Source organism: Flavobacterium sp. N1736, assembly GCF_025947065.1.
Classification (GTDB): domain Bacteria; phylum Bacteroidota; class Bacteroidia; order Flavobacteriales; family Flavobacteriaceae; genus Flavobacterium.
On record NZ_CP109994.1, the window covers coordinates 4,844,404 to 4,902,074 of the forward strand.

General features: G+C 33.6%; 36 protein-coding genes, 1 tRNA gene and 1 pseudogene (1 of these 38 running past the window's edge). 18 read left to right on the forward strand and 20 right to left on the reverse strand.

Translation table 11 applies throughout. The annotated features are described in order from the left end of the window. Nucleotides 1-607: 607 nt before the first annotated feature. The 3 genes from OLM54_RS20560 to miaB form a co-directional block, all read right to left on the reverse strand. Entirely contained in the window at nucleotides 608-1,126 is a 519-nt protein-coding gene (locus tag OLM54_RS20560; RefSeq protein WP_264536399.1) for an LptE family protein, read from the reverse strand. A gap of 103 nt (nucleotides 1,127-1,229) precedes the next feature. After that, nucleotides 1,230-2,486, reverse strand: coding sequence for a sigma-54 interaction domain-containing protein (locus OLM54_RS20565; RefSeq protein ID WP_264536400.1), 1,257 nt, complete (start codon nucleotides 2,484-2,486; stop codon nucleotides 1,230-1,232). Between the two features lie 163 nt (nucleotides 2,487-2,649). After that, nucleotides 2,650-4,095 (reverse strand): tRNA (N6-isopentenyl adenosine(37)-C2)-methylthiotransferase MiaB, encoded by a 1,446-nt coding sequence (gene miaB, locus OLM54_RS20570; RefSeq protein ID WP_264536401.1) that lies wholly within the window; start codon nucleotides 4,093-4,095, stop codon nucleotides 2,650-2,652. 509 nt (nucleotides 4,096-4,604) lie between these two features. On the opposite strand from miaB, the gene topA reads away from it, so the two are divergent. From topA to OLM54_RS20610, 8 genes are all read left to right on the forward strand, one after another. Then, nucleotides 4,605-7,121 (forward strand): type I DNA topoisomerase, encoded by a 2,517-nt coding sequence (topA, locus tag OLM54_RS20575; RefSeq protein ID WP_264536402.1) that lies wholly within the window; start codon nucleotides 4,605-4,607, stop codon nucleotides 7,119-7,121. A 3-nt stretch (nucleotides 7,122-7,124) separates the two neighbouring features. Continuing rightward, nucleotides 7,125-8,276 (forward strand): formimidoylglutamase, encoded by a 1,152-nt coding sequence (locus OLM54_RS20580; protein WP_264536403.1) that lies wholly within the window; start codon nucleotides 7,125-7,127, stop codon nucleotides 8,274-8,276. A 263-nt stretch (nucleotides 8,277-8,539) separates the two neighbouring features. Then, nucleotides 8,540-9,946, forward strand: a complete 1,407-nt coding sequence (gldK, locus tag OLM54_RS20585; RefSeq protein WP_264536404.1) for a gliding motility lipoprotein GldK — start codon at nucleotides 8,540-8,542, stop codon at nucleotides 9,944-9,946. Nucleotides 9,947-10,001: 55 nt separating this feature from the next. After that, nucleotides 10,002-10,649: a gliding motility protein GldL gene (gene gldL, locus OLM54_RS20590; RefSeq protein WP_115843218.1), complete on the forward strand. Its 648-nt coding sequence runs from the start codon at nucleotides 10,002-10,004 to the stop codon at nucleotides 10,647-10,649. A 54-nt stretch (nucleotides 10,650-10,703) separates the two neighbouring features. Beyond that, nucleotides 10,704-12,245, forward strand: a complete 1,542-nt coding sequence (gene gldM / locus OLM54_RS20595) for a gliding motility protein GldM (protein WP_264536405.1) — start codon at nucleotides 10,704-10,706, stop codon at nucleotides 12,243-12,245. 45 nt (nucleotides 12,246-12,290) lie between these two features. After that, nucleotides 12,291-13,280 carry a gliding motility protein GldN gene (gldN, locus tag OLM54_RS20600; protein WP_264536406.1) on the forward strand — a complete coding sequence of 330 codons (990 nt, stop codon included), beginning with the start codon at nucleotides 12,291-12,293 and terminating at the stop codon, nucleotides 13,278-13,280. A gap of 217 nt (nucleotides 13,281-13,497) precedes the next feature. Beyond that, on the forward strand, nucleotides 13,498-14,487 hold the full coding sequence (gene gldN, locus OLM54_RS20605) for a gliding motility protein GldN (RefSeq protein WP_264538590.1): 990 nt from the start codon (nucleotides 13,498-13,500) through the stop codon (nucleotides 14,485-14,487). A gap of 78 nt (nucleotides 14,488-14,565) precedes the next feature. Continuing rightward, nucleotides 14,566-15,639 (forward strand): NAD(P)/FAD-dependent oxidoreductase, encoded by a 1,074-nt coding sequence (locus OLM54_RS20610; protein WP_264536407.1) that lies wholly within the window; start codon nucleotides 14,566-14,568, stop codon nucleotides 15,637-15,639. Here the strand turns inward: OLM54_RS20610 and OLM54_RS20615 are convergent. Continuing rightward, on the reverse strand, nucleotides 15,620-16,003 hold the full coding sequence (locus OLM54_RS20615) for a DUF983 domain-containing protein (protein ID WP_264536408.1): 384 nt from the start codon (nucleotides 16,001-16,003) through the stop codon (nucleotides 15,620-15,622). The two genes, OLM54_RS20610 and OLM54_RS20615, sit on opposite strands and share 20 nt — an antisense overlap. A gap of 74 nt (nucleotides 16,004-16,077) precedes the next feature. Between OLM54_RS20615 and OLM54_RS20620 the strand changes: the two genes are divergently transcribed. Then, complete coding sequence (locus tag OLM54_RS20620) at nucleotides 16,078-17,991, forward strand: ABC-F family ATP-binding cassette domain-containing protein (RefSeq protein WP_264536409.1); 1,914 nt, start codon at nucleotides 16,078-16,080, stop codon at nucleotides 17,989-17,991. Between the two features lie 69 nt (nucleotides 17,992-18,060). On the opposite strand, the gene OLM54_RS20625 is transcribed toward OLM54_RS20620, so the two are convergent. Beyond that, nucleotides 18,061-19,023, reverse strand: coding sequence for an App1 family protein (locus OLM54_RS20625; RefSeq protein ID WP_264536410.1), 963 nt, complete (start codon nucleotides 19,021-19,023; stop codon nucleotides 18,061-18,063). A 62-nt stretch (nucleotides 19,024-19,085) separates the two neighbouring features. On the opposite strand from OLM54_RS20625, the gene OLM54_RS20630 reads away from it, so the two are divergent. Beyond that, nucleotides 19,086-19,955, forward strand: a complete 870-nt coding sequence (locus OLM54_RS20630; protein ID WP_264536411.1) for a diacylglycerol/lipid kinase family protein — start codon at nucleotides 19,086-19,088, stop codon at nucleotides 19,953-19,955. A 3-nt stretch (nucleotides 19,956-19,958) separates the two neighbouring features. Here OLM54_RS20630 and OLM54_RS20635 read toward each other — a convergent pair whose 3' ends face one another. Next, nucleotides 19,959-21,110, reverse strand: a complete 1,152-nt coding sequence (locus tag OLM54_RS20635) for a GNAT family N-acetyltransferase (RefSeq protein ID WP_264536412.1) — start codon at nucleotides 21,108-21,110, stop codon at nucleotides 19,959-19,961. 117 nt (nucleotides 21,111-21,227) lie between these two features. Further along, a complete protein-coding gene (locus OLM54_RS20640; RefSeq protein ID WP_264536413.1) occupies nucleotides 21,228-21,716 on the reverse strand; it encodes a DUF1761 domain-containing protein in 489 nt (162 codons plus the stop codon). A gap of 195 nt (nucleotides 21,717-21,911) precedes the next feature. Between OLM54_RS20640 and OLM54_RS20645 the strand changes: the two genes are divergently transcribed. Together OLM54_RS20645 and OLM54_RS20650 are read left to right on the forward strand one after the other, a co-directional pair. Then, nucleotides 21,912-22,754 carry a Two component regulator three Y domain protein gene (locus OLM54_RS20645; protein WP_264536414.1) on the forward strand — a complete coding sequence of 281 codons (843 nt, stop codon included), beginning with the start codon at nucleotides 21,912-21,914 and terminating at the stop codon, nucleotides 22,752-22,754. Nucleotides 22,755-23,063: 309 nt separating this feature from the next. Next, a complete protein-coding gene (locus tag OLM54_RS20650) occupies nucleotides 23,064-23,369 on the forward strand; it encodes a hypothetical protein (protein ID WP_264536415.1) in 306 nt (101 codons plus the stop codon). Nucleotides 23,370-23,445: 76 nt separating this feature from the next. Here OLM54_RS20650 and OLM54_RS20655 read toward each other — a convergent pair whose 3' ends face one another. The 4 genes from OLM54_RS20655 to OLM54_RS20670 form a co-directional block, all read right to left on the reverse strand. Continuing rightward, entirely contained in the window at nucleotides 23,446-24,519 is a 1,074-nt protein-coding gene (locus OLM54_RS20655) for an acyltransferase family protein (protein ID WP_264536416.1), read from the reverse strand. An 11-nt stretch (nucleotides 24,520-24,530) separates the two neighbouring features. Next, nucleotides 24,531-25,541, reverse strand: a complete 1,011-nt coding sequence (locus tag OLM54_RS20660; protein WP_264536417.1) for a type IX secretion system membrane protein PorP/SprF — start codon at nucleotides 25,539-25,541, stop codon at nucleotides 24,531-24,533. 17 nt (nucleotides 25,542-25,558) lie between these two features. After that, on the reverse strand, nucleotides 25,559-29,923 hold the full coding sequence (locus OLM54_RS20665) for a PKD domain-containing protein (protein WP_264536418.1): 4,365 nt from the start codon (nucleotides 29,921-29,923) through the stop codon (nucleotides 25,559-25,561). 357 nt (nucleotides 29,924-30,280) lie between these two features. Then, a complete protein-coding gene (locus OLM54_RS20670) occupies nucleotides 30,281-30,481 on the reverse strand; it encodes a hypothetical protein (RefSeq protein ID WP_264536419.1) in 201 nt (66 codons plus the stop codon). Between the two features lie 630 nt (nucleotides 30,482-31,111). Between OLM54_RS20670 and OLM54_RS20675 the strand changes: the two genes are divergently transcribed. From OLM54_RS20675 to OLM54_RS20700, 6 genes are all read left to right on the forward strand, one after another. Continuing rightward, on the forward strand, nucleotides 31,112-34,327 hold the full coding sequence (locus OLM54_RS20675; protein ID WP_264536420.1) for an RHS repeat protein: 3,216 nt from the start codon (nucleotides 31,112-31,114) through the stop codon (nucleotides 34,325-34,327). A 213-nt stretch (nucleotides 34,328-34,540) separates the two neighbouring features. Continuing rightward, entirely contained in the window at nucleotides 34,541-37,654 is a 3,114-nt protein-coding gene (locus OLM54_RS20680; protein ID WP_264536421.1) for an RHS repeat domain-containing protein, read from the forward strand. Nucleotides 37,655-37,769: 115 nt separating this feature from the next. Further along, nucleotides 37,770-42,683 carry a DUF6443 domain-containing protein gene (locus OLM54_RS20685; RefSeq protein WP_264536422.1) on the forward strand — a complete coding sequence of 1,638 codons (4,914 nt, stop codon included), beginning with the start codon at nucleotides 37,770-37,772 and terminating at the stop codon, nucleotides 42,681-42,683. 12 nt (nucleotides 42,684-42,695) lie between these two features. Then, the gene (locus OLM54_RS20690) at nucleotides 42,696-43,094 is read left to right on the forward strand and encodes a hypothetical protein (RefSeq protein ID WP_264536423.1); all 399 of its coding nucleotides are present in this window, start codon (nucleotides 42,696-42,698) and stop codon (nucleotides 43,092-43,094) included. A 410-nt stretch (nucleotides 43,095-43,504) separates the two neighbouring features. Next, the gene (locus OLM54_RS20695) at nucleotides 43,505-43,792 is read left to right on the forward strand and encodes a hypothetical protein (protein ID WP_264536424.1); all 288 of its coding nucleotides are present in this window, start codon (nucleotides 43,505-43,507) and stop codon (nucleotides 43,790-43,792) included. A 309-nt stretch (nucleotides 43,793-44,101) separates the two neighbouring features. Then, entirely contained in the window at nucleotides 44,102-44,446 is a 345-nt protein-coding gene (locus tag OLM54_RS20700; RefSeq protein ID WP_264536425.1) for a hypothetical protein, read from the forward strand. 93 nt (nucleotides 44,447-44,539) lie between these two features. On the opposite strand, the gene OLM54_RS20705 is transcribed toward OLM54_RS20700, so the two are convergent. The 9 genes and pseudogenes from OLM54_RS20705 to OLM54_RS20745 all read right to left on the reverse strand — a co-directional run. Beyond that, nucleotides 44,540-44,612 (reverse strand) — tRNA-Met (locus tag OLM54_RS20705). Between the two features lie 126 nt (nucleotides 44,613-44,738). Further along, nucleotides 44,739-44,831 (reverse strand): annotated as a pseudogene (locus OLM54_RS20710) (hypothetical protein); the annotation flags it as partial. Nucleotides 44,832-44,876: 45 nt separating this feature from the next. Further along, the gene (locus tag OLM54_RS20715; RefSeq protein ID WP_264536426.1) at nucleotides 44,877-46,403 is read right to left on the reverse strand and encodes an ArnT family glycosyltransferase; all 1,527 of its coding nucleotides are present in this window, start codon (nucleotides 46,401-46,403) and stop codon (nucleotides 44,877-44,879) included. A 91-nt stretch (nucleotides 46,404-46,494) separates the two neighbouring features. Beyond that, nucleotides 46,495-47,796, reverse strand: a complete 1,302-nt coding sequence (locus tag OLM54_RS20720) for an ATP-binding protein (protein ID WP_264536427.1) — start codon at nucleotides 47,794-47,796, stop codon at nucleotides 46,495-46,497. Further along, nucleotides 47,783-48,487, reverse strand: a complete 705-nt coding sequence (locus tag OLM54_RS20725; protein WP_264536428.1) for a hypothetical protein — start codon at nucleotides 48,485-48,487, stop codon at nucleotides 47,783-47,785. Before OLM54_RS20725 ends, OLM54_RS20720 begins: the two co-directional genes overlap by 14 nt. Then, a complete protein-coding gene (locus OLM54_RS20730; protein WP_264536429.1) occupies nucleotides 48,480-52,601 on the reverse strand; it encodes a DUF4157 domain-containing protein in 4,122 nt (1,373 codons plus the stop codon). The genes OLM54_RS20725 and OLM54_RS20730 overlap by 8 nt, the downstream gene beginning before the upstream one ends. Before the next feature lie 8 nt (nucleotides 52,602-52,609). After that, the gene (locus tag OLM54_RS20735; protein ID WP_264536430.1) at nucleotides 52,610-54,070 is read right to left on the reverse strand and encodes a DUF4157 domain-containing protein; all 1,461 of its coding nucleotides are present in this window, start codon (nucleotides 54,068-54,070) and stop codon (nucleotides 52,610-52,612) included. Nucleotides 54,071-54,082: 12 nt separating this feature from the next. Continuing rightward, nucleotides 54,083-55,858, reverse strand: coding sequence for a contractile injection system tape measure protein (locus OLM54_RS20740; RefSeq protein ID WP_264536431.1), 1,776 nt, complete (start codon nucleotides 55,856-55,858; stop codon nucleotides 54,083-54,085). Nucleotides 55,859-56,056: 198 nt separating this feature from the next. After that, a protein-coding gene (locus OLM54_RS20745) for a hypothetical protein (protein WP_264536432.1) crosses the window boundary here: on the reverse strand, nucleotides 56,057-57,671 show its 3' portion. It continues 1,088 nt past the right edge of the window; the window shows 1,615 of its 2,703 coding nt (coding positions 1,089-2,703); its start codon lies off the right edge, out of view; the stop codon is at nucleotides 56,057-56,059.

Below are 57,671 nucleotides of genomic sequence, written 5' to 3' on the forward strand. Positions count from 1 at the left end.
CTTCAAAAACAATCGATTTGGTTTCTTCAACCGGAATTGAAACTGGTTCTTCAACCGGTTCAATAATTATTTCTTCTGTTTTTACTGGTTCTTCAAAAGAAGTTGAAGTAGCTTGTTTTATAGAAGTTAATATAGATTGCTCAATTGGATCAATTCGAACTTCTATGCTTTTTTTGATTTCTTCGGGCGAAACAACTTCACTGTCAAAAACAGTAATGTTTAAAAGCTCACGAAGTTTTTTATCATAAAACTCATTTTGAATCGGAGTAAAAGTTTCCGAGGTAATAAAATCAAATAAAACAGAACGATCTGCAGTATGAGCAGCTGTAACTTTTAATGCATAATTATACTTAAAACTATTTTGATCGTAAAGTCCTTTTAATCGCAATGCTCTCGCACTTTGAAAATACGGAAATTCAATCAAAACATTGCCTAATGCCTCCGTTTGCTTTTCTGTAATGGCATCGGGTTTGTTTATTAGGTATGTATAATCAGTTACATTCATTATTTTTTGTTTAATCGTTGAAATTATTGTTTAATCGTTTATTTGTTTCATCGTTTGAAAAACCGATTTAACGATTAACCGATTTAACAAATCAACATTTTTTTACCATTTTGCCAATGACTCATTGAAGATATCCTGAGTAATCCTTTCAAAAATCTCTTTGATGGCGGCATTTAAAGAAGATCCTACAAGTTGTGTTGTTCCCGGATAATCTTTATAGAATTCAAATGTTTTTTCAAAATCATCTGTTTCTTTCTTTTTGTTTGTAAATCGGACGTTTACACGAATAGTCAAACGGTTTTGTGCTGCTCCTACATCACCACCAGATGTTACAGCGGTGGCTGTCATTGGTGTTGTTCTGTAATCTATAATTTCTCCTTCATAAACCAGTTCACCGCCAGTACTTACTAAGTTTAAATTGGTTTGATTTTGAATTAAATCCTGCAACGTCAAAGTAAAATCCCTGTCGATTCCAGGTTCTATCAAATCAGCATTATTCTGAAAAAAGTTTACCTGAAAAGTTTTGGCATCGATTGTTCCGGTTCCTGTAAAATTGTAAATTCCACAGCCGCTAAAAGTTGTAGCAACCAATAGAATTAATAGATATTTTAAGTTTTTCATTTTTTATTTTAAGAATTGCTTCGCCGGTTTATTGGCGTTTGGGTCAAAGATATTCATTTTCGTTTAAAACATTTTGTGTCTTCGTGTCTTTTTCTGGCGAGAATTAAAGATCAAATTGTTTAATTTTTCTATATAAGGTTCTTTCCGAAATGCCTAATTCATCAGCAGCAGCTTTGCGTTTTCCTTTATTTTTTTCTAATGATTTTTTAATCATTTCGATCTCTTTCTGTTCTAAACGCAAAATTTCTTCTTCCTCGATTGTTTCGGCAAATAAATAATTATCATCTTGCATTTGATAATTGTCTTCGCGCGCTGCAGGTGTCATAACTGCCGTTCTCGGTTCTTCTTCAAAATCTATTTCGCTGTCATTTTCCTGCGAACCGTATATTTTCTGAATTAAATTCGGATTTATATCCTGCACTTTTGATGTGCCGTTTTTCATTAATTCTAAAGTGAGTTTTTTCAAATCATTCAAATCACTTTTCATATCAAAAAGTACTTTGTACAAAATGTCTCTTTCGGTGCTAAAATCGCTGTCTTTTTTCTTGTCATTTATTACAGAAGGTAAATTGCTTCCTTCGGTTGGCAAATACGATTGTAAAGTAGCCAGTGTAATGTCACGATTTGTTTCCAGAACCGAAATCTGTTCCGCAACATTTCGCAACTGACGAATGTTCCCGTTCCATCTGAATTTTTGCAAAAGCTGTACAGCATCGTCATCTAACTTTAACGGCGGCATTTTGTATTTATGCGCAAAATCGGCAACAAATTTTCTGAATAATAAATGAATGTCTTCGTTTCTTTCGCGTAGTGGTGGTAAAGTAATTTCGACAGTAGTCAGACGATAATATAAATCTTCACGAAATTTTCCTTTTTCAATAGCATTGAATAAGTTTACGTTTGTTGCAGCAACGATTCTCACATTTGTTTTTTGAACCTGAGAAGAACCTACTTTTATAAATTCGCCATTTTCAAGAACACGCAGTAATCTTACTTGGGTTGTTAAAGGTAATTCACCAACTTCATCAAGAAAAATTGTTCCGCCATCAGCAACTTCAAAATAACCTTCACGCGTGCTTGTTGCTCCCGTAAAAGCGCCTTTTTCGTGACCAAAAAGTTCACTGTCAATTGTTCCCTCAGGAATTGCACCACAGTTTACAGCAATATATTTTCCATGCTTTCTGTGTGAAAGCGAATGGATTATTCTTGGAATATTTTCTTTACCAACACCACTTTCTCCAGTTACCATTACCGATATATCAGTAGGAGCAACCTGAATGGCTTTTTCAATGGCGCGATTTAATTTTGGGTCATTTCCAATAATCTCAAATCGTTGTTTTATTGCTTGAACTGTTTCCATGTGTTTTTTTGTTTCAAGTTTTATTTGTTTCAGGTTTCAAGTCTTTCATTGAAAACTGAAATTTAACTTTTAACCTAGTGCTTATATTTTTCGTTTTAGGTTTCAAGTTTCAAGTTACGCAAAGAACCTGAAACAAAAAAAACTTGAAACCTGAAACAAATCTTTAATTCATCTCAGAATGCCCAACGGCTGTTCCTTTTAATGTTCCAGAAGTACAGCTTTCAATTTTTACATTTACAAAATCACCGATTTTATAGTTTTCTTTTGGAAAAACAACTGTAATACTTTGAGAATTTCTTCCTGAGAATTCTTCGGTTGATTTTTTAGAAACTTTTTCTACAAGAACTTCAACTGTTTGACCAATGAATTCTTCGCTTCTAAACCAGGCGTGTTTTTGTTGTAAATCGACAATTTCCTGTAATCTTCTGGCTTTTGTCTCTTCCGGAACATCATCTTCCATTTTTCTTCCTGCCAAAGTTCCCGGACGCTCAGAATAAGAATACATATAACCAAAATTATATTTTACATATTCCATTAAACTCATGGTATCCTGGTGATCTTGTTCGGTTTCTGTTGGGAAACCGGCAATCATATCTTGCGAAATAGAAGCATTTGGAATAATAGTTCTGATTTTATCAATCAAAGTCATGTATTCTTCGCGAGTATGTAAACGGTTCATTTCTTTCAAAATTCTGTTGCTTCCAGACTGAACCGGCAAGTGAATGTGTTTACAGATATTTGGGTGTTTTGCAATAACATGCAATACACTTTCGTGCATATCCTGCGGATTTGAAGTGGAGAAACGAATACGCATTTTAGGGAATCCAACAGCAACCATTTCAAGCAATTGATCAAAATCAACTGCTGTGGCTTTTTGCATTTCAGAAGCATTTTCGAAATCTTTTTTCAAACCGCCTCCGTACCAAAGATAACTGTCGACGTTTTGACCTAAAAGCGTAATTTCCTTAAAGCCTTTATCCCATAAATCCTGAATTTCGCTCATAATACTTTGAGGCTCACGGCTGCGCTCACGTCCGCGTGTAAAAGGCACAACGCAAAACGTACACATATTGTCGCAACCACGTGTGATCGAAACAAGCGCCGTAATTCCATTACTCATTAAACGAACAGGTGAAATATCTCCGTAAGTTTCCTCTTTCGATAAAATTACATTGATAGCGTCGCGGCCTTCTTCAACTTCTGCTAATAAATTAGGCAAATCTTTGTAAGCATCGGGACCAACAACAAGGTCGACTATTTTTTCTTCTTCCAAAAACTGACTTTTCAAACGCTCGGCCATACAACCTAAAACGCCTACTTTCATTTTTGGGTTAATACGTTTTACCGCATTATATTTTTCAAGACGCTTACGAATAGTTTGTTCGGCCTTATCCCGAATCGAGCAGGTATTTACTAAAACTAAATCAGCTTCTTCAAGGGTTTGTGTAGTATTATATCCATTTCCGGATAAAATGGAAGCTACGATTTCACTGTCCGAAAAATTCATCGCACAACCATAACTTTCTATAAAAAGTTTTTTTGTATTCTCAGGCTTATTCTCCAAAACAAGACTTTCCCCCTGTTTGCTTTCTTCAATAATCTTTTCCATTGTATAAATTCAAAGTGCAAAGATAACGCAAAAGGTATAATTATGACAAGATGGCAGAGAAAAGATTTTTAGATTTTAGAGTTAAGATTTTAGATTGATCTGGAGTATCTGCAAAGGGCTTTTTCATTTAATAAATAATCTGAAATAATAAGTTTCGCCACAGATTAAGGATTAAAAAGATTTTTGAAGCTTAGTGAACTTGTCTTCAAATTTTATATTCAGATAAAGCTTCGTGAACTTTGGGGTTCATTTAATGCCTAAAAAACCAGCATATAAAATAATTATAAGCTTGGAAATCTAAATTCTAGAATTTGTTTTAAGAAGTTTAGTGTTAAAAAAAGAACATTTCTGAGTCATATAACTTTAAAAATTATACCTATATATATATTACATTAGTTTACAGATAAATCTGCAATTTTTAGAAACATAATATCAAAATACCTCAAAAATGCATTATCGAGGTTGATATTTAAAAAAAACTTCTACTTTTGTTCCAGAAAAATAGATCAATGGCAAAGAATTTAGTAATAGTGGAATCACCTGCAAAGGCGAAAACGATAGAGAAATTTCTAGGAAGTGATTTTCAGGTCGAGTCAAGTTATGGGCACATAGCCGATTTACCGTCAAAAGAGATTGGAGTAGATGTTGAGAATGGATTTAAACCTAAATACGAAGTTTCTCCTGATAAAAAAGCCTTAGTAAGTAAATTAAAGACACTATCTAAAAATGCCGAAATGGTTTGGCTGGCAAGTGATGAGGACCGCGAGGGAGAGGCTATTTCATGGCACTTGGCGGAAGAATTAAAACTAGATATTAAAAAAACCAAAAGAATTGTTTTTCACGAGATTACCAAAAGTGCGATTCTTAAAGCAATCGAGAATCCAAGAGAAATTGATTATAACTTAGTAAATGCACAACAGGCACGTCGTGTTTTAGATCGTTTAGTAGGTTATGAATTGTCTCCGGTTTTATGGAGAAAAATTAAAGGCGGACTTTCTGCCGGACGTGTGCAATCAGTTTCTGTACGTTTGATTGTAGAAAGAGAGCGTGAAATTCAGAATTTTAATGCAGTTGCCAGTTATTCTGTAGTTGCAGAGTTTGTGAACGAAGCCGGAAAAGCTTTCAAAGCCAAATTGCCAAAAAATTTCAATACTAAAAAAGAAGCCGAAGATTTCTTAAAACAAAACATCGGATCAAAATATAAGGTAGCTGATTTAGAAACTAAACCTACCAAAAAATCTCCAACAGCACCATTTACAACTTCGACGCTTCAACAGGAAGCTGCCAGAAAATTGTATTTGCCGGTAGGAATCACCATGCAGCTTGCACAGCGTTTATACGAAGCGGGACTTATTACGTATATGAGAACCGATAGCGTAAACCTTTCTAAAGATGCAATGGATGCTGCGGAAGCTGAAATCATAAAATCATACGGAAAAGAATTTTCGAAACCGAGAACTTTTGCTAATAAAAGTAAAGGAGCTCAGGAAGCGCACGAAGCAATTCGTCCGACAGATATGTCACGTCATACTGTAAATATTGATCGTGATCAGGCTCGTTTATATGATTTGATCTGGAAAAGAACGTTGGCATCTCAAATGAGTGATGCGCAGTTAGAAAGAACAAACGTAAAAATTGAAGCGAATAATCACGACGAACTTTTTACTGCTTCAGGAGAAGTTTTACTTTTTGAAGGTTTTCTTAAAGTATATCTTGAAGGACATGATGACGACGAGGAAGAACAAGAAGGAATGTTGCCTGCCTTAAAAGTAAACGAGAATTTAGCAAATAACTATATTACAGCTACAGAGAGATACTCAAGACCGCCGGCTCGTTATACAGAGGCTTCGTTGGTGAAAAAATTAGAAGAATTAGGAATTGGACGTCCGTCTACGTATGCGCCAACTATTTCGACTATCATCAACAGAAATTATGTTGAAAAAGGAACTCTTGAAGGTCAGGAACGTAATTATACACAGCTTACTTTGCAAAATAGTAAAGTAGGAGAGAAGTTGCTGAAAGAAAATACAGGTTCTGATAAAGGAAAATTGGTTCCAACAGATATTGGAACAATTGTTACTGATTTCCTTGTTAAAAACTTCGGAAATATTCTGGATTATAATTTCACGGCAAAAGTAGAACAGGATTTTGACGAAATTGCAGAAGGAAATATTGATTGGGCAACCATGATGCAGGAATTCTATAATAAATTCCATCCAAATGTAAAAGAAGTTGAAGCCAATGCTGAACGCGAAAGCGGTGAAAGAATTCTGGGTAAAGATGCAGATGGAAGACAAGTATCTGTTCGTTTAGGAAAATTTGGTCCGATGGCTCAAATTGGAGAAGCGGACGATGAAGATAAAAAGTTTGCCAGCTTGATGTCTGATCAGAATATTGGAAATATTACACTTGAAGATGCTTTAAATTTATTTTTACTGCCTAAAAGTTTAGGAGAATATAAAGGAGAAGAAGTTGAAGTAAGTAATGGTCGTTACGGTCCTTATGTGCGTCACGGAAGTGTTTTTATTTCTTTGCCAAGAGGCGAAGATCCACTTGGGGTTTCTACAGAAAGAGCTCAGGAATTAATTGACGAAAAAGCACTTGCTGATGCGCCAATCGCAGTTTATAAAGGAGAAGCAGTTCAAAAAGGTGTGGGGCGTTTTGGTCCTTTCATTAAATGGAACGGTCTTTTTGTAAACGTAAGTAAAAAATACAATTTTGATAATTTATCGCAACAAGATGTTGAAGAACTGATTGAAGATAAATTACAGAAAAATATAGATAAGGTTCTTCACAATTGGGAAGAAGAAGGGATTTTAGTTGAAAAAGCACGTTGGGGCCGCTCAGTGATTACAAAAGGTAAAATCAAAATTGAATTAAGTAAAGATGTTGATGCAACAAAATTAACATTGGCTCAGGTTCAGGAAATGATCGCAGCTAAAACACCGGCAAAGAAAACACCAGCAAAAAAAGCAACAACCGCTAAGAAAGCTCCAGCTAAGAAAACAGCTGCTAAAAAGAAATAAAAAATGGAATTTGATTTTCTAGAACCAGTTAACGAAGGGATTTTAAAATTCATTAGTTCGTTGTCTTCTCAAGAATTAGGTAGTAAAATTGTTTTGCATACTCAAGATCAATTTCCTGATATTAGCAAAATTAACATCGCTATAGTTGGTGTTTTAGAAGATCGTAGAAATATTGATATTGTAAATGAAGTAAACCTTACGGCTGTTCGTAAAAAGCTTTATAGTATGTTTCCGGGTAACTGGGATGCATCGATTGCTGATCTGGGAGATATTCTTGCAGGAGATTCAGTTGAGGATACTTATTTTGCGGTTAAGAAGGTAACTTCTACGTTAATAAAGAATAAAGTGATTCCGATAGTCCTGGGAGGTTCGCAGGATTTGACCTATGCTTTGTATCGTGCCTATGATGATTTAGAGCAAATGGTTAATATGGTTGCTGTAGATAACAGATTTGATTTTGGTAAAGAAAATGAAACAGTTTCGGCTAATTCGTATCTGACAAAAATCATAATTGATGAGCCAAATAATCTTTTTAATTATTGTAATATCGGTTATCAAACCTATTATAATTCTCAGGAAGAAATCGATTTGATCGAAAAATTGTTCTTTGACGCATATCGTTTGGGTGAAATTTCGAATAATATAGCCTTGGCAGAGCCTGTTTTTAGAGATGCTGATTTGGTTAGTTTTGATTTAAATTCGGTAAAATCTTCTGATTCAGGAAATTACGTTACCTTTGAGCCCAACGGATTTAATGGTAAAGAGATTTGTTCCTTAGCAAGATACGCTGGAATTAGTGATAAAGTTTCCTTATTTGGAATCTTTAATCATAATAGTACAATGCAGGAATCGGCAATGATTTCTCAAATTGTATGGTATTTTATAGAAGGGTATCATTATCGTTCTAAAGAATATCCATTTGGAAGCCGAACAAATTATTTAAAATATATAGTGCCGCTGGAAGATGAAGAATTGATTTTTTATAAAAGTGACAAAACAGATCGTTGGTGGATCGAAATTCCATTCGAATCAAGTGGTCACAATAAATTGAAAAGAAATACGTTATTACCCTGTTCTTACGACGAATATTTGTGTGCTTGTAATCAAGAATTGCCAGAAAGATGGTGGAAAGCACAGAGAAAAAACGCTTTGTAAAGCATAATTTTAACTAAATTCTAAAAATTACAAATTTTATAAAAAATTGTTAAATTAATTTAGTAGGATAAAATTTATAAAATATAAAATTTAACGTTTTACGTCGGTTTTTTGAGTTAGTTTATCGACAAAATATTTTTTTTTTATTTTATTTAACATTATTTTTGAACGGTGAAATAAATTTCGTGAGTAGTGTTGTTTTTTTAATAAATAATAAATACGTTTACGGACTTATAATAATGAATAGATAATCCCAAATTTATATGAAGAAGTTTATTGCATTTGCAGCAATGTTAACACTAGTAATCGGCTGTGGTAAGTCAGGAGACAAAGGTGAGTTAGTTGGTGTTACAGGAGGGAAATGGCATCCCGAAAAACCCTACGGAATGACTTTAGTTCCAGGTGGATCTTTTATCATGGGTAAATCAGATGCTGATTTAGCTAATGTAGAAGATGCTCCAACTAAAACTGTAACAGTTCGTTCATTTTATATGGATGAGACTGAGATAACAAACAGTGAGTATCGTCAATTTGTAGAATGGGTAAAAGATTCTACAATGAGAGTTCGTTTGGCTATTTTAGCTGATGAAACTGGTCAAAAAGCAGCAACAGATGGTAAAGGTAAGAAAGCAGGAAGTATTGCTGATTATGCATTTAATGATTCTGAGCCAGATAAAATGACGGCTTATGATAAGTATATGTATGATAATTACTATAGTGTTGGAACAAAAGACGATCCTTATGCTGGTAGAAAATTAAATAAAAAAGTAAAGTTAATTAAAGATACTAAAGCTTATCCGGATGAATATTATACGGAAGTAATGGATTCTATGTATTTGCCAATTGAAGAATCATACAATGGTTTGAGAACAGTTGACGTAAATAAATTGAAATTCCGTTATTCATGGATGGATATTCAGGCTGCTGCAAAAGCAAAAGTTGGAAAAAGAAAAGACTTCGTTAAAACGGAACAAATCGGAATTTATCCTGATACAACTGTTTGGATTAAAGATTTCGCTTATTCTTATAATGAGCCAATGCACAATGATTATTTCTGGCACAAAGCTTACGGAGATTATCCTGTAGTTGGTGTTACATGGAAACAAGCAAAAGCATTCTGCGCATGGAGAACTTTAAATAAAAACAGCTACATTAAATCTAAGAAAAAAGGACGTGACTTAGTAAACTCTTTCAGATTGCCAACAGAGGCAGAATGGGAGTATGCTGCAAGAGGAGGTCTGGAATCTGCAACTTATCCTTGGGGAGGTCCTTATACTAAAAGTGACAGAGGTTGTTTCTTAGCAAACTTTAAACCAAGCAGAGGAGATTATGCTGCTGATGAGGCTTTGTATACTGTTGAAGCTAAATCATACGAAGTAAATGGTTACGGATTATACAACATGGCAGGAAACGTTTCTGAGTGGACAGATTCAGCATACAATCCAAATGCATACGAGTATGTTTCAACAATGAACCCTAACGTAATTGATGGAAACAACCAAAGAAAAGTGGTTCGTGGAGGATCTTGGAAAGATGTTGCTTACTTCCTACAAGTAAGTACTCGTGATCACGAATATGCAGATTCTGCAAGAAGTTACATCGGTTTCAGAACGGTACAAGATTACATGGGAACTCAGGTAACTGGTGGAAAAAAGAAAAGTAAATTATAATTAAATCAATAACCAAATCGAATCTATTTTAAATTAAAACCTAAAAAAAAGTATTATGGCATTATTAAGTAAAAAAGCAATGAATTTCGCTTATGGTATGGGAGCGGCAGTAGTAATCGTTGGAGCATTATTCAAAATTACTCACTTTGAAATTGGACCATTAACAGGTACAGTTATGCTTTCAGTGGGATTGTTAACTGAAGCGTTAATCTTTGCCCTTTCTGCTTTCGAACCAGTTGAAGATGAATTAGACTGGACTCTTGTTTACCCGGAATTAGCTAACGGACAAGCTAGACAAAAAGCTGACAAAGCAGAAACTCCTTCTGATGCTCAGGGATTATTGTCTCAAAAATTAGACGTAATGTTGAAAGAAGCTAAAATTGACGGTGAATTAATGTCAAGTTTAGGAAACAGTATTAAAAATTTCGAATCAGCTGCTAAAGGAATTGCTCCTACTGTAGATTCAATCGCTTCTACTAAAAAATACAGTGAAGAATTGTCTATGGCTGCTGCTCAAATGGAATCATTAAACAGCTTATACAAAGTTCAGTTAGAAAGCGCTTCAAGAAACGCAGAAGCTAACAAAGAAATTGCTGATAATGCATCTAAATTAAAAGAACAAATGCAATCAATGACTGCAAACATTGCTTCTTTAAACAGTGTTTATGGTGGTATGCTTTCTGCAATGAGTAACAAAGGATAATTAGTTTTTGACTATTATAGTAAATTTATTAATAAGAACTAATTACAAAATAAAATGGCAGGAGGAAAATTAACCCCTAGACAGAAGATGATTAACCTGATGTATCTGGTTTTCATCGCAATGTTAGCAATGAACGTATCAAAAGAAGTTATTTCTGCTTTTGGTTTGATGAACGAAAAATTTGAAAGTGCAAATAAAAGTTCGATTGAAACAAATACTTCATTATTAACATCTTTAGATCAAAAAGCTGCTGAAGCAAAAGGAGAATTCGCTACTGCTGCAGTTACTGCTCACAAAGTAGAAGCTATCTCAAAAGAATTTTATGATTATATTGGAACTTTAAAGGCTCAATCTATCAAAGGTTTTGAAGTAGAAAAAGAAACTGGAAAATTGCCTTATGAGGCGATGGATAGAGGAGATAATATCGACGACTGGTTTACAGGAGACGGTTACACTAAAAAAGGTAACGAAATTATCGCTAAAATTCAAAAATATAAAGCAGATATGAAAGCTGCTTTAGGAACAGATAAAAAATACGCTAATATTATATCTGAAATTGAAAAGAAATTTGATGTTTCTGATGTAAAAAACAAAGAAGGTATAAAAGACAAATACTTAGCTTATCACTTTAAAGGTTTCCCTGCAATTGCTTCGGCTGCAAAACTTTCAACTTGGCAAAATGACGTTAAAAAAGCTGAAACTGATGTTTACAACAGTGCTTTAGGAAAAGCAGCGGTTGCTGCTGCTTCTTATAGTAACTATCAAGCGATCGTTGTTTTAGATAAAAACGCTTATTTCCAAGGAGAGAAAGTAACCGGTAAAGTAGTTTTAGGCCGTTATGACGAAAATACAAAACCAACTTCATTCCAAGGTCCTGGACAAATTGTTAACGGACAAGCTGTTATTTCATTAACTGCCGGAGGTGTTGGAGAGCAAGATATTAATGGACAATTTACTTTCTTAGAAGATGGTAAAAACATTCCACTTAAATTTGCCGGAAAATACGTTGTAGTTCCTAAACCAAACTCAGCTACTATTTCTGCTGATAAAATGAATGTTGTGTATAGAGGTGTTGTTAACCCAATCTCTGTATCTTTTGCTGGTGTTGATGCTAACAAAATTGTTGCAAGCGCTCCAGGATTAGCTTCTGCTGGTAAACCAGGTAAATATAACATGAGCCCGGGTCAAGGTACAGAAGCTACAATTTCTGTAACAGGAACATTACCAAACGGAGATAAAGTTACAGATAAGAAAACATTCAGAATTAAAGGTATTCCTGGACCAACTGGTACAATTAGAGGTGAAATGGGTGTTGTTAAAGGACCTAAATCTAACTTAGAGATTGCTACAATTGGCGCTAAATTACTTGATTTTGATTTCGAAGTTGGTTTAGATGTTGTTGGATTTAACCTAAAAGTTACAGGACAGCCTACAGTTGTTGTTACTGGTAACAGATTAAATGCACAATGTAAACAAATTCTTTCAAGAGCTGGAAAAGGAGATCAGGTTACTATTTCTGAAATTAAAACTAAACTTGTTGGAGCTGGTAGTTATTTATTACCAAGAACTGCTCCGGTAATTTACGAAATACAATAATAAAAGTAGGTAAAACTACGTTCAATATCTTATAATGATACCACGATGAAAGTAAGAAATTTTTTAATAGCTATTGTTTCTATAGCAGGAGGGTTCGCTTCTAATGCGCAATCTAATTTGCTTAATGCAAAAACACCTGCTCAGATAGGACTTAAAACACCTGCACAGCTTATCTCAGATAATGACAAGCCGTTGGCTTATGGTTACGTAGATGATAGAGATGTATTGATGGGAAAAACTACTTGGGAAATCATTGATTTGAATGAGAAAATTAATTTTCCATTATATTTTCCGGTAGATACAGCTAATATTGGCCCTGACAGACGTTCTCTATATGACGCTTTGACTAAAGCTATGAAAAATGGCAAAATAACTGAAGTGTATTCTGATAGTTATTTTAATACTAAAAAATCTATGAAGGACATCCAGGGATCATTGTCTCGTATTGATACAACGGATGCTGGTAGAGAGTTAATCAATCAATATCCTGATGACTACAAAACACATGTTGTGAAGAAAAAAGTAGTTACTGGTACAGGTAAAAAGAAAGTGGTAACTTATGTTGATGAAACAGTTCCGCCTTCAAGAACAGTTCCGGCTGAATATATCCTAAAACAAGACCTTACTGCAGCAGATGTAACGCAGTATAAAATTAAAGGATACTGGTATTTTGACAAACGTCAAAGTGAGTTGAAATATCGTTTACTAGGTATTTGCCCTGTAACACCGGACGTTTATACGATGAACAGTGACGAAAAGGATTATATCGAATTGTTTTGGATTTTCTATCCAAACTCAAGAGAAGCATTGCATGAAGCAAAAGCTTTTAATGACAGCAATTCGGCATTGCCAATTTCTTTCGATCAAATTTTAAATTCAAGACGTTTTAACGCTGTTGTCTACAAAGAAGAAAACTTGTACGGAGATCGTGAGATCAAAGAATACATGAAAGATAACGCACAAAATCAGTTGTTAGAATCTGAGAGAGTGAAAGAGAAGATCCGTAACTTCGAACAAGATATGTGGAACTATTAAGTTCTAAATCACATTATAACGAAAACTCTTACTATATTTGTAGTAAGAGTTTTTTTTTGCCCTTTATTTAAAGGTCAATTAATGGAGAAACTGGTGTAAGGGAATTTCTTCTCAGACTATCTACTAAATCTATATCAGCCTAATTTTTTATTTATTGTAGGAAAAATAACAATAAATTACGTAATTTTGCGTTTAATATGTTTTAACGGATATCATGATGAAAGTAAGAAATTTTTTAATCGCTATTGTTTGTGTCACTGCAAGTTTTGCTTCTACGGCACAATCGAATTTGCTTAATGCAAAAACAGCTGACCAAATTGGACAAAAGAGTCCTGCTCAGCTTATTTCAGACAACGACAAGCCATTGAGTTATGGTTATGTCGATGACAGAGATGTTTTAATGGGAAAGACAGTTTGGGAAATTATTGATTTGAATGAGAAAATCAATTTCCCGTTATATTTTCCTGTAGATAGTGCTAATATTGGTGCTGACAGGCGTTCACTTTATGACGTTTTAACCAAAGCAATGAGAACCGGTAAAATAACCGAAGTGTACTCTGATAGTTATTTTAATACTAAAAAAACTTTAAAAGATATTCAGGGATCGTTGTCTCGTATTGATACAACAGATGCGGGTAGAGAATTAATCAACCAATATCCTGATGACTTTAAGACGCGTGTTGTCAAGAAAAAAGTGGTTACAGGTGCAGGTAAAAAGAAAGTGGTAACTTATGTTGATCAAACAATTGAACCAACGAGAACTGTACCGGCTGAATACATCCTTAAACAAGATTTAACTGCAGCTGATGTTACGGAATATAAGATTAAAGGCTATTGGTATTTTGATAAACGTGAAAGTGATTTAAAATATCGTTTACTGGGCATATGTCCTGTAACTCCCGATGTTTATACTATGAATAGTGACGAGAAGGATTATATTGAACTATTCTGGGTGTTCTTTCCCAATGCGAGAGAGGTATTGCATGAAGCAAAAGCATTTAATGACAACAACTCAGCTCGCCCAATTTCATTTGATCAAATCTTAAATTCAAGACATTTTAACGCTGTTATTTATAAAGAAGAAAACATGTATGGAGATCGTGAGATCAAACAATACGTAAAAGACAATGCCCAAGATCAGTTGTTTGAATCTGAAAGAGTGAAAGAGAAAATTCGTAATTTCGAGGAAAATATGTGGAACTACTAAGTATCTGAATTACATTATAACAAAAACTCTTACTACCTTTGCAGTAATAAGAGTTTTTCTATTTTCACCCATTACATTATGCTTGATTATTTAATTGTAGGATCCGGATTAGCCGGAATTTCATTTGCTGAAATAGCGCTCAAAAACAATAAATCTATTTTAGTAATTGATAATAAATCGCAAGTGTCTTCAAGAGTTGCCGGTGGTTTATACAACCCTGTTATTTTGAAGCGTTTTAGTGAAGTTTGGAATGCCGAAGAACAATTAGTTATAATGGATGAATTTTACAATGAAATAGAAGCTAAATTAAAAACTAAGCTTAATTTTAAACTTCCTATTTTAAGAAAGTTCTTTTCGATTGAAGAGCAAAATAACTGGTTTGCAGCTTCTGATAAAAAAAATCTGGCACCTTTTTTATCTACAAAAATAATTTCAAAAAAATATAACGGTATAGATTCACCATATGATTATGGCGAAGTTTTGCATACAGGCTATGTTGATACGGCTTTATTATTAGATGCTTATAAAGAATATTTGCAAGAGAATAATTTACTGTTAGAAGAGTTTTTTGATTCTCTATATGTTGAATTTTTTGATTTTGGAGTTCAGTATAAAAATATAAAAGCACGTCATATTATTTTTGCAGAAGGTTTTGGTTTGCATAGAAATCCGTTTTTTAATTATTTGCCCTTAGATGGAACAAAAGGGGAATTGCTAATTATAAAAGCACCGGATTTAAATCTGGATGTTATTGTAAATACCAGTGTTTTCATCCTTCCAATGGGAAATGATTTATTTAAAGTAGGCGCTACTTATAATTGGAAAGATAAAACTGCTGACCCTACAGAAGAAGGAAAACAGGAGCTCGTAGAGCGAATTAAAGAAATCCTGACGTGCGATTTTGAAATTGTAGAGCATTTTGGCGGAGTACGCCCAACAGTAAAAGACAGACGTCCTTTAATTGGAACACATCATGAGCGCAAATCAATTCATATTCTTAACGGATTAGGAACTCGTGGCGTGATGTTGGGTCCGTCAATGGCAAAAGCCTTGTATGATCTTATCGAAAATAAAATTTCTTTACATCCTGAAATAGATATTCAGAGATTTCATAAAAAATATTTGAAGTCTTTTATTTCTGACCGGCCGTAGGATCATAAGAAACGAACATATTGATGTATAAGTTTCTCGAAAGTCTTAATACAAAAGGAAACAATACAATTAAAGAGATTACAATTGTTAAAAAAGATTGTTCGATAGTAGTTCCAAAAAATACAAATGAAACAATAAAAGCTGCAATTCCTACAGCAACATTCAATCCATAACTTACATACATTGCACCGTAAAAAAAGGAAGGTTCAATTTGATATTTTAATCCGCAATGTGTACAATGATCGTTCATTTTTAGAACTTTAGTCAAATGAAGCGGATTTTTGTCTGAATACATGCTTTCTTTTTGGCATTTTGGACAACTTCCTGTTAAAATACTATTTAGTTTGGATCCTTTTTTTAACATTTGCAAAAAATTAAATTACCCATTGATTTGGGAGTGTAAATTTACACAATCAATTAGTTATAAAATAACAATACATGCTTAATATACACAATCTTTCGGTTTCTTTTGGAGGAACATATTTATTTGAAGAAGTTACTTTTCGTTTAGGTGCCGGCGACCGCGTAGGTCTTGTTGGTAAAAATGGAGCCGGTAAGTCTACAATGCTTAAAATGTTAGCGGGAGATTTTGCTCCTGACTCTGGAGTTATTTCTCAGGAGAAAGATATCCGAATGGGTTTTTTACGTCAGGATATCGATTTTGAACAAGGAAGAACCGTATTAGAAGAAGCGTACGAGGCTTTTACCGAAATTAAGATTGTTGAAAAAAAACTGGAACAAATCAATCATCAATTGGTTACCAGAACTGATTATGAAAGTGAAGAATACAGCCAAATCATAGAAGATTTATCGGATTATACGCATCGTTTTGACCTTTTAGGAGGTTATAATTATGTAGGAGATACAGAGAAAATTCTTTTAGGATTAGGTTTCAAAAGAGAAGTATTCAATAACCAAACTGAAACATTTTCAGGAGGTTGGAGAATGCGTATTGAATTAGCCAAATTATTATTGCAGTCAAATGACGTTTTGCTTCTGGATGAGCCAACGAATCACCTGGATATCGAAAGTATTATTTGGCTAGAAAGTTTCCTGCGTAATTATCCTGGTGTTGTGGTAATTGTATCGCACGATAAAATGTTTTTGGATAATGTAACAAACCGTACAATCGAAATTTCATTAGGAAAAGCATACGATTTTAATAAGCCATATTCTCAATATTTAGAATTGCGTCATGAAATTCGTGAAAAGCAATTGGCGACTCAAAAGAATCAGGCGAAAAAAATTGAAGAAACAGAAAAGTTAATCGAGAAATTCCGTGCAAAAGCTTCAAAAGCTTCTATGGCGCAATCGTTGATTAAAAAATTAGATAAGGTAGAAAGAATTGAAGTTGATGAAGACGACAATTCTGTAATGAATATATCTTTTCCGGTTTCAAAAGAACCCGGAAGAGTAGTAGTTGAAGCCGAACATGTTACAAAAGCGTACGGTGATAAAGTTATTTTAAAAGATATTGATTTGTTAGTTGAACGTGGAAGCAAAATTGCTTTTGTGGGGCAAAACGGACAAGGAAAATCGACTTTTATTAAAGCGATTGTAAACGAATTCGAATATCAGGGAAACATCAAATTAGGGCATAATGTTCAATTGGGTTATTTTGCACAAAATCAGGCAGAATATCTGGATGGCGAAATCACTTTGCTTCAAACGATGGAAGACGCAGCAATGGACACGAACAGATCTAAGGTTCGTGATATGTTAGGTTCTTTCTTGTTTCGTGGCGATGATGTTGAGAAAAAAGTAAAAGTACTTTCAGGGGGTGAACGTAACCGTTTGGCACTTTGTAAGTTATTGTTACAGCCAATCAACGTTTTACTGATGGATGAGCCAACGAATCACTTGGATATTAAATCTAAAAATGTTCTAAAAGCAGCACTTCAAAAATTTGGAGGTACTTTATTACTGGTTTCGCACGATAGAGATTTCCTGCAGGGAATGTCGAATATTGTTTACGAATTTAAAGATCAAAAGATAAAAGAATATTTGGGCGATATCAACTATTTCTTAGAGCAGCGCAATCTTGAAAACATGCGTGAAGTCGAGAAAAAAGATGTTGCGAAAGCTGCTGCACCAAAAGAAAGCAATAAAACTTCATACGAAGATCAGAAGAAAGGTAAAGCGCTTCAAAACAAATTGAGTAAAGTTGAAAGCCAAATCAAACAATTAGAGAGAGACATTCAGCATGACGACAAATTGCTGGCTTCTAGTTATGATAAACATATTGAAGATGCTTCATTTTTTACAGCATACAAAAAAAAGAAGAAAGATCTGGATCAATTGCTTTTAGATTGGGAAGTTGTTCAGGAGGAGATTGATAATTTTAATGCTTAATTTTTTGTTTCAGGTTTCAGGTTTCAAGTTCTTATTGGAACGTGAAACCTGAAACCTGAAACAAAAAAACTACTTAATAATCCCAATAGATTTTGAGTGCATAATCGCCTCACTGCTATCTTTAAAGTAGCAAACCGAAACTTCTAAGCTTTCTAAATTTTTTAAAATAGTTTGTGTAGATTCTTTTTTGTGTTTGCCGGTTTGCCTGATATAAACGGCTTTTACCGTTACGGGAAATATTTTACAAATACGCTCGTACAAAACTGGATCGTGCTGAGAATCATCCCCCAATAAAACATATTTTAAATTAGGGTAAAACTCCAGAACATGTTTTATTTTATCAAATTTGTGATCGTGATTGCCTCTTCCGCTCATGAAAAAATCAGTTACGCCACGTTTAATATCTTTTAATAAAATAACAGCTCTTGGCAGCTGATGAATTTTAGTGAATTTTACAATAAACCGATATAAATTCCATTCGCTGCTTGAAATGTAAAAAAAGGCATTTTGTTCATCCTTATTGTATCTTCCGGCAGAACTCAAGGCTTGATAATGCGGCACAACATCTTTAAAAACCTTGCGGTCATTTACGTTTTTAAATAAAAGAATGTATATTTTTTTGAAGATATTCTTTGTGTGCGAAATCAGAAAAGTGTCGTCAATATCAGATATAATGCCCAGATTTCCGTCGTGAGGTCTAATAAAACTGTCCTTTGCAGTTATAACTTCAGATTCATATTTTATATTCACTTCATATTCCATCCATCCAAAATTAAATACTTTTTCGAGCGGAATACAAAATTTAAAATAACCATCATCAAGTGTTTTCGAGTGAATTTCCTGATTTCCATATTTAAGATAAACATCATGATTTTTAATGGTTTTTATCCTAAATTGATTGATTACAGAAGTTGCATTTTTGAAGTTTTTTTTCTGAAAATCATAATCATAAGTCCTTTTAAAAACATGTCCCATTACAATTAATTCTTGTTCATTGGCATAACCGCGATATAATTGTAGGATTGGTTTCATTAATTGTGTATTTTTATGTAGACTGTAAATTAATTATTTTAATTGGTTAAAAAAATAAAATTTTGAAAAAGAATATCATTTTTGTTGTAAACCCTATTTCGGGAGATCTGGATAAAACAGATTTAATTGAGGCTGTACAGGAGTTTGCGACCACAAATCATTGTGATCTGGAAGTTTATGAAACTAGCGGAACAAATGACTTAAAACAAATACAAGCGCTTTACGATCAATATAAACCGGAACGAATTATTGTTGCCGGCGGCGACGGAACTATAAAAATGGTTGCGGAAGCAATGGAACACCACGATATTATTATTGGCATTTTGCCAGCAGGTTCTGCAAATGGCTTATCTGTCGATTTAAATTTGCCAACAACCATCGAAGAGAATCTTAAAATTGCCTTTTTGAATCATTATATGGAAATGGATATGATTTGTATTAACGGCAAAAAAAGCATCCATTTAAGCGATATTGGTATTAATGCTGATTTGGTTAAAAATTACGAAAAAAGCAATCTGAGAGGGTTTTGGGGTTATGCGTTACAAGCGTATACAACTTTAGTCGAATCTGATGCGCCTTTTGTAGCGACTATTACCGCAAATAAAAAAACGGTCGAACATATGGCGAGGATTATTGTAATTGCTAATTCTCAAAAATATGGAACAGGCGTTACAATTAATCCAAACGGTGCTATGAACGATGGAAAGTTTGAATTGGTGATTTTAAAAAGTCTGGATATATTATTACTGGGAAAAATTATTACCGGAAATATGCCAATCGATTCGGATGATGTTGTGATTATTTCGACAGATAAAGCAACTATCAAAACAGATTATCCGGTTAATTTTCAAATTGATGGGGAATATTGTGGCGCTGAAACTGATTTAGAAATTCATATTTTGCACAAACAAATGAAAATTGCTGTCCCTTAAAAACTAAATTTCTTTATAAGGATTTCGCTCTTTCCAATCGGTTTTGGGTTCCAGATAATCAAACAATTTGCCAATATTTTTATTGATCAGGGCATTACTGTGCGTAATCAATCCGTACATTTTTAATGGTTTTGCGCCAACAGAACTTTTGATTTCGAGAGCGGTTCTGGCAAAGACTATTTCGGTAAAACCTTGATTTATAGAATAGGCAATCATGTCGTAAAGCATATTAAGATAGAGCATTTTTTCGCGCTGAATACTTTCGTCATAACCTAAGAAATACGTATCCATTATATTTCCGTTTTTTATTAAAGTATTAAAACCAATTAGTTTTCCATCTAAGAAATAACCATAAAAAAGAAAATTCTCTTTCATGATTTCTTTAAAAATACGGAAATGGTTTTGAGCAAGAAAAAAAGTGTTGAAAGGCGCATTTTTAGCAACATGAGAATAAAGTTCGTAGATTATATTTTCATGTTTTATAATATCGGACAAAGTCATTTTTCTTTTTTCGATTCCGTCCATCTTTTTTCGGGCACGTTTGTATTGATCGCGGTATTTTTTAGATAACGCATCAATATAATCTTGTTCTGTCTGCCAGTTTTTATTGATTTCAAAAATCATATTGGGTTGGGTCGAAAACGTAAAATTATTTTTAAACTCTGCTTTTAATGGTTCAATTGCTTTTTCGGTAAAATCTTTAATGCTGGTAATATGAACTTTTTTTCCAATGGACTTAAATTCTTTTTTAAGTTCATTAATGGCTTTATGAAGTGTTTTAATAATTTTTGTCTGATTTACATTTTCGGCAAACGAAAATGCATTTTGACCGGTGAGCATATTGTTGCCAATAAATAAAACATGCGAGGCAAATTTCTTGAAGGCAAAATTACGCACCGATGTTTTTAAACATTGGTCCCGTTCACCAAACGATTCCAGTTTTTCTGTAAATAGAAATTGCGTTAAAGCGATTCCGACTATTTTCTCATTTTTAAAAATCGCAATAAAATGACAAATCATATTTACCGGAGAAGATTTTTCGAGTACTTCGAGATATTCCCGCGTTAAAAAAATATTTTCTGTTGCAAGCGAATTCCATTCTGAAGGTAGTAATGACGCGCTTTTATATATTTGAAAAGAATAAGTTGTAGTCAAGAGTGGTTGCTAATTTTGTCAAAATTAGGTAATATTTATAATAACCCGTTTTGTTTAAGTTATTATTAAGAAAAACCCGTTTGAGATTTCGTTCAAACGGGTTTGTATTTTATGTTTTTATGCAAATGCACAAATGATACCGCCCATTAAAGTTAGCGTAACAAGCCAATATCCGGCGTGAATAAAAATATATTTCCATGATTTTCTCTCGAACAATCCATTAATACCAATTACTGGAAAAGCAAAAAATAAACCGGACATAAAGCCATGAAGCGCTCCGTGTTTAAAAGTACGATACGCAGTTCCGTAATCAGCCATAAAGGCTTGAAATGATGGTTTTGCGCTGTCAATTAAAGGCGGGCCTCCAACCATTCCGATGGCGCCGGATTGATGAATTGTTAATGACATAAGTGTCATCGTAATCATAACAGAAAAAACATAGGTTAACCCAAATATTTTGAGCATGTTTCCTGTTCGAAGTTCTTCTTGTGTAAAATTGTTTTCTTTCATCCAGATCGTTCCAAAAACTTTTGGATTGTACCAAATAAAACCGACTACAAGACTTACAACTGCAGCCACTAATAATGCGATAAAATTAATTTCCATAATATGAGGTTTTTATGATTAGTTGGTCAAATTTAATCAAAAAAATAATAGATTATAAATATTTTAATAAGTAGTAAAATTAGTATTAATTGTTTATTTATTAACAGTTTGTCGACATTGTATGATTTATATCTGTAAAAAGTATAATTTTACTGCGAAAAACAAACCCCAAATCTTGTTATGAAAAGCTTAGTCATGTTTTTTCTAGCTTTTGTTTTTTCAGTGAATAGTAATGCAAATTCTGTTTCAGAAAAGGAAAAAAATGCCTTAGTTAAATTTTACTACGCGACAAATGGATCGCATTGGAAAATAAAGTGGGATTTGTCTGCTTCTGTATCAAATTGGTATGGTGTTCAGGTTGAAAATGGAAAAGTGATCAGACTTAATTTGTCTGATAATAATTTGCAGGGAGAACTGCCTTCGGAATTTTTTACTTTGGAGAATTTAAAAGGCATCGATTTGCATCAAAATAATCTTAAAGGACAGTTGCCAAATGCAATTGGAAACCTGAAAGAACTTGAATTTTTAGATATTTCGGATAATAAATTGTCAGGAACATTGCCAAAATCGATTTGCGAATTAAGGAAGCTTAAAGATTTAGAACTTTTTAGAAATAAAATATCAGGTGAATTGCCATTGGAAATTGGAAAATTGAATCAATTGGAAATTCTTGCGCTGTTTAATAATGAAATTGAAGGTGATTTGCCCGATTCATTATATAAGATTTCGACATTAAAAGTGTTGCTTTTAAACAATAATAAGCTGTCCGGAGTTTTGAGACCTGAAATTATAAATTTTCATGCTTTAGAAAATTTAAGTTTATTTGATAATAATCTGGAAGGAGAAATTCCTACCGGACTTGAAAAATTACATAATTTAGCTGAACTGAATTTATCTTATAATAAATTTAAAGGAACTGTTTCTAAAAATATAGCTTCATTAGATTTACTGAATATGACGATGTTTGATGAAAACGGAAATCCGGTTTTATTAGAAATTAATACTGAAAAAGAAACTACAATTGTTACCCAAAATTAATCGTGCTTATGAATGAATTTTACTCTCGTTAACAAGTTGATTAAATATATTTAGTTAATTGTTGAAAACCGTAATTCGTTACGGTTTTTTTTATGCTTTACAATTTGCTTTTTTTGATATTTAGATGATAATTAGTACTTAAATCTGTTTAACCAAAAATAAAAATTATAGTAACTTTGCCATAAATTGAGATTTAAGGATCAGTTTGTAAAACAACTTATTTTTTTTCATAACTTTAATTTTGAATTCAACCCGAACCGAAGTTGGAGTGAAGAAAAAACTAATTTTAAAACTTTAAATACTAAAATTATGATCATACAGTATCAAGGTGAACAGTACGGAAAATCAACAACTTTTACGATAAGAATAATTGGTAACAATCTTTCTAAAAGCAGTTCTAATTATCAAATTGATTTGTTGGTAGGCGATAAACAATTGCCGACTTTTACAACTTCAATTCACCAAAGTTTATCGAATTGTTTAAAAGAAATTTATTTGTTTAGAAAACATCACGGTATAAAATTCAATGCTTCTTCAGAAAAAATTGCACCAAAGTTAGTGCCTTACGATTTGGTTTTGTTCAACTATAATAAATATGCTTTGTTCATGGCGTAAGCTATCGAATCTTATATAAAATAGAAAAGACTGTTCCAATATCTGAACAGTCTTTTTTTTAATACATATTTTTAATCTAAAGCTGCTCAGTTAATTTTAATCTAAAATTTTTAATTTTGTTTCTGACCGGAACTTCAAGAATGATATAACTAATGGCTGCAATTATTATCAATGCGAATAATCGAATAAAAAAGCCTAGTGTAAAATCTTCGACTTTGTCAATTTGAAAATATTTTTTTAATCTGTAATCTGTCATCCAAACCCAAACGGGGTATTGAAGAATATAAATTCCAAAACTAATTTCGCCTAAAAAAACGCAGATTTTGCTTTTAAAAATAGAAGTAAGTATTCCATTATTAAGAGAAATAAGTATAATAAGAGGGATGAAAAGTAAAGCCAGCATTCCGTTGTGATATATTAAACCGACTGGAAATTTTAATGCCAGAATGATTAGCAAAAGCACCATTAATATGCTCCAGTCAACATTTTTCTGACTTGCAGATAATCTGTTAATGAAATAAATACCTGCAAGATTTCCCGCCAAAAATTCATTTAAATGCATTAATGGGAAATAAAACAAATCTGTTGTGCTTAACGGAAATCCTTTAATTGGATTTGTGGGAATCATTATATGCAAAGCGATTTGACTAATTAGCCAAAATGAAACAATTGCAATTGTAATGGTTTTTATATTGAATTTTTTGTATACTGAATTAAAGAAAAAAGGAAATACTATATAAAAGAAACATTCTACTGATAATGACCATCCCGGAACATTTAGCGTTAATGCTTTTCCGGGTATCCAGGACTGAAGCATGAACAGGTTTAAAAAAAGATCCTGAAAATTAACTGTTTTTGACAAAATTAAAGGAATTAACACAAGAACAATACCTAACAAATAAACGGGATAAATACGTGCAAATCTGTTTTTTAGATATTCGAATGTATTAATCTGAGATTTGTTTTGATAGGCAACGATCATTACAAAGCCTGACAAAATAAAGAAATAGCTCACACAAACATTGGCTTGTTTAAGTAAAAAATCGACATATGAATTATTGAAAACATATGAATTTTTACCGTAGTGAAAAATAACAATCAATATTGCTGCAATAAATCTGGTGAAAGTTAATTGTTCAATCCTCATCATAAAGTAAAATTTTATTTCCCTGAATAATTAGGACAGCCAAAACATTTTTTGTCAAGGTTAAATTGATAGGTTAATAATAGCTCGTAAACACCGCCTGTTTTTCCAATATTTGAGGTGTTTATATCATATGAAAATCCTAGTTTTAAATGTTCATATTGTAATCCTGTAAAAAGGTTTACTGAGGTAAGAAGATTACCGCCAATTCCATTTTTAGCTGGATTTGTAACCGCTGTAGCGCCAAAAAACATTTTATCGAACAGGATAGAAGCTCCAAGATCCAGCCTGTTGTATTGGCCTTGCTGCATGTAATTTGAAGTGACAAACATTTTAGTTTCGTATGGTAAAAACAGCACGTCGATATATTTGGCAACCAAAAATTCATATCCTGCACTTAACGAGAAAAAGGTATTTAAAGGTGTGTTTCCGTTATTGCTCAGGGCGATATTTGGTTTATTTAAATGTTTCATCGAAAGACCAATCCAAAGATCATCGGTATTAAAAACCATTCCGGCAGACATATCAAAAAAAGTGATTTTGTCATTCGCATTTTTTAAAAACGGATCGTTTGTGTTTGGGTTATTCTGTCCTGTATTTATATTAATCTGATCTTCTAACAGCAAATTCTGAAAAGCAAAAGACTTTAGTCCAAAACCTGCTTCAATTGCCGGACGAAAATACCAATCATCATTTATTCGAACTCTATAAGCGTAATTGGCATTGACTTGTGTAAAATTATAATTGGTTAGATTTTCTCTTTGATTTAGTACACTTAATCCAATTCCGCTGTCAATACTTTCGATCCACGTGTTTACAAAAGCATAATCAGTATCTACTTTCAGATCCAGATCCGGCCATTGTTCACGATGTATAATTCCTGTATAGGTTGTTTCCATAAAACCGGAAAAACCTGGATTTAGTGTTTCGGGAATTAAAAAATATTGTGTAAAAATAGGATCTTGTGCTCTTGTTTCAGAATAAAAACAACATGTAATAATTATAATAAATAGTAATTTTAATCTCATTTCTCAGTCTGTTGCTTTTATTTAATTAATGTAAATGCTCCTTTTTCGGTTACGGTATGGTTGTAGAACGTTTTTGCACTAAGCTTAAAATAGTAATTGCCATTTTCTGCATCGAGATCTTTTACTTTTCCATTCCATCCGTGAATATTGGTGCCGGTTTCAGAATATATAACGCTTCCCCAGGTGTCATAAACGTCTAGGGTAATGTTGATTAAACCAAGAAATACGGGCGCAAATGTATCATTGAATCCATCATTATTTGGTGTAAAAGCGTTTGGCATTGCAAGTTTGTATCCCTTTTCAATAATTAATGTACTACTGTAACTGTATTGACAGCCAAAAGGATAACTAACCAATTGTTTAATTGTATAAGTTCCTTCTCGTGTATAAATGTGTTTTGGGTTTTCGTCATCTGAAAAATTACCGTCACCAAAATCCCAGGATACATGAGTGAAATCGCCTGTGGCTAAGTTTGTAAACAAAACAGGGTCATAAATGGCATATAAACCATAAACATCTTTACCATAAGAACTGGTGGAAAAATCAGGTGTGCCTAAAACTGGTTTTGTAACATTATGACCAACATCGGCAGTACAGCCAAAACTATCGGTAACAGTAAAGATGATTAATCCATTATTGTCGGTTTTCATTATCTCACCGTTTGTGCCGGAAACTGTTCCGTCTGACCATTTTAATGTATATGGCGGAATTCCTCCTTTAACATGACCAACAAATGTTTGATCTACAAATTTCGTATCGCAATTAAAATCGGTTAAAACTTCGATTGTTGGGGTAAGCTGTTCAAACCGGATAATTTTAAAAGTGTCTGATTTTTTACAGCCTCTTGAATCTGTTACCGTGACAGTATAGTTGTCGGGCGTTAATTCACTTAAATCTTCTGTTTTGGCACCATTCGACCAAGCATAAGTATAAGGAGCTGTACCACCAGTTACCACTAAATCTATAACGCCGGTATTTGCTTTAACGCAATCAAGAGGGTTCGAAACATCGCCTCTTATTTCTAATTCAAGCGGATCAACTACAATAAATTCTTGTTCTATTACACACGATTTAGCATCGGTAATTTTTACTTTATAGGTTCCTGCCCCCAGATTATTTCGTTCAATTCCGGCGGTAGAACCATCACTCCATTCTAATTTAACGGGTGCCTGACCACCAACAAGATTTAATCGGATGTGCGCATCATTTGCACCGTGACATGAAATATCTTTAAAGTCGGGATTTATCAGAAAAACAGGTGCATCATTAACGGTGATAGGGAATTGTTTTGGACACCCTAATGCGTCTGTTATTGTAATTGTGTACATTCCTGCAGACAAATTAGGCTGTTCCATTCCGGTTCCTAAGTTGCTCCATTTTATAATATACGGATCTCCCGTTGCAAAAGGAACTCCGCCTGTAATACCATTAATTTTTATGGCTCCGTCTTTAACATTATAACAGGTTAAATGGGTTACGCTATAATCTAACTTAATTTCAGGATTTTGAAGTATGGTTACGGATAATGTAGCCGGACAGCCGGAATTATCTGTAACGGTTAAATTATAAGTTCCTGCATAAAGATTTTTTAAATTTTGAAGATTACTTCTAAATCCGTTTGGTCCTGTCCAGCTGTAATTATAAGCAGGTCTTCCTCCCGATGCAAGCACGGTAATTTCGCCGGTATTATATCCATAACAGTCAATAATATTAACCGGAGCAGCCAATTTTACTTCTAATAATGGCGGTTCAATAATTGTAAAACTTGTTCCTGTTAATACATTACAATTGTTAGTTTCGGTTATTGTTACCTGATAAACTCCTTTTTCTAAATTAGATATATTACCTGAGTTCACATTATACGGAGCTCCGTCTTTTGTCCATACAAAATTATAAGGAGGTGTTCCGCCTGTTACATAAGTATTGATTGTTCCATTGTGTAATCCAAAACATGTTATATCATTTTTACCCTGACTCGCGATTCTAAATTCTCCAGGTTCAGAAACATAGTAAGAAGTATTAAAAGGGCATCCTCCATTATCTGTAATTGATAAATAATACTGACCTTGTTTTAAATTAGAAATATCCTGATCTGAACTTGTAAATCCGTTAGAGCTTGTCCATGATATTATATAAGGTTTTCCTGTTGTAAATGGTGTTCCGCCACTAATTATTAAACTGATAGATCCATCATTAGAACCATAACAAGTGCCATTTTTTATAGTTTGAGCTACTTTTATTGTTGGTTCTACGGTTACTGTAATTGTAAAATCCGGTCCCGGACATACATTTGATATTGGAGATACGGTATAGGTCACCGTTGCAGGACTCGCAGTATTGTTTATTAATGTCTGGCTAATGGTTGTTCTTGGACTAGATTGTGCAGTTGCACCACTAATTGCTCCGGGAGGAGAAACTACAGGGGTTGACCATATATAAGTAGTTCCGGCCGGTACATTGTCTGTGCCGTTACTAAATGGTGTAACCTGAAAAGAATTACCGCTACAAATTTTGGCTGTTTTGGCTGTAATAACAGGAGAAAGAACCATATCTACAGAAAAAGGTCTGGATACTTCTGTCGTACCACAACTGTTAGTAACTCTGAAATAAGCGACATAATTACCGGTTGTTGTATAGTTAATTGCTCCCGGATTCAGTGATGTAGAAGTTGCAGGTGTTCCACCGGGGAAACTCCATTCATAAGTAATTTCATTGCTTGGAGAGCATGTTTCTTCTACGGTTCCAACAGGATAAATGGTTGCCGATTTACAAAAATCTGAGATTGGTTTTAAGGAAATAACGGGTTTCTTTTTTACCTGAATTGTCTGTGTTGTATAGTTATAAATTCCGCAAGAATTAATTGTTCTTAGCTGAACGTAGTATGTTCCCGGATTTATAAATATAAAAACAGGATCTTTTGAGTATGCATTTGTTCCATTTGTAAAATACCATTGTGCTGAAGTTGCTTTTCCGCAGAATCCTTCATAATAATTAGTAACGTCCCAATAGTAGCTTGAAGCGCCGCAACTTAAATTTGTATCGGTAGTATTGGTTATTTGAACACCTTCTGAAGCACATGCATTTGCATAGGTGAAACTTGGCTGTAATACAGGTTCAACACAAATAAATTGAGGAGGAGGTGTGATTCCAACTCCACATGGTGTTGTAGCGTTTAGGGTAACTTTATATGTTCCGGGTGCCGAATAGGAGTGATATGGGCTAACTTCTCTGGAGGTTGTTCCGTCTCCAAAATCCCAGGTATAAACATTGAACGTACTACAGTCATTTGTATAACCGGCATAGGTTGAATTACTGAAATATACACTTGAATTGACGCACGCAATAGCTGGTACATAATAACTTATTACCGGTACATCTAATATTTTTATAGGTCCGGCTGTAAGATCAGTCTGACCGCAACTTGTTCTTATCGTTAAGTTTACAGTACTTCCATTTGTATTACAATTGGCTCTTGTGTATTTGTGTGGAATTGGAAAGTTTTGAGAAGCGGGCGGGTTTGCAGCATTATAATAAACAGAACTTTCTAATTGTGCCTGTGTGTAACTTTCAAATGCACCATCACCAAAATTAACCTCATATCTGGTATCAGAAGGATTAAGTGCCCAGGAACCAATAGCAAATTGCATTGGGTCTACAGGAACACATAAATTCGTCGTATTTCCAGGGGCAATCAAGGCTCCGATTGGATTATTAGAATTTTTAACTACATAAGTAATAGCGTTGTTGCAGGTACTGTTTCCAATTCCTGTAATAACCATATTAAAAGAACCCAGTTTTTGGTACTCATGCGCTCTGGGAAAACTCACATTAATTTCTGAAGAACCATCGCCCCAATCTATATTGTAAGAAGTAATACAGGCAACAGAAGCAGAATTATTATCGACATTAATGCTGTATTTAGGATTTGAATTGTTATCGCCACATCTTTCAAAAGGCTTTGCAGCTCCGGGATTATTAGCGTTTATAAATTTTAAATCTGGTTTTTGTTTTACCAAAACTGTTTTTGTTACAGCACTTACATCGCCGTTTGCATCAGTTACGGTAAGTGTTACGGGAAAACTTTGAGTTCCGCATCCCAGTGATGTAAAAGTATGACTTGGATTACTGTTTGTAGATGATGTTCCGTCACCAAAATTCCAGCTATATTTAAAAGGCGCCGTACCTGTTATAACGGGATTAAAGGTAATAGGAGTACCTGAACATGAACCGTCATTGTTAAAATTAAAATCTACTGTAGGCGGTAAACTTACATCTGTTGCGTTTTTAATAATTGGGAAACTTTTCTCAATTCGGTTAAAACTATAAACCGAAGAAGTAATGATTAAAAAAAAATGTAAGTATAAAAAGTAAAGTTTCCCCATATAAAGTTCAATTATTAAAACGGGTAAAAATATGTTTTTTAAACAAGGTAAGATTATAAAAACCTGTTTTTTTTAACCTATTTTTCTGAATAATATCTAGTCCTTACTTATTGTCAGAAACTACTTAGAATGTGTTTTCATGCAAAAATGTTAAAACAATAAAGTTCGTGATTTTTCTTACTATATGTTTGGTTGTTTCCGCATCCATTTTGCTTTTAGTTTAAATTTTTCAAATGCACAATTCTACTAATCAAATCACACTATAGTAATAACCTTACATGAGTTTATAATTATTTTTTAAATTTTTAACTCTTTTAAAGCCAGTCCATGATAAAAAACAAATAATATCATTAAAAATTAAGATGCAAATTTATAAGTATTTATATAAGGAGTTTCTCTGTTAATAACAGCGAAAACTCTGCTAATAAGTTTGCATCTAATATTATTTAAAACCAACATTGGGTTTTTACCTTCCATTTTTTTCTTATTGTAATATTGCTTTAGTTGTGGATCATATTTTAATGTTGTCATAGCACACATTTGCAATAATGACTTCATTTTTTGTCTGCCATAGCATTGATTAAGTTTTGATTTTAATTCTTTAGATAAAATAAATTTTATTTTGAGTAAACATAAAAATAAAATTTTCTGCTTACAAAGCAACTTTATTTTTTTATAGGTATTTAAGTATTAATTTTTTGATTTGATTTAGTTTGAAATTGCTTAAATTAAATTGGATAGTGATTTTATTTACAAGGGTTTTACATGTTAATATTTATATTTGTTAATAAAATGTCAAAAAATATATATTAGTATAAATCTGGTTATTAAAAATAAAATTATATCATTGATTAGAATTATGTGTAAAAAATACATTATTAATAAAATTCGTCTTCAGTTTATTAGTAATACTCCATCACAAAATAAAATAAAATGAATAAAAAACTACTATTAATCTACTTGTCTTTTATTGACATCTTTGCTAGTTATACACAACTCCAACTAGAAAATTTTAATTTTTTACTTCCTAAAGATTACGAATTTAAAATGTATCAAAGTGATATACTACTTACATGAACTCTAAGTGTGCATCATAAATAAATTAATGCTGTCATTTTAAGCAAAAACAGTTCGATAATATCGAGCATGAAATATTCGTGTTTCTTATCAATAAATAAATTCAAATTCATGGCCAAGTACATTTTATTTTTATTTACTCTACTGTTACCCATAACAATCTTTTCACAAACAATAGCAAATCCTTATACTTCAACAGAAGAAAGATTTAAATCTCCACAAATCCATCTTTTAAAAGAATTTGTTGATCATCCTGTAGACCTTTCAAGAGGATTAGTTGATGTTAGTGTCCCAATATACGACATTCAATTTGACGATAAAACTATACCCGTAAGTCTAATGTTTCATGCTTCTGGATTAAAAGCTGATGTTACTGAGAATGGAATGCTTGGTCTAAAATGGGCTCTAAATGCAGGGGGGTTTATTAGCCGAGAGGTAAGAGGTTACCCGGATGAACGAAGACCTCATAAAACCATTCCTGGTTTATGGTATACTCCAGATTGGATGACTTTGTATGGGGGAGCGGGAGATAAAGGTTACTTTAATAACAACCCAATTTTTGAAGGACTTGGTCTGCCGGATTTAGGAAATTATTTAGGATCAGATTATAATGGGAAACGGGGAAAATATGAAGATACTGAATATGATATTTTTACATTTTCTTTACCAAATGGACAAAGTGGCAAATTTATCTTAAAGGACGATAATGGAATAAAGTCAGCCTCATTCATGCCTTATAAGGCTTATAAATTGAACAGTCAACCTGTGGTTGAGTATGGTGTTTATAATAAATTGGCTTATATTAAATTTGAAATCGTTGATGATCAAGGGTATATCTATTGTTTCGGAACCAGTAATTCAGGTAAAGCCTATTATGAGTATACTACAAATTACGATTATATTAATTCCTGGCATTTAACTTCAATAACTTCCCCAAATAAAAAAGATATTATAACTTTTGATTATTTAAAGACAAGTATAATAACAAAGAGTGAACTAGTGCCTGTAGTAATTAATGATAAACTGGATAATTTTGTCAATTATTTCAATATGGAAAATTGCCCAGGGGCAACATATAATTCTTCTCTTTTTAATGCATTAGAGAGCATAATACATAATTCTCGAAGATATTTTGTAGAAAATTACAATGTATATCCCTATATAAGAGATGAAACCTGCTATTTGAGTAAAATTACTTATAATAATCTTAATGTGGATTTTTCTTATAATGAAAACACTGGGGATGTTAATCTTTTGATATTGAGTAATATTAAAGTATTTGCTGATAATAAAATAATACGAAAGGCTGAATTTGATGTACATCTAAGTGAAAATCCAATTGGAGGCTCAAGTCCAAATCCAAGTTACTTAAATGCTGTTAACATCAAAGGATCGACGAATGAAATAATAGAAAAATATAGTTTTGATTATTATTACTTTGACAAAATTCCTTCTGTAGACAAATTATCCAACCGTGCCGATTATTGGGGGTATTACAATTCTCAGGTTGAAAATGTAATACAAAAAGACACGGCAGAGATTTTTTTTACGATTCCAAGTTGTATGGGTAATACGTCTCAAATATTTCAAAGAGAAATTGGCAGTGGTAATAACAGATATAGTAATGGAGAAGACATGAAAATTGGCATGATTAAATCTATTACTTATCCAACTGGCGGAACAACAACTTTTGATTACGAAGCCAATCGATACAAGAATGATGATATAACGAAAGAATGTGGAGGATTAAGAATTAAAAGTGTCATTGATAAAGATAGGAATGGAAAGGAACTTAAAAAAAGAACATTTACATATGGTGAAAATGAAGATGGAATAGGTAAAATTCCACCATATCTTAAGCCTGATAGAATTCTCTTTAATGCTTTTGAAGAAAAACAAACTACTTATTACATTAAGGATAACAGAATATTTTTGGATAGTAGTGGGATGCCATATTGGTTTAATGATTTTGGAGAAGGAAGTTATAGAACAAGGTACATAACAGGTTTTTTTCCCGGTAGCTTCTATACTTTTTTATACAATCTGGTATCTTATGATAAGGTAACTGAATACTATGGAGACAGTAGTAATAATATTGGTAAAATTGAAAATTATTATGAGACTAATAGTCCTGTACGTAATGATTATGAATTTGATACACGCTTTTTTGAATTTCAAAAGGACAAAATTGCTGTTGATCCTTCTAATTTTTGGTACGGTAATAAAATTTATAAAAAAATTGAATATAAAATAGAAAATAGACTTTATTACAGAGTAAAACAGACCGATTATACATATGTGCCAAAAATAGTAGATGAATTTGTTGATCTTTCCATATTTAAGTTCCAGGATTTTATTGGTTATGATTTAAAAGACGGAAAACCATCTATAAGAACAGCCACTGAAGAATTGGAGCGAATTATAAATAATCCAGGATCATTTTTTGGTTATAAAGCTCAGAAATACACGATTGGATCTGAAATCCTGAGTAGTGTTAGAGAAGAGTCATTTTTCAAGAATGGCAAAAGTATCGTTCAGACCATTACTAATACATACGATAACAATAAGGCAACATTTTTAAAAGAAAGTACCACAACGAGTTCTAAAGGAGAGAATTTAACGCAAAAGTTTTTATATCCTTTTAATATTAATACAGGGGTATACAGTCAAATGACACAGGCCAATGTTATTTCACCATTGATTGAAAAGGTTGCATTAAAAGGAGATAAGGTAACGGGCAGTGCTTTACTTACCTATAAAAAGAGTGATGATAATTTTGTGCCGGATCAAAATCTTATGACAGAATTAAGTATTCCTGTTCCTTATTCAGGATTTATGAATTTTAACGGATCAGGCAAAGATTTGCATTACAATGCTAATCCTGAGATTACCTATGATCTTTATGATGATTATGGCAATCCAAAACAAATTACATCAAAAGGAAAAATAACGACTTGTTATGTATGGGGATATGATAAGAAATATCCAATAGCAAAGATAGAAAATGCAGCATATACTGCAGGTTTGCCAAATAGCATTACTCCAACCCAACAAACACTTATAGACAATGCAATATCTGCAACAGTTAGTGAGACTACCTTGCTTACAGAAGCTAATCTTATAACCAAGTTACAGCTATTAAGAGAGGGTTTTCCTATCGCTATGGTAAGTACATATACTTATGACCCTTTAATAGGAATTACAAGTATAACTGATCCTAGAGGCTATACTACATATTATGAATATGATGTGTTTGGTCGCTTGAAACAAGTGAAGGATAAGGAAAGTAAGATTCTTTCTTCAAATAATTATCATTACAGAAACTAGATAAGAAGTCAATTAAAATCATAGAATATGACAACGCAAAATCATTTTTCAAAATGATATTAAAGAATAACAATAAAAAAACAACTACTAATTTAATCTAAACCATAAAATGAAATCAAAACAGAAAAGACTAAAAATGTGCAAACTGGATTAATACAAAACTGACACATTTAATATTTCATTAATTAGAGCATTTATAAATAATTCGAATTCATGGTCAAATACATTTTATTTTTATTTACGATACTATTACCAGTAACTACCTTTTCGCAAACAATTGCAAATCCTTATACGTCAACGGAAGAAAAGTTTAAATCTCCGCAAGTACATCTTTTAAAGCAATTTGTTGATCATCCTGTAGATCTTTCCAGAGGATTGGTTGATATCACCATTCCTATATATGATATAAAATTTGCAAATCAAACAATACCAATAAAACTGATGTTTCATCCGTCAGGGCTTAAAGCCAATGCTGCAGAGAATGGAATACTTGGCTTAAAATGGGCCTTAGATGCAAGTGGTTTTATTAGCCGGGAAGTAAAAGGAATTCCAGACGAACAGAGACCACATAAACAAGGAATTACAACATGGTACACACCTGATTGGATGACCTTATACGGAGGAGGGGCAGATAGAGGTTATACTAATAATAATGTTGTTTTTAGGGATAATTTAGGATACCTGGATGGATATCCGTGGAATAGTCAGGGAAAATATGAAGATACAGAATATGATATTTTCACTTTTTCTTTGCCAAATGGACAAAGCGGAAAATTTATTTTAAAAGATAATAATGGGGAAAAATCAGCATCCTTCATGCCTTATAAACCCTATAAATTAAATAATCCTGAAGTTGGATTTGCATACTCCAACAACCAATTCTATAAGTTTGACATCACTGATGATCAGGGATATGTCTATAGTTTTGGAAAAAGGGATTCGTATACATATTGTGAATTTGATATAGAAAATAAATACACTAATTCATGGATGTTAACTTCTATAACTTCTCCAAATAAAAAAGATGTCATAACGTTTGATTACATTTTGACAACTACCGATGGAAATAGCCCACTTACACCGCTAACAATTAATGATGATCTGGATGATCCTAATGGCAATTATTATTTTGAGGGACAATGTAATGTAAGTGCTGATGGAGCTCTTATGGTGGCATTAAAAGATATATTATGGGAGCGTTCAGGCTATTTAAATAAAAATTATAATCCTGTTCCGTACCATAATAACAGTTTTTATCAATTAACCAAAATTACATACAATAAATTAGTTATAAATTTTATATATCCTGGTAACGGAAAATTAAATAAAATTGAAATATTAAATGATAATAAAATATTACAAAAGGCGGAGTTTAATATAGTGAATAATGAACAATCATATTTAAATTCTGTCATTATCAAGGATCCAACTGATAATATAGTAGAAAAATATAGTTTTGATTATTATCATTTGGATAAATTGCCATCGGTACAAAATTTAGCCAACAAGGCTGATTATTGGGGCTATTATCAATCTGAAGTCGAAAATGTAATATTGAAAGATACTGTAAATATTTTGTTTAACCAACCAGGTTGTGCTGAAAATCAAGTAATATTCCGGGAGGAAATAGGAAGCGGAAACAACAGGTACAGCAATGCGGAAGACATGAAAGTTGGGATGATTAAATCTATTACTTATCCAACAGGAGGAACAACAACTTTTGACTATGAAAGCAATCAATATAAAGATAATTCAAATACAATCAGGCAATGTGGAGGATTAAGAATTAAAAGTATTATAAATGAAGGCAAATATGGCAGCAAAGCCACAAAAAGAGAATTTACCTATGGTGAAAATGAAGATGGTATAGGTAGAATCCCTTCTTATCTTACGCCTGATGTCGCTATCCGTAATTCTTTTGAAGAAACAAGAACAATGTATCTTATTGATGACGATACTGATCCAAATATTGGTTATTCTAAGGGAACTTATAGAAGCCGTTACATGAGCGGTTTTTTCCCAGGCAGTTATTATGCTTTTTTATATAACATTGTAGCTTATGATAAAGTAACAGAATACAGTGGTGAGATCGACAATAATATAGGTAAAATTGAAAATTATTATTCGATTAACATCCCATTAAATTCTGATTATGAATTTGATTATAATAGTTCTAGCCATCAAAGATATATCATTGATCCTTCTTCTTTTTGGAGAGGCAATCACTTATCTAAAAAAATTGAGTATAAAAAGGACAATCAAATTTATTCCAAAGTAAAAGAAACGGAATATTTATATGAAGAAAACACAATAGATGAAATCTATGATCTTTCGATATTAAAGTTTAAAAATGTTGTTGGGTATAAAACTTCCGGAGATACTCCACACTGGTCTGCAATAACTGAATTACAACTCATAAAAGATCATCCTACTGAGTTTTTTGGCTATAAAACCCAAAAATATACTATTGGCGCAGAAAATCTAAGTTCTACAAGAGAAGAAGTGTTTTTTAATAATGGAAAAAGTATCGTTCAGACCACTACAAATAAATACGATAACAATAAACCAACATTTTTAAAAGAAAGCATTACAACAACTTCCAAAGGAGATAATTTGACTCAAAAGTTTTTATATCCTTTTAATATTAATGCAGGAGTATACAGCCAAATGACACAGGCCAATGTTATTTCTCCATTAATTGAAAAAGTCGCATTAAAAGGAGATAAGGTAATAGGCAGTTCTTTGCTTACCTATAAAAAGAGTGATGATAATTTTGTACCGGATCAAAATCATGTGACAGAATTAAGTATTCCCGTTCCTTATTCCGGATTTACGAATTTTAACGGATCAGGCAAAGATTTACATTACAATGCTAATCCTGAGATTACCTATGATCTTTATGATGATTATGGCAATCCAAAACAAATTACATCAAAAGGAAAGATCACTACTTGCTATGTATGGGGATATGATAAGCAATATCCAATAGCAAAGATCGAGAATGCCGCATATACTACAGGTCTGCCCAATAGTATTACTACAGTCCAGCAAACACTTATAGACAATGCAATACTGGCTAGTGTTGGTGAGACTACTTTGCTTACCGAAGCTAATCTTATAACCAAATTACAGCTATTAAGAGAGGGTTTTCCTGATGCTATAGTAACCACTTACACTTATGATCCGTTAATAGGAATTACAAGTATAACAGACCCTCGAGGATATACTACATATTATGAATATGATACGTTTGGTCGTTTGAAACAAGTGAAGGATAAAGACAGCAAAATCCTTTCTTCGAATAATTATCATTACAAAGAACAATAAAAAATGATAACTGTGCTTTCAAATAACACATTAGTTTAAAAAACAAAAACGCAATAATAGTAAAATGCTATGTTTTCGAAATAGTATTTTTTATAAAAATCTTAAGCAAAGAAAGATGAATAGCAAAAACAAATACAGTCACTTCGGTTTTTTAATATTTTTGATTATTATATTATCATTAGCATGTAATATACCAATTTTTGCCCAGAATAGTGGTAATGGACAACTAACTTTATCAGGAGATGTAAACGTTAATTATGGAGATAGAAAAATTTATACTCTTCAGGATCTTTCTAATACAGATGGTAATGTCGGTTCCAATTATAATAATTTTGAATGGATTTCTGACGGTGATGTATTAACTCCGGACAGTTTCAATAAAAAGGAAGTTCAAATAGAATGGTATTCCTGGGGGCAAAAAACAATAAAAGTTTTATACAATCGTTATGGAGAATCTGAACAGTTTTATGCAGAATTTACGGTAAATGTACAAGCTAATCCCGCAACTCCTGAGCCTCCAGTAATATTAAGCAGCAATTGTAGTCAGGTCGTTTTACAGAGAAGTAATCCTAACTTGAGTAACATTACCTGGTATTGGCAGAGTAGCAGTACAGGAACAAGTACCAGTAACTCAAATACAACAATAACATTAACCAGCGGTACAGAATATTTTTTGCGTGCTAATGCAAACGGAAATTGGGGCCAGGCTTCAAGTGTTCAATACAGTCTTACTCCAACTGCTCCGGTTGTGGGAACAATTACTCAGCCAACATCAACTGTAACAACAGGAAGTGTTGAGCTGTCGAACTTACCAAATGACGGTGTATATATTATTAACCCGGGAAATATCATGCTTGCAGGTTCCAGCAGAATAATAACAGGCTTGAATCCTTCAACAACGTATAATTTTACGGTAACAAATGCTTCAGGCTGTACTTCTCCCGCTTCGGCTAATGTGGTAATAAATGGAGCTCCATCAAGCCAGCTTCCTACGCCAACAATTAGTGGGGTTGTACAACCCACATGTGCTAATAATACAGGGCATTTTGTTATTACTAATTATAACCCTGCCTATACTTATACAGCATTCCCTACTTTAGGAGCTACCTTTTCAGGAGCTAATGTAACCATACAAAATGCAAGAGGAAATGATTATTATATCAGTCCGACCAGTTACATGATAAAAGCAAGTTTAGGGTTGAGTGAATCATATCTTTCTGAGAAAGTAGATATTAATACACAAATAGTAACTCCTGCCGCTCCCGTAATTAGTTCTGTTACTCAGCCTAGCGCATCTTCTACAGGAAGTGTTGTCTTATCAGGTTTACCATTTTATGACAGCTGGACAATTAACCCGGGAAATATCTCCGGACATGGAACTACTGCAACAATAAACGGATTAGCAGCTTCTGCAAAGCCATATAAATTCACAATTACGAATTCATCAGGATGTACGTCTGCTCCTTCTGCTGATGTATTAATTAATGGTTTTTGCGGTATCAGTAATGAAAATTATGTTCATACGATTATTCCTAAAATTGGATCGACTAGTGTATCTGGTTTAGCATCTGATCAAAAAAACGAATCTATAACCTATTATGACGGTATCGGAAGACCAATACAAACCATAGATATAAAAGCAGGTTTTAAAAGTGATGGAACAGCATTAGATATCATAAAACATATAGAATATGATGAGTTTGGCAGGCAGATAAAAGAATATTTGCCCTATACTGATACATTTAATTGTGGAGCCTTTAGAGGAAATACTTTAATAAACCTTGCCATAGATGAGGTTTATAATACGGCTAAATATGAAAATACTCTAAATCCATATTCGGAGAAAAAATTTGAAGCTTCACCACTTAACAGAATATTAAAACAAGCTGCTCCGGGTGAAGATTGGAAATTAGGCAATGGTCACGAAATCAAATTAGATTATCAAACCAATGCAGATAATGAAGTGAAAAATTTTGAGGTGAATTTTGTTTTATCAAATGGTATCTACACTCCAGAACTAACAAATGTGGGTTATTATAATAGTAATGAACTATATAAAAATATTGTCTATGATGAGAATACAAGTGCTGATCCTAGTGAAAAAGATGGGTCAACAGTAGAGTTTAAAAACAAACAAGGACAGGTTGTTTTAAAAAGAACTTACGGAACTGTAGAAAAAGGAACAACGAATGAAGAATACAATACGTATTATGTTTATGATGATTTTGGAAACCTTAGTTTTGTCATTCCTCCAAAAGCAGTAGACCTAATTGATGCTAATACCACTACTGATGCAAACCCAATATCGACAGCGGTAATCGAGCCAGGAAATTCATTGCACATAAAAGCGGCTAATTCTATTACATTAGCAGTAGGATTCCATGCAAAAACAGGCAGTACTTTTTCTGCAGTTATCGGTAGCTATAGCGAAACTGTTTTAGATGATTTATGTTATCAGTACAAATACGACCAAAGAAACAGACTTATAGAAAAAAAATTACCGGGTAAAGATTGGGAATATATCATTTATGATAAACTCGACAGACCAATCCTTACTCAGGATGCTAATTTAAGAATCAATAAAAAATGGCTGTTTACTAAATTCGATGTCTTTAGCAGACCTGTTTATACGGGAGAATATACAAATGCAGAAAAAATAACCCGAACTGATATGCAGATTCTGGTAGATGCAGCTGCAGCAGTTTTTGAAACCAGACAAAGCGTAAACACAATAAACGGAACAACGGTATATTACAGTAACAATGCTTTTCCTAACGATGCAAACATCAATTTGTTTACCATCAACTATTATGATGATTATGGTTTTGATACTATTCCGGTTACGCCTCCTGCACCAATTACAAATACAAAGGGTTTGGCAACGGGAAGCAAAATACGTGTTTTAGGAAAACCAGATTGGATCACCAACTGGAACTATTATGACGATAAAGGAAGACCGGTTTATAGCTATAGTAAAAACGATTACCTGAATACAACAAGCAGCGTAAAAACAGAACTTGATTTTGTTGGTAAGGTTTTACAAACAACATCTACACATTCCAGAAATAGCATTACAACCACTATAGTAGATGCTTTTACCTATGATGGCGCAGGAAGACTGACCAAACAAACACAAGCCATTAACGGAACAACTACGCCTGAAATTATAGTTGCCAATACCTATGATGAATTAGGGCAATTGACCAGTAAAAAAGTAGGTGGAAAAACCGCTCAGGGTTTACAGACCGTAGATTTTAAATATAATATTAGAGGATGGCTCAAAAATATTAATGATGTCAGTGCTATTGGAAATGATTTGTTTGCTTTTCAAATTAATTACAATGAGATTGCCGATATCAATAAAAAATTATTTAACGGAAACATCAGCCAAACTTTTTGGAAAACAGCCAATCAAGATACCGGTTTAAAAAATTACACCTATACGTATGATAAACTAAACAGGCTAACTAATGCGGTTGATAATTTAAACAAATTTAATGAGAGTTTGAATTACGATAAAAACGGGAACATTACTAATCTTGTAAGATTAGGAGAAATTGTGGGCGGAGTTCCATTAATTACCAACCCATCTGATTTTGGTACTATGGATAATCTTGTGTATACGTATGATGGAGGAAATAAACTACAGATAGTGTCAGACAGCGCCAATGATACTTACGGATTCAAGGATGATTTTATTGGAACAGGAGCTGATACAACCACAGATTATACCTATGATGGTAACGGGAATATGAAAACCGACACCAATAAAGGAATTACTAATATAACTTATAATTACCTTAATTTACCAACACAGGTAACAATAGCAGGGCAAAATATAAATTATGAATATGATGCCACAGGAGTAAAACAACAAAAAACAGCAAACGGAATTGTTACTGATTACGCAGGAGGATTTATTTATGAAGGCAATCAATTGAAGTTTTTCTCTCAACCCGAAGGTTACGTAGCCTATAATTCTGGAACTTTTGATTATATTTACCAGTACAAAGACCATTTAGGAAACGTTCGTTTGAGTTATGATAAAAATCTGGCGATTCAGGAAGAGAACAACTATTACCCGTTTGGTCTTAAACAGAAAGGATATAATAATGTTAACAGTATAACTACGGGTAATAGTACCGCACAGAGGTATAAGTTCCAAAGTGAGGAACTTCAAGATGAGCTAGGTCTTAATACATACGCATATGGTTGGCGAGATTATGATCCAGCAATTGGAAGGTTTAATAAAATAGATAGGTATACAGAAAATTACGCTGATGTATCTCCTTATAGTTATATTACCAATAATCCTGTTTTTTTTAGAGAAATAAAAGGAGATAGTATTCGGGCAGTATTTTATGATATTGAGGGAAATAGAAATAAGAAAATTCCAAAAGCAGTTCAAAAAATGTTTAACGAAGAGTTTGGCATCCAAATTGGTTATAACGCAGATACTGAGATGTTATATTTTGTAGGATCTGTAGAGTCTGAATTGTCTCAATCTGCGGATGTAACGAATAGTCTTACTGATGCTTTGAAAGATACAAATGGCGGATCGGATAGCGATAAATATGGTAGAATTGAGTTTGGATATAATAGAAGGCGTCGGGATGGTAGTGGTAATGTTAGCTTAGGTGTGTATTCCGCTGGGTGGACACAGATTGATCTCGCTTCATTTGATTCAAATGGTGATGATAAAAATATTAGATATAGTTCTGCATTAGATCATCGCGCATTTAATATGGCACGGGTATTTGAGCATGAATATTTTGGTCATTTTAAAACAAAAACAGGGGCCGGAGCAGATGGAGGTAGATTTAGCATGGGATCTGCTGTAGAAATTTCTAATGTGTTTAGCAGACAAAGAAACTTGCCAGAAAGACTACATTATGGAGATGGTTACGATAATAGAATTTATTTTGGTAAAACACTACAATATAGTAGTCAAGGTGAACAAAGAAAAGCTGTAAAGGAAATGGTAAACAAACCAGGTACAAACAATTTATTTATTGAAATGAAAAAATAAAATAAAATTATAATGAAAAAAATAAAATTCTTTATCGTAATATTTTTTGTATTTTTTTTAAATTTCACTGAGGCTCAGATTACAAAAACAACCTCATATAGATTTGAAGGGCAAACAGAAAGTCCAAAATTTAGTACTTACAATGTTAATATTTTAACTCTAAATGTGGATAATACTTATAAGTTAATCTTTCAAACCTACGGTTCGAAAAAATTGGCGAAAAAAAATATTATTCGTGAAACAGAAATTGAAGAAGGTATGTGGCATGTCAACGATTCGTTACTGACTCTTTTATCAAAAAATAATCAGCAAGAATTAATCTTTTGCATAAAAAATAAAAACAAAATAAGAGTGGTAATTGATGACGGTGAAATGTCAGCTCTAATATGGAAGAAAATTGATAATGATTAAAGAGGTGATGAACATTCTGTTCACGCGTTAGTATGAGCGTCCAGCCCCGCTCCCCGAAGAGTTCTAATAAAAAAATGCGCAAATGTTTCTGACTTTGCGCATTTTTTTGTTTCTTAGAAATTGTAAACCTGATAAAGTCTCCCGACTTTTTACGCTTAGTTCCTATATTGCCTTGATATTTCACATTCAGGAAACAATATTCTAAGAAAATTAGTTTTAAAGTCAGGAGACTTTATGAGGTTTCTGTTTTTCAATTATATTTGTTTGAAATGGCGCAAAGTCAGAGACATTTGCGCAGCGTGAACAGCGTGAACAAGAACACTTCGTAGAGCGGGGGAACACTTCGTAGAGCGAGGGGCAAATGATGCCTACTATACAAAAACTTACTCCAATTTTACAAGTAAAATAAGATGGATAAAAATAAAGACTTATTGTGGTTTAAAACTGCTATAGAATCTACTTTAAAGGATTATGAAATAAATCACCGTTATTATGAAGACGGGGATTTCGGAAGCCTGAACCAAATTGAATTTAACTCTAAGGAAAAAGGAGGAAATATAGATTTTTGGGGATTAGGATGGTTAGGTGTTTTTCTTTGGGACTATAAAAAAGAAAAAGAAATAATAAATGTATTATTAGAACCAAATCAAGTACAAAAGCAAAAAAGATTACTCGAAGAATTAAAATCGAATTTATGATAATAAATCCCCAATATTTGGGGATTTATTTTTTTAATATATTATCATAAATTTTAAAGTTTTCCCCGCTCCCCGAAGAGTTCTAATAAAAAGCTGCGAAAATGTCCTGACTTTGCGCAATTTTTTGTTTCTTAGAAATTGTAAACAATTAATATACTCTATTTGAAGTGCATCGCATACTTTTATAAGTAGAAAATTAAAAGGTATTAATAATTATTTTATTTGGTTATCATATAAGATAACCACTTTTCATAAAAACAGGGCAATCTTTGAATTATCATAAAAAGAAAAATAATTCAAAAAAGTTCAATGGAAACAAAAGAAATTAAAGACTTAGAATATCTTAGAAAATTAATGAGTCTATATCTAAATACATTAAAGCCGCCAAGTGATAAAACAGAATATTATACTGCCGAAATCAAATTATTACATTACGGAGAGCTTGGTTGTGTTATTACCAACATGCTTAAATTATGTATTGTGGCGATGGATTCTGAATCTCAACAAATTTCAAAAACGATCAAAAGTCCAGCTATAAATGTGGCTCTTATTTTAGAAGTTGTACTCCAGCTGTTTCCTGTGGATGAATTTGAATTGCTAAGCGAAATTAATGAGTTGCTTATTGCGGATTCTAGTAATATTGATAATAAATAATCCTGAAATCAATCTGGTTTCTATAATGTTCAAATGAAAAGGAAACTATAAAGAAAACAAAAAAGCTCCAGATTTCTCTGAAGCTTTACTTAGTAGCGGGAACAGGACTCGAACCTGTGACCTTCGGGTTATGAGCCCGACGAGCTGCCTACTGCTCTATCCCGCGATGTTTCGAGTGCAAAGATAAGCAGTTAATACGGTTATCCAAAGAAATTCAGGAAATATTTTTTTGACGAATCTAAAATTTAATAACTTATTAACATACAGTTTGTTGTGAGTGAAAAAAAGAAATTTAAGATATAGAATCAGCTTTATAATTTAGTAATTCACGGTATGGATTATCTTTTAAACCTAATAAAAAGCCAAAAGCAGGTTCGGTTTTATAGCCTTTTTGTTTTTAAATATTCGATATTGATAAAGTCAATCATTATTATTTATTATAATTTTTCTCTTCTATAATTTCGTCTTCTAATTTTTTGTTGATACTGACTTTAGCATTGGTAAAAACAAAAATCGTGGTTTTGTATTCGCGGGCATTTTTATTCGTTATTTCTCCTGTAATTTTAGAGCTTTCAAAATAGGGACTTGTTTCTTTAATTTCATCACTTATTTCTTCAAAATCCTTAATTCTGATGAGGTTTTTGTATTGTATATCAAGATTAAACCAGTTTACATAATCGGCATTAAAAGAAACTGCTTTGATTCCTTTTTTTGTATAATAATTTATGGCGCCGGCTTGTCCGTAATTGTCGCAAAGCACCAATGTTTTTTCAGGATTGGGCAGAAGTGAATAAACAGAATCTGTTTTACGCGCCAATTCTTTCCATCCCAGCATATCAGCAAAATCCTGAGGTAAATTGTGGTCTTTTCCGTCTTCCCAGCGAAGCATGCCTAGTTTTTTATATTTTTCCGGATGTTTTACTATAGATTCCGGGCTTTTATTTGGAAAAGCCAAATTGTACATCGGAACAAAAAATAATAAAGGTATTGCTATAAATACGGGCTGCAAATAACGTTTCCAACCCGATTTTAAAATTTCGGCAACAAAAACAGATCCAAAAGCAATATAAATTGGATATAAACCAATGGCATAATAGGCTTTTGCCTTAAAGTATAAAAAGACTGCAAGCGTAAAAACGATAGTAGCAAAAAAGAATCTGTATTTTGAAAAAGGCTTGTAAAATACTAAAGCATACAAGGCTGAAATAATAACCAAAAATGAACCAATAAAAAACAATAATTGTTCTTTAAGAAAACCCAATCGATCGACATTTACCAATTGCGTTTTTGCCAATTCTTTCATGTGGTGTACAATTGGAAATTGATTGTTGTATTGCCATAATAGATTTGGCAGAATCAATAATAATCCTAGAACCAAGGCAAAGTAAAGTTTTTTTTCGGCAAATATTTTCCTTTGGTCAGAAAGCAAAAGAGCAGGGAAGAGGCCGATAAGCAGAAATAGAATATTGTATTTGTTTAAAAAACCAAAGGCAAAAACGATAGCGCCAATATAAAACCATTTCTTTTCTTGCGTTATTACATATTGAATAACAATATAATAAAAAGCCGTCCAACATAAAACATCTAATGAGTTGGGCTGATAAAGCATATTAATTCGCAATAATGACGAAAATACAATACAAACCGCACCAAGAATTAAAGCATATAAATTTCCTTTAAGAATTTCAATCGTTTTCCAGACAATTAGCAGCGTTAAAACGCCAAAAAGAGCAGGAAAGAATTTGACCCAGAAAACAGAATTCCCCAGTAAATATATTAAATAAGAAAACCACGAAGTAACCGGCGGAACTGATAAATATCCCCATGCCAAATGATGCGCCTGATCGAGATGTAAATATTCGTCACGCTGTAAATCATATTCAGGACTTAGTAAAACATACTGTAAAACAAATTTTAAAAGAATAAACCCAATTAAGATTATGGTTTTTTTGGTCATCGATATTTTGGTTTTTTTGGCTAAGCTTTTCGATTTTAATTCTTTAGCTAATATAGAATTTTAAGTTAAACATATTGGAGCAAATTCTCAATCACATCATTTTTCCTTCTTTTGCATATTCTTTTTTAATTCCCTGAAGCAGATGATTGAGGTTGATGCTTGTTTTTTCGTCTTCTAATGTACGCAGGCAGGCATATTGAATGATGTTTACAATATTGGCTCCGGTAATGTCGTATTTTTTTGAAAGTTCATTCAGGTTTACATCCTCGGCAATTTTAATTCCTTTAGGCAGATTATTTTTCCAAAGCTGTAAACGCTCGTGATGCGAAGGAACTTCAAACTCAATTATAGACTGAAATCTTCGGGTGAAAGCGGTATCGATATTCGTTTTAAAATTAGAAGCCAGAATAACCAATCCGGGATGATTTTCGATACGCTGCAGTAAATACGAAACTTCCTGATTGGCATATTTATCATGCGCATCCCTAACATTGGTTCTTTTTCCGAAAACGGCATCGGCTTCATCAAAAAAGAGAATCCAGTCTTTATCAGCGGCTTTGTCAAAAAGAGAAGAAAGATTTTTTTCGGTTTCACCAATATATTTCGAAATCACCATAGACAAATCAATTCGGTAGACGTCTCTTTTTGTATATTTTCCTAAAAGTGACGCCGTAAGCGTTTTTCCGGTTCCCGGCGCGCCATAAAACATCACTCGGAAACCGGGTTTTATTTTGGCTTTCATATCCCATTCGTGCAATAAAATCTCATTGAATTTAAGCCAGGTTTCAATTTCTTTAATCTGATTTAAAGTATTCGAATTAAGTACCAAATCATCCCAATCTAATTGTGTTTCGATTAATTGCGCGGGGAAAATACTGCTAAGCTGCGGTTTAAGAATTTTTCCTGTAATGAATTTTTCAACATATTCATCGTCTAAAATAAGTAAACCGCTCAATTTAGGTTCACCATTTGGTACAGATTCTATTTTGATGATTCCCTTTTGATAAAGAAAAGACTGATTATGCAGATAGTTGTAAAATGAAATTCGGTTTTCAAGATCGTTTCCCGCAATCAAAAACTGAGCAGTTTCGCCCGTTGGTAAAATTCCGCGGTGATTCTTTGATTTTATACCGCCAAATTCAGGTAATTCGCCTCCATTTGGCAAATAATCTGAAACCATAGAAGACAGAAATTCCGGGTGAAGATGCGGGATAAAAGCCAATCCCAATAATAAAATCTCAACCTGAGGCAGTTTATTTTCAATAATAAAATTCTCGACAAACGAATTTTTGTCAGCTGCATAAACAGGTTCAATTCTTGTGGTTTCCGAGCCAAAAATTTTATCCATCTGAATTTCAAATTGATATTTGAGTAATGCTTTAAGATTTTTCATCTGTGTCGATATTAAATGAAGATAAATCTGTTTTAATGTGTTTGAAAATGAAAGGAATAAATCGTTTCATAAGTTCATATTCTGAAGCTTTTTTTCCAAAAAGGTAAACTAATTGCCAATTTTTAAAGCATTTTGCCTGATACGCTAAATTTAAATATTCTTCGAGTTTGATTTTCATATCATAGACTTTCTCGGCATCAGTATGTATTAGCCAAATTTCATCAGAAACATGATCGCCGGTTTTCTTAAAGCAGGCAGTAACCGAACTCTGAATATCAAAAGCAAAAAAATCATCCGTTATGTTGAGTTTATCAAGGGTATATTTAAATGCCTGTTGGTCGTTATATTCCTTGTTAAAAACAGAATCTGATGCCGTTATATTGATATAACCGCTAAGCAATTCTTTCATAAAAGACCATGAATAATCTTTCGTGAGATAGTTTTCAATTATAAATTCATTTTTCTGAAAAGGTTCAGTATTTTCAGGAGTATCTGTTAATTCCCAAGCCAATTCCAGTCGGGAAGTTTGGCTGTAGAATTCCATAATTGAGTCATCAACATTTAGTGTTGTATCTAATTTCTTAGGTGGTAAAGCCACCGTCACGGGTGTTTTTATGAGAATTCCATGCGTGTAGGCATTGCCAATTTCCTCAATTAAAGTCCATAAAAACAAGTCTTTATAATTAGTCATATTGTAAAGTATTAGAACTTACCAGATTATTAAATTTTGTAAATGCGCTCATAAAGGCTCTTTGATCTACATATGCTGCCGATACCGCATTTCTGATTTGAATGATGTTTTGATAACCGCCGGATGGTCGGGCCCGTACCAGCCTTTCAAGAAATCCTGACAGACCCTCTCCGTCCGTTCCTCCATCTCTGATTGCTTTGTCATTTAACGCACTCCAAGAGGAGCCGTTTATTGTTATTTGCACAACCGATGAAGGAGGTAATTGTGTAAATCGTTTTGATTTTGTGGCAGGGCCTTTTTCTCTCGTTGTAGGATTATAAGGGCCATAACTCATCGCCACAACATCCGGAATATCCTCAAAAGCGCCCGTATTTCCGTAAGAAACATCCACATTGTAATATAGTATTTCGTTGTGATCCCATACAGCTTCTTTTGCAAAATGTTCAATTTGTCTTTCCATATCTCTTGTATTCATATCGGTTGTACCTGGGAATAAATTTTGGGCTGTTCCGGGTCCGTGTAATCTGTGATTTAAAAGATGTGCTCTTACCCATTGTGTATTACTTCTTAGCGAAACCGGAATGTTTGACCATCCTCTCGGATCATCGGTAGGAGTAGATCCTCTTGTGTTGCCCGGAATTTTTGTTAAAGGTGCCGCTCTCAATATATAGGCTCTGCCTTTGCTGTCTGTTTCAAATTCTACATTTGACACCGGTAATTCAACTCTCACATCCAATACTCCAATTATTACCAAATCAGCAGCGATATTAGCCAAATTAGTTCGTATGCTTTCATAAGCAATCCTAATAGGTGGGTTGCCGTGACCAGTCTCATAAGCATTATCTACAGCCCGTCTGTAACTGCCAATATTCGTTCCCATCACATTTTTTTCACGGAATAGATTTTCAATTGCTCTCCATTTAACTGCATATTGCGAATCTGAATCTCTTTCGTCATGAATTTTTTGACGTTTGTTGTTTAAAAGTTGATTTAAGGTTTGCACATCACTGTACACATTAACTTCAACACGTTCAACTGTACCTTCAATTTTAAGATTATGACCGCCATCGACATTTACAGCATGTTCTAATCCGATAATGGTAGGGATTTCTGCATTTGGATCAGTTCCTGCGGTTTCTGTTACAGGCGCAGCTTTGACGGTTATTGGGGTACTGTGATTATTAATGTTTGGCATTTCAGCATTAATATTCCAGTTTTGCCCACTTCGCGCTGCAGTAAGTCGGGTAAAGTGATTGTGTCTTTTTATAATATCCAGCTGTGCATGAATTTGTTCTTCGTTTAATGGTGTATGTTCAGATTCTGTTGCTAAAGCACGTAAAGCTTCCAGACCAGTTCCCCATTGATGTAAAACCTCAGGAGTAGGAGGATGCGGCGGAACATCAGCACCGGGAGGTGTTCCTGTTTCTCCGGCATTTGGATTTCCGGTAGAATCTGTAACCTGTGGAGTTTCACTGCCTTCTCCGCCCGTTGCACCTTCCTGAAATTCGGCAGGATGTTCCGCATCTGTTGACTGAGGAGGCGGTACGTGGTCATTCATCAAATCGGTCATGAACTTATCTGAATTGAAATCAACAGGAGCAAATTCAATTTCAGGCAATTGGTCTGAACCTAAAACATAATCTACATCTGCGCCAATACCAAATTCACCCGGCAAAGGATATTCTAATTCGCCCAAAGGCCATGTCCATTTATCATCTGGCGCAGGCGACCACCACGGGCTGTCTAATTCAACAAACAAATCACCGCCCAGTGCTAAAAAGGGCTGTGCCGCCATTTCGGCGTGACCGTGAATGTAAAATTCTCCCTGTCTTCCCGCTTCCGGCGAAGCAGTTTCTCTGTAACCTATCGTTGGCGTGGCATCAACATAACCCCTAATTCCGGCAAGAGCATTAACGCCAACACCCACTTTTATGTCGTGACCTAATACCTCGACGCCTAAACCGCCTTCTGCACGCAATCGCAATCCTGCAAACATCGACATATTAAAAGAGGCCGAAAGACTAAAATCATTAAATACTGCCGGATCAGTAGAGTAAGTTCCGACAGCCCTGATATTATAAATTTTTGCAGGACCAATTTTAGCCAAAGCTTCTAATCCAATATTGGCAAATAAGAAAACATTTCCAACCAAAGGAACGCCATACATCGTGCGAACTTCGACCGTAAAAATCTCTCTAATATAATCGCGCTGAGCAAATAATTCGACTTCTGCCGGCGGCGTTATTTCTCCATGAATCGTAACATGACCTTCATTATCGATAATAACCATGGCTCTGCCCGTCATCCATTCGGTAAAACTAAAATCGACTTCACCCCAGCCCGCCATAGCTCTTGGTCCGGGCGTTGGAGAGCTGTTTGCCTCAGGAATTCCATTCGTTTCTCTGGCACTCTCGTCAATTTGAGAAGGATCGAGCTGACTTAAAGCGGCATTTCTGGCTGTTGCTGCATCGGTAACCAATAATGTTACCTGACCGCTTATTTTATCCGTTTGATAACCAACAGTTCCTCTAATGTCGAAAGTTCCGTTTAAAAAAGCAGCATGAATAGCACCGTTAAAATTGGCGATATTTACAGCCAGATCAATTTCTCCGGTGATGTTTCCTTCGGTATTGCGTTCAATTGTAATTTGGGTTGGATTTAAGTTAGGAACCTCAATAGTTCCATTCGCTCTAAATGTGACAGCATCGCCCTGAATACCAAAATCAAGAGAGGCGTTTACAAAACCACCTAATCTAACAGGAATTCCGTTTGCTGTTAAGGTTAGATTTCCACCTTCGATACTATTCTGAACATTCGGAACACTTGTAACATCAATTCCAACCCAGCCAAAAGCTTCACTATTGTCCCTGATAGCATTGATTAATCCGGCAGGATTTCCAACAAGTCTGTCTCCTGTTTTTACCGTAACATATCCGGATATAGCATCATTTTGAATTTGAATCGCCAAAGCCGGAGTAATATTTAGACTTGAAAGCGAACTTAAATAACTAATATTGAGATTAATACTTTGTCTGTTATCTTTTGTGTTGTACGTACCATCTGTATTTTTTTTCATTTTGATAGTACCAGATGCCCATTGCCCAAACGTTACATTTACATCTGTCCCTCGACTTCCGGCTGCTTCAATTTGAGATGCAATGGCTTCCGGCGGCGTAAATGTTGCCGTTTGTAACGAAATACTTTCGCCACTGCTTGCTGTAGACGAAGCAGAAGCTGGTGCAGAAGTTGGAGGCGAAGCCGGAGCAGTTACCGTTTTCTGAATCATTTTTGGCTGAATCGTACTGGCTCCCTGTTGAACCGTATGCGTCAATTCATGTGCTAAAAGATGTTTTCCTGCAGTTGAATTTGGGTTGTATTTGCCTTCATTAAAATAAATATCATTTCCCGTAGCAAATGCCTGCGAACCCAATTCTTTGTTCATTTGAACGGCATTCGAATCATTATGGATTTTTACATTGCTAAAATCAGCTCCAAAACCAGATTCCATTTCGTTTTTTACAGATCCTGACAAAGCAGAACCACCGCCTTTACTATTGTTTAAATTGCTTTCAAGATTAGAATTTTCGTTAGGATTTCCATCGGCACTGGCACTCATTTGGAGTTCTTTTTCGTCTTCTTTGCTCTGGATTTCGTCTTCCTCTTTGGACTGAATTTCTTCATCGGCTTTTTTTGGCTGAATTTGCGATTTCGGACTTGTCACTTTTTCGACTGCCTTTGGAGATTCAGGAACAGCAGTTTCAGTTTTATTTTGAACGGTTTCTTCTTTCTCTGTTTTTAACTGAACAACAGGCGTAACAGATTCTGCTATTGATTTTTCCTGCACCGTATTTTCAGTTTCTTTTTGCTTTTGTTGTGGTTCATTTGATTTTTTTTGAACAACAGGCGACGGATTAAAGAAAGATTCTGAAGACGTATTTTTTTGTTTTTGTGATATGATTTGATCTGCAGCTTTATCAGCTTCAACTTCATATTTATCATTCGATTTACCAATGTTTAGCTTTGCCTGAACGCCAAAAAAATCCTCACCCCGTCTTGCACTAAAAGCAGATGGAGTAGCAGGATTTGATTTTGATTTTTGACTGAATGCTGACATTTAATGAATTAATTGGTTACACTGAATTTGCCTTTTAATGTTGGACTATTCCCCGGATTAATTACCTTAATTTCGACTTTAAAAAAGATACAATCTTTTGATGTTACGGCAAATGACTGCGTTTCTGACCTGCCAACATCAAATCGTCTGTCAGGTACATTTACAGTTCCACCTTGTATTGCTGTAATTGAAAGAAGATAATGCGGTTCTTTATTAGGTTTAAGCCACTTTGCAGTTGAGGTTATTTTAAAATTCCCTTTTGAACAGAAAGTTGACTGAGAAAGAACTGTATCATTTATTTTAAACTCGTTATCGTTTTGTGGTAATTGAAAGGCTTCTCCACAGCAATTATCAAGACCGCCGCCTTTTTGTTCTATTAGTTTATTATCAAGAGTGCCAATAGTTTCAGGGCCAACAACGCCATCAGTAGCCAGATCATTCTTGTTTTGAAAGTCGATTACCGCATTTCGTGTTTCGCTTCCAAAATCTCCGTCTGCGCCAAAATTGTTTAAATTTTGTCCCGTTTCCATTAATCCTTTTTGCAATTCCCTGACTGCTATACCTTTTTGTCCCGTTGAGATGAGCATTTCGTCATCATTTGCTTTTTCAAGATTTGTATTTCCTTTAAACTGTGGATTATCAGGTCCTTCTGCCTGCAAATCCTCAGGATGGTTTTCAAGGGATTTCTGTATTGTTCCTGATTTTTGTTTCGCTCCGGTTTGTTGAATCGTATGCGTTAATTCATGAGCCAAAAGATGCTTTCCTTCTCTTGAATCAGGATTGTATTTTCCTTTGTTAAAATAAACATCGTTACCATTCGTAAAAGCCTGAGCGCCCAAATCCTGACTCATTTGCACAGCATTTGTGTCCGTATGAATTTTTACATTGCTAAAATCGGTTCCAAATCCGGACTCCATTTCTCCTTTAGTTTTTTTATCCAATCCGGCTCCGTTTCCTTTAGAATTATCGAGTTTTTCTTCGAGTTTATTATTTTCAACTTCAGATTCTGAATTTTGTTCTTTCTTTTGAACCGCTTTATCTTCTTCTTTTTCCTCTTTTTTCTGAGCCTTTTCTTCTTTTTCGCACTCAGCACACTTTGCCTGAACCGGCTTTTCTTCTTCCTTTTTATCTTCTTTTTTCTGAACCGGTTTTTCCTCCTCTTTTTCTTTCTTCTGAACCGGTTTTTCTTCCTCTTTATCAGATTTTTTTTGAACAGGTTCTTCTTCTTTCATGTCTTTGGACTGAACAGAAGTAATGGTTTCTGAAATAGGTTTTTGCTGCAATGCTTCTTTCGATTGCAGAAGCCCGCTTCCTGATGCATTATTATTCACCACTTTATCGGCAACTCGGTCAGCTTCAACTTCAAATTGATCGCCGGGAGTTCCGGTTTTTAGTTTCTTCTGAATTTTTGGCGCAAAAAAACTGCTGTCGGACGGACTATTTTTTTTTCGTTGTTCAAATGCTCTCATAACTATATATTTTTACCATTGAGAATAGATTAATTTTTCTAGCCACGGAATCTTAACAATGCTAATATTCCACGGAATTTTTTCTAATAAAAGATCCTGTGTCTTTCGTTCAATTGTCACTTTCGGATTCGATTCTGTCAAGTCTAATTTGCCTTCTCTCTGAAGAAATTCGCTCCTTAAAACACCCGTAGAAGTATTCTTTAAAGCCGACCAATGCTCCACAACAGATTCTAACATTTCTTCTACGTGCTGTTTGTGCCGATCGTCAATTTTAATATCTCTCCTTATAGATTGCTGCAATGGAATTCCGCATAAAAACTTCTCAAAAAGCATAGCGTGTTCATAATCATTTTCTCTTTTTGTAGCCGCATAATGCAAAATATGCGCTGCTAATTCTTTATCAGAAACAGCATTTTTTTCGTCTATCAACTCACAGCTTTTTAACATTTCTTTCAAAAATGGATGCAGAATTATCAAACCTGCATTTTGTACATAACACGTTTTAAAATCGATATTTTCTTCCTCGATTTCATCTTCATTTTTACTTATAGATTCCTCTTTTACAGAAAGATTTTCGACTTTCAATTCCGATATATTTTCATCAGTATAAAGCGGTTCTTTTTCTTCCGGTTTAAGTATTGATTCCTCTTTTTCGGAAGGATTTTCGGTTGTCAAATTCGATGTATTTTCTTCAGGATGAAGCGGTTCTTTTTCTTCAGGTTTACTTATTAATGTATCTTTTACAGAAGAATTGATTTCGACTTTTAATTCGGTTGTATTTTCTTCTTTATTTATGTTTGAAGAAGTTTCTTCTTCTTTTAAAGTTTCCTTTTCTTCATAATAAATAATCTCTTTATTGATTTTTAAATCCGTAGGTTTTATTATTGATTCTGTCTTTTCTATTGATTCTGCTTTTTTAGAAATCAAATAATTATCTTTTGTTTTTTGAAGCTCTTTGTCAGTAAAATCAGGCAATGCAAATGTTTTTATGTTTTGAATAAAAAGATCAAAAGACATTTTTTTTGATACAAAAACAGCTTGATTTTCGTCGTAAAAAGAGATAAGACCAAAATATTTTTTATCCGTCCAGACTTCAAAAATCATTTGCCAAAATGATGCTTTAAAAACATGCGATTGGTTGTCGAGTATTTTTAATAATGTACTTTTTGCAACTATTTTTTGATTCACTTCAAAACTCAGAAAAGCAGCACTCAAAAGAGCAATTTCATTATTTGAAAACTGATTAATGATTCGTTTTCGAACTTTTTTCTGATGTATTAATCTGCGAAACGGAATACTGAAAGTCTCATTTTGAAGTGTGTTGAAATCAATTTTTTCAAAAAACACTTTTTCATCTTCTTTAATAATCCACCAGGGCATGCTTCCGTTTTCTATAAAATAAAGCAGCGTTTTAATCTCTTTATCTTTTGAAGAAATAACCTGCCATTCTGATGCATTTTGACTCTCATTTTTAGCCGATTTTTTTAGCTCATTTATGGTCTTCTGAACCTCTTTTTCGAGTTGGTTTTTTATATCGTTTTTCGTTTCACTATTAGAAAAGAAAAGGTCATTTTTCTTGGTATCTGACTGTATGGAAAAATCTAATTTTTCTATCTGAATTATCTGATCCTCAATGTTTTCAATGTTATTAAATTGTTTTTCTAAAAGAGGAAACAGCTCATTTTTCAGGAACATAGCAAGGTTGTTTTTAATAGAATCAGCCATCGCCATAGACGGTGTTTCTATCTCTAAAAAAACTTTTTGAATACTATGTATTTTTTTAGTCATTTTTTTTGGTGTTATAATTTTTTTGTCTATCTTTACTACTCCTTAATAGGAATACTGGGCCATATGTTCGTTGTAGTCTGTGTTTGTTTCGTGTGATGCGTTTCGTATCTTTTCTCGTTTCTTTCATGTTCTTCAGTGTTAAGCGCCCCATTAAGCTTCAGACCCGCTAGCTTTATTTGGTCTGAAGCTTTTTTCATTTTACTGCACTAGTATCTTCACAAAAACACCTTCGTTTGCCGGTTTCTGAAAATAAAAATCTGCTTTTAAAGCATAAGTACCAATCACTGTGGAAATTAAAGCAGGATTTATAGGTACCGTATTATTAATATGAATCATGTATTTGCTGATATGATCTTCATTGTGTAGTTTTCTTCTAAGGTTCATGAATAAAACTACCGCATCATTGGTGTTTTTCAGTTGCGTAACATAATAGTTATACATGGTACTGTTTGCCCAGTTTCCGTTTGTCCAGTCACCGCCAACATAAATATCGGTAAGTCTTGGGTCTGCAGCAGTAAGTGCTCTGGCAATTTCACGTAATTCCTGTGCGACAGATTTTTTAGGATCTACACTCGGAATACGCTCAAAGTATTCGAATTTGTCTATAAATCTTTGGAATTTAGAAGTGACTTCATGAGTAATCAAACGTCTTTTTAAATTTTCCCATTTTGCCCAATCGTCATTAAATCTTCCAAAATCATCATCATCTTTATTAATAGGATCATAAGTACCGTGAATTTTTTGATATACTTTCGGGTTGTGCGCATTAATAAGCGTGCAGGTAATACCTGAAGAACTGTATACTCTGCCATTTTTTGTAATTCCGGTTTCGGTAAATTTATATACAGGACTGCTGGATTTTTGAGTAATATCCTGAACTTCAAATTCGAATTTGTCCTTATCTAATTTCATGATTTTGAGTTTCTTTTGTGTCTCCATAAAATCAAACAAAAGACCTGTTGGAAATTGTTTGTTCAGTGTTTCCATCACCACATGAAGACGACGTACAAGTATATCATGTAAAGGAATTCTAATAATAACCGGAACATTGATTAAATTGACACCATTAATCGTGTATCTACGAACATTAAGTACATAATGCGTTGGCATTGCCTTGATTTTGCTTGGTGATCCATTTAAGCTTCGGGATAAATTATTGATGTATTTTAAAGAACTAATCCACGGATATAAACATTCTGTTATTGTATAAGCGCCTAAACCGCTGTCCGGATTTATTTTGTCGTCAATCGCAAAATCAGTTATAAATGTGGTTCCGGATTTCAACAATAATAATGTTCCTCCTTTTTTTACGCCGGCTTTATGCTCAAACGAATAATTGGTGTTGAATAGGATTTTTAAATCGGCTGCATTTTCAACAATATCCAAAATGTAAAAATCAAAATCCAATCCGTATTCTATTCTTTTTGAGTTTAAAAACGTTTTTACATCATCTACACTGTCGTTTAGATAACCTTCGATTCGATAAAAATCATAATCATCTGTACAATAACCCAGTGGCGATTTAATGTAATCGTTGTTCACCAGATTTGTGGTATGATAACTAAAATTGGTTTGATGAATATAAAGACTGCTTTTTTCAAAATCCCAGGCATGCAATAAAGTATCATCGACATTGTAGTAATAAGGAACCGATTTTGCACCTAATTTACCCATTGTTTTAGATGGCGTAATTTTAATGCTATTGGCAGTTACCTGATAATTATCTAAAATACTTTTAAGTCTTCGCACTAAAGAATCAAAATTGTTGAACGTTTTATTTTGATCTAAAACAGGCGCTTTATAAAATTGATGT

What these genes read in the sequence shown, in the direction of transcription:
- OLM54_RS20560 (WP_264536399.1), bottom strand. Translation starts at nt 1,126, where the DNA reads ATGAAAAACTTAAAATATCTATTAATTCTATTGGTTGCTACAACTTTT.
- OLM54_RS20565 (WP_264536400.1), bottom strand. Translation starts at nt 2,486, where the DNA reads ATGGAAACAGTTCAAGCAATAAAACAACGATTTGAGATTATTGGAAAT.
- miaB (WP_264536401.1), bottom strand. Translation starts at nt 4,095, where the DNA reads ATGGAAAAGATTATTGAAGAAAGCAAACAGGGGGAAAGTCTTGTTTTG.
- topA (WP_264536402.1), top strand. Translation starts at nt 4,605, where the DNA reads ATGGCAAAGAATTTAGTAATAGTGGAATCACCTGCAAAGGCGAAAACG.
- OLM54_RS20580 (WP_264536403.1), top strand. Translation starts at nt 7,125, where the DNA reads ATGGAATTTGATTTTCTAGAACCAGTTAACGAAGGGATTTTAAAATTC.
- gldK (WP_264536404.1), top strand. Translation starts at nt 8,540, where the DNA reads ATGAAGAAGTTTATTGCATTTGCAGCAATGTTAACACTAGTAATCGGC.
- gldL (WP_115843218.1), top strand. Translation starts at nt 10,002, where the DNA reads ATGGCATTATTAAGTAAAAAAGCAATGAATTTCGCTTATGGTATGGGA.
- gldM (WP_264536405.1), top strand. Translation starts at nt 10,704, where the DNA reads ATGGCAGGAGGAAAATTAACCCCTAGACAGAAGATGATTAACCTGATG.
- gldN (WP_264536406.1), top strand. Translation starts at nt 12,291, where the DNA reads ATGAAAGTAAGAAATTTTTTAATAGCTATTGTTTCTATAGCAGGAGGG.
- gldN (WP_264538590.1), top strand. Translation starts at nt 13,498, where the DNA reads ATGAAAGTAAGAAATTTTTTAATCGCTATTGTTTGTGTCACTGCAAGT.
- OLM54_RS20610 (WP_264536407.1), top strand. Translation starts at nt 14,566, where the DNA reads ATGCTTGATTATTTAATTGTAGGATCCGGATTAGCCGGAATTTCATTT.
- OLM54_RS20615 (WP_264536408.1), bottom strand. Translation starts at nt 16,003, where the DNA reads ATGTTAAAAAAAGGATCCAAACTAAATAGTATTTTAACAGGAAGTTGT.
- OLM54_RS20620 (WP_264536409.1), top strand. Translation starts at nt 16,078, where the DNA reads ATGCTTAATATACACAATCTTTCGGTTTCTTTTGGAGGAACATATTTA.
- OLM54_RS20625 (WP_264536410.1), bottom strand. Translation starts at nt 19,023, where the DNA reads ATGAAACCAATCCTACAATTATATCGCGGTTATGCCAATGAACAAGAA.
- OLM54_RS20640 (WP_264536413.1), bottom strand. Translation starts at nt 21,716, where the DNA reads ATGGAAATTAATTTTATCGCATTATTAGTGGCTGCAGTTGTAAGTCTT.
- OLM54_RS20645 (WP_264536414.1), top strand. Translation starts at nt 21,912, where the DNA reads ATGTTTTTTCTAGCTTTTGTTTTTTCAGTGAATAGTAATGCAAATTCT.
- OLM54_RS20650 (WP_264536415.1), top strand. Translation starts at nt 23,064, where the DNA reads ATGATCATACAGTATCAAGGTGAACAGTACGGAAAATCAACAACTTTT.
- OLM54_RS20655 (WP_264536416.1), bottom strand. Translation starts at nt 24,519, where the DNA reads ATGATGAGGATTGAACAATTAACTTTCACCAGATTTATTGCAGCAATA.
- OLM54_RS20660 (WP_264536417.1), bottom strand. Translation starts at nt 25,541, where the DNA reads ATGAGATTAAAATTACTATTTATTATAATTATTACATGTTGTTTTTAT.
- OLM54_RS20665 (WP_264536418.1), bottom strand. Translation starts at nt 29,923, where the DNA reads ATGGGGAAACTTTACTTTTTATACTTACATTTTTTTTTAATCATTACT.
- OLM54_RS20670 (WP_264536419.1), bottom strand. Translation starts at nt 30,481, where the DNA reads ATGAAGTCATTATTGCAAATGTGTGCTATGACAACATTAAAATATGAT.
- OLM54_RS20675 (WP_264536420.1), top strand. Translation starts at nt 31,112, where the DNA reads ATGGCCAAGTACATTTTATTTTTATTTACTCTACTGTTACCCATAACA.
- OLM54_RS20680 (WP_264536421.1), top strand. Translation starts at nt 34,541, where the DNA reads ATGGTCAAATACATTTTATTTTTATTTACGATACTATTACCAGTAACT.
- OLM54_RS20685 (WP_264536422.1), top strand. Translation starts at nt 37,770, where the DNA reads ATGAATAGCAAAAACAAATACAGTCACTTCGGTTTTTTAATATTTTTG.
- OLM54_RS20690 (WP_264536423.1), top strand. Translation starts at nt 42,696, where the DNA reads ATGAAAAAAATAAAATTCTTTATCGTAATATTTTTTGTATTTTTTTTA.
- OLM54_RS20695 (WP_264536424.1), top strand. Translation starts at nt 43,505, where the DNA reads ATGGATAAAAATAAAGACTTATTGTGGTTTAAAACTGCTATAGAATCT.
- OLM54_RS20700 (WP_264536425.1), top strand. Translation starts at nt 44,102, where the DNA reads ATGGAAACAAAAGAAATTAAAGACTTAGAATATCTTAGAAAATTAATG.
- OLM54_RS20715 (WP_264536426.1), bottom strand. Translation starts at nt 46,403, where the DNA reads ATGACCAAAAAAACCATAATCTTAATTGGGTTTATTCTTTTAAAATTT.
- OLM54_RS20720 (WP_264536427.1), bottom strand. Translation starts at nt 47,796, where the DNA reads ATGAAAAATCTTAAAGCATTACTCAAATATCAATTTGAAATTCAGATG.
- OLM54_RS20725 (WP_264536428.1), bottom strand. Translation starts at nt 48,487, where the DNA reads ATGACTAATTATAAAGACTTGTTTTTATGGACTTTAATTGAGGAAATT.
- OLM54_RS20730 (WP_264536429.1), bottom strand. Translation starts at nt 52,601, where the DNA reads ATGTCAGCATTCAGTCAAAAATCAAAATCAAATCCTGCTACTCCATCT.
- OLM54_RS20735 (WP_264536430.1), bottom strand. Translation starts at nt 54,070, where the DNA reads ATGAGAGCATTTGAACAACGAAAAAAAAATAGTCCGTCCGACAGCAGT.
- OLM54_RS20740 (WP_264536431.1), bottom strand. Translation starts at nt 55,858, where the DNA reads ATGACTAAAAAAATACATAGTATTCAAAAAGTTTTTTTAGAGATAGAA.